Below are 57035 nucleotides of genomic sequence, written 5' to 3'. Positions count from 1 at the left end.
CGCGCTACTCGGAGAAGCTCGAGCTGGACCTGTCGACGGTCGTGCCGTCGCTGGCCGGCCCGAAGCGCCCGCAGGACCGCGTCCTGGTCTCCGAGGCCAAGGAGTCCTTCCGGGCCGCGCTCGTCGACTACGCCGGCGAGGCGCAGGACACCAAGGGCTACGACGAGGCCGTCGAGGAGTCCTTCCCGGGCTCCGACGCACCCTCGCACGACCCGAAGCAGTCCAACGGCGAGGACGCCCCGCGCCAGCACCTCTCCGCTGCCGCCGCGGACGGTGGCCGGGCCTCGAACCCGGTCGAGGTCACCCTCGAGGACGGCACCACCTTCACCCTGGACCACGGTGCGGTGACGATCGCCTCGATCACCTCCTGCACCAACACCTCCAACCCGTCGGTCATGATCGGCGCCGCCCTGCTGGCGAAGAAGGCCGTCGAGAAGGGCCTGCAGCGCAAGCCGTGGGTCAAGACCACGCTGGCCCCCGGCTCGCAGGTCGTCTCCGACTACTACAACAAGGCCGGCCTCACGCCGTACCTCGACAAGCTCGGCTTCAACCTGGTCGGCTACGGCTGCGTCACCTGCATCGGCAACTCGGGCCCGCTCATCCCCGAGGTCTCCGCCGCGATCAACGAGAACGACCTCGCCGTCGTCTCGGTGCTCTCGGGCAACCGGAACTTCGAGGGCCGGATCAGCCCCGACATCAAGATGAACTACCTGGCCTCCCCGCCGCTGGTCGTCGCCTACGCGCTGGCCGGCTCGATGGACGTCGACCTGTTCAACGACGCGCTGGGCACCGACAACGACGGCAACCCGGTCTATCTCAAGGACATCTGGCCCTCGCCGGCCGAGGTCGAGGAGACCATCCGGGGCGCCATCAACAAGGAGATGTTCGCCGAGTCGTACGCCGACGTCTTCAAGGGCGACGAGCGCTGGCGCTCGCTGCCCACCCCCGAGGGCAAGATCTTCACCTGGGACGAGGACTCCACCTACGTCCGCAAGCCCCCTTACTTCGAGGGCATGCCGCAGGAGCCGGCGCCGGTCACCGACATCGACGGCGCCCGCGTGCTGCTCAAGCTGGGCGACTCGGTCACCACCGACCACATCTCCCCGGCCGGCTCGATCAAGGCGGACTCCCCGGCGGGCAAGTACCTCGCCGAGCACGGCGTGGCCCAGCGTGACTTCAACTCCTACGGCTCGCGCCGAGGCAACCACGAGGTCATGATCCGCGGCACGTTCGCCAACATCCGCCTGCGCAACCAGGTCGCGCCGGGCACCGAGGGCGGCTTCACCCGCGACTTCACCCAGGACGACGCTCGGGTCACCACGGTGTACGACGCCGCGGAGAACTACGCCGAGGCCGGCATCCCGCTCGTGATCCTCGCGGGCAAGGAGTACGGCTCGGGGTCCTCGCGCGACTGGGCCGCCAAGGGAACCTCGCTGCTGGGCGTCAAGGCGGTCATCGCCGAGAGCTACGAGCGCATCCACCGCTCGAACCTCATCGGCATGGGCGTCATCCCGCTGCAGTTCCCCGAGGGCCAGAACGCGGAGTCGCTCGGCCTGAGCGGTGAGGAGACCTTCGCGATCTCCGGCATCACCGCGCTCAACGAGGGCACCACCCCGCGCACGGTCAAGGTCACCACCGACACCGGCGTGGAGTTCGACGCGGTCGTCCGCATCGACACCCCCGGCGAGGCGAACTACTACCGCAATGGCGGCATCATGCAGTTCGTCCTGCGGAACCTGCTGCGCAGCTGATCCAGCCCCGCGCCACGGCGCACGAACGGCCCGTCCCCGATCCCGGGGGCGGGCCGTTCGCCGTCACGGATAGCGTGGTCGTCATGATCGTCGCCTTCAGCATCAGCCCCTCGACCGCCGACGAGACCGGCGGCGTCTCGGAGGCGGTGGCGGCCGCCGTGCGCGTCGTGCGCGAGTCCGGGCTGCCGAACGAGACGAACGCGATGTTCACCAACATCGAGGGCGAGTGGGACGAGGTGATGGCGGTCGTCAAGCGCGCTGTCGACGCCGTCGCCGCGGTCTCGCCGCGGGTCTCGCTGGTGCTCAAGGCCGACATCCGGCCGGGTTTCACCGGCGAGCTGAGCGCCAAGGTGGAGCGCGTCGAGCAGGCGCTCGAGCAGTGACCGAGCCGCCCGTCCCGCCCGCCGCGCCGCCCCCGCCGCCACCGGTGGGCCCGCCCCCGCCGCCGGTGGGACCGACACCTCCTCCATGGGGCGGCCCGGCGCCGTACCCGGGCGCGTACCCGACCCCCTACGCCCCGGCTCCCCGCCCGCGGCGCAGGCTGGTGCTGCCGGTGGTGCTCGCGGTGCTCGCCGCGGTGCTCGTGCTCACGGCCGCCGTGCTGGTCCCGGTGCTGCTCGCCGACGACGAGGCGGAGCGGGCGGGTCCGGTCGACCTGAGCGAGGTCACCGAGCACGATGACCTCAGCAACGCCCACCTGCGCATCGGTGAGGGCTTCGACTACCCGCAGTCGCCGCCGGTGGGCGGTGAGCACGCACCGATGTGGCTGGAGTGCGGCGTGTACGACGAGCCGGTGCCCGAGGTCTACGCCGTGCACGACCTGGAGCACGGCACGGTGTGGATCACCTACCGGCCCGAGGACCTGGAGCGCAAGGAGGTCGACGCGCTCGCCGGCCTGCTGCCCGACAACGGCATCATGTCGCCCTACCCGGACCAGGACGCGCCCGTCGTGATCACCGTCTGGGGCCGCCAGCTGGCCCTGACCGGCGCCGACGACCCCCGGATCCGCCTGTTCCTCGACGCCTACGGTGCGGGGGAGACCGCCCCGGAGCCGTTCGCCTCCTGCCACGGGGGAGCGGACCCCGCCGAGCTGCCCGAGCCGGGCCAGCCGGGCAAGCCGGGCCAGCCCGGGTCGCCTGACGGCGGGCTGAACGTCTGATGGCCCGCTTCGCCTCGGTCGTCCTGATCGACACCCGCGGCTGGGTGCTGCTGCAGGAGCGCGACGAGCACCCGGTCATCGATCCCGAGCGGTGGGGCTTCGTCGGCGGCCACGTCGACGACGGGGAGGCCTCGCAGGCGGCCGCCCACCGCGAGCTGGAGGAGGAGACCGGGCTGCGCCTGGCGCCGCCCGCGCTGCGGCTGTGGCAGCAGTTCACCGTCTTCCACGCCGCCTACGGCACCGACGACGAGGTACGGGTGTACGTCGCCCGCACCGACGCCACAGACGCGGACATCACCGTCGGGGAGGGCCGCCGGATCCTCTTCGTCGACCCGGCCGAGGCCGTCGGGCTGCCGCTGACCGTCGCCGCCGCGCACATCCTTCCCGAGCTCCTCAACTCCCCGTACTACCAGGATCTGCTGCCCTGAGCGCCCCGGTGGGGGCCCGCCGGCGATCACGGCCCACGACCTGCCACCGCCTAGACTCGGGCCATGCCTGTCCTCGACAAGATCTCCAGCCCGCGCGACCTGCGGGCCCTCTCCGAGGACGAGCTGACCCAGCTCGCGGCCGAGATCCGGGACCTGTTGATCCGCACGGTGGCCACCAACACCGGCCACCTCGGGCCGAACCTGGGCGTGGTCGAGCTGACGCTGGCCGTGCACCGCGTCTTCGACTCCCCGCGGGACAAGGTCGTCTTCGACACCGGCCACCAGTCCTACGTGCACAAGCTCGTCACCGGCCGCGCCGCCTCCTTCGACACGCTGCGCCGCGAGGGCGGGCTGAGCGGCTACCCGAGCCAGGCCGAGTCCGAGCACGACCTGGTCGAGAACTCCCACGCCTCCACCGCGCTGAGCTACGCCGACGGCCTGGCCAAGGCGTACGCCGTGCGCGGCGAGGACCGGCACGTGGTCGCGGTGATCGGCGACGGCGCGCTGACCGGCGGCATGGCCTGGGAGGCGCTGAACAACATCGCCATCCAGCACGGCAGCCGGCTGGTGATCGTGGTCAACGACAACGGCCGCTCCTACACTCCGACGATCGGCGGCTTGGCCAACGCCCTGACCAGCCTGCGCACCAACCCGCGCTACGAGACCCTGCTGGAGCAGGTCAAGAAGCGGCTCAACGCCGTGCCCGGCGTCGGCCCGGCGGCGTATGACGCGCTGCACGCCATGAAGAAGGGTCTCAAGGACGCCCTCGCGCCCCAGGGGCTCTTCGAGGACCTCGGGCTGAAGTACGTGGGTCCCGTCGACGGCCACGACCGCGCCGCGATGGAGCATGCCCTGAGCCAGGCGAAGCGGTTCGGCGGCCCGGTGATCGTGCACGCGATCACCCGCAAGGGCTTCGGCTACGACCCCGCCGAGCGGCACGAGGCGGACCAGTTCCACGCGCCTGGCCCGTTCGACGTGCAGACCGGTACGGAGAAGCCCAAGGGGCCGATCTGGACCGACCACTTCGCCGAGCACATCGTGCGGATCGGTGAGCGGCGCCCCGACGTGGTCGCCATCACTGCCGCGATGATGCACCCGGTCGGGCTGGACCGGTTCCAGGCCCGCTTCCCCGAGCGCACCTTCGACGTCGGCATCGCCGAGCAGCACGCCGCCACCTCGGCCGCCGGCCTGGCGATGGGCGGGCTGCACCCCGTCTTCGCGGTGTATGCGACCTTCCTCAACCGGGCCTTCGACCAGGTGCTGATGGACGTCGCGCTGCACCGCTGCGGCGTCACCTTCGTGCTCGACCGCTCCGGGGTGACCGGCGACGACGGCGCCAGCCACAACGGCATGTGGGACATGTCGCTCCTGCAGCTGGTGCCCGGACTGCGGATGGCCGCGCCCCGCGACGTCACCCGGATGCAGGAGCTGCTGGACGAGGCCGTGGAGGTCGCCGACGCGCCCACCGTGGTCCGGTTCCCGAAGGGCCCGCCGCCCGAGGACATCGAGGCCATCGACCGGGTGGGCGGCTGCGACGTGCTGGTCCGCGAGGGTGCCCGCGACGTGCTCGTGGTCGCGGTCGGCTCGATGGCCGGCGTCGGCGTCGACGTGGCCTCCCGCCTCACCGCGCAGGGCGTGGGCGTGACCGTGGTGGACCCGCGCTGGGTCAAGCCCGTCGACCCCGCCCTCGTCGAGCTCGCCCGCCACCACCGCCTGGTGGTGACCATCGAGGACAACGGCCGGGTCGGCGGTGTCGGCGCGGTGCTGCTGCAGACGCTGGCCGACGCCAAGGTGAGCACGCCGGTGCGCGTGCACGGCATCCCCCAGGAGTTCCTCGAGCACGCCAAGCGCGGCGCGATCCTGGAGCAGATCGGACTGACCGCCTCCGCGATCGCGCTCGACGTGCTGCACGAGGTCGCCGGGGAGGCCGGCCTGGACGGACCGGACGCCGCAGACCCCCGGACGCTGCTCGATGCGGACGGGACACGCTGAGGCCGACCGCAGCCCGCACCGTCGGCCACGACCGTCCGGCAGCCTGCGGTCCGTGCCCCCGCGCCGCCTGCTGAGCACCCTCGCCGCAATCGCGGCCCTGGGCGCGCCGGCGCTGCTGGCCGGCTGCTCGCACGACCCGCCGCCGGTCGAGCAGTCCGGGCCCCGGACCGCCGACGTCGCCGCACTGGTGCAGCGCACCCTGAGCGCCCGCGCCGCCTCGCTGCGCGAGGGCGACCGGGCCCGGTTCCGTCGTACCCTCGCCCGCACGGACCGCGCCTTCCTCGCCGAGCAGCAGGTCTACTACGACAACCTGGCCACGCTGCCGCTCGGTGAGCTGGCCTTCGAGGTGCTGCCCGAGACGATCGTGCCCGCCGCCGACCCCGGCGACCCCGACAACCCAGACGGCAGCGGGGACTACTGGGCCGAGGTGCTGACGACCGTCCGCCTCCAGGGGTACGACGCCGCGGCGGTCCGCACCCGCGACCGGTTCCGGTTCACCCCGACCCCCGACGGCCGGCGCCTCGTCGTGGCCTCCACCACCGACGCCGACTGGGAGCAGGCGAACCCGGGCAACGCCCAGCCCTGGGACCTCGGGCCGATCGAGGTCCTCGAGCGGGCCGGCGTGCTGGGGATCTTCGACGACAGCACCCGCCGCGACGCCGGCCGGGTGCTGGACGCGGTCGCTGCGGGCCGTTCTGAGGTCCGTGACGTGCTGGGGCCGGGGGCGGCCGGCGACGCCGCGGGGAACAGCGCCGCCGACGGGGCCGGGGTGGTGGTCTACGCACTGACCGACCCGACGTTCCTGCACGGACTGGCGGACCAGACCGTCGGCGACGCCGATCGCGCCGACGGGCTCAGCATCGTCGTGCCCAGCGACGCCCGCGACCCGGACGCGCCCGTGGCCGCCTACCGGATCTTCCTCAATCCGCGGGTGCTGGCGCAGCCGGACGGCGTGCTCGGCCGGCTGGTGCGTCACGAGCTCACCCACGTCGCGCTGCGCGGGCGCGGCCTGGGTGCGCCGCTGTGGTTGAGCGAGGGCATCGCCGAGTACGTCTCGGTGCAGGCCGTGGACCGCTCGCGCCGCGGCGTCAACGACGACGCCCTGCGGGTCGCGGCGAGCGCGGTGGACCTTCCCGGTGCCGCGGAGTTCGCCGGCCCGGACGCCACGGGCTGGTACGCGGTGTCGTGGTGGGTGTGCGAGTACGTCGCCGGCAACCACGGCGAGCAGGCGCTGCTCATGCTCCTGGACCGCACCGCCACCGGCACGGGCACCGACGCCGCGCTGCGCGAGGTGCTCGGGCTCTCCTCGCGTGAGCTGGTGCAGCGCGGCGTGGCGCTGCTGCAGGCCACGTACGGCGCGTGAGCCACCACGCCCCGAGCCACACCCCAGGCCACACCCCAGGCCACCGCAGCGTCGCCACTACGCTTGGCGCGTGACCTCCCCAGCGCAGCACCCCGGCCCTGCCTCGCGCGTGGTGCACATCGTCGACGAGGTGCCCGAGCTCGACGACGTCACCTACCTGCCGATGATCGTCGCGCTGGACGGCTTCCTCGACGCCGGCAGCGCCGGTGCGCTGGCGTGCAGCCACCTGGCGCGCACCGGAGCCTCCTCGGCCGAGGGCGGGGGAGTCGTGGTCGCCACCTTCGACGTGGACCAGCTGCACGACTACCGCGCCCGGCGGCCCCCGATGACCTTCGCGCGCGACCACTACGAGGGCTACGAGCCGCCGCGGCTGGTGGTCCGGCTGCTGCACGACGTCGGCGGATCGCCGTACCTGCTGCTGCACGGCTCGGAGCCGGACACCCGCTGGGAGGCGTTCTGCCGGGGCGTGCGGGAGGTCATCGAGCGTCTCGGTGTGGACCTGGTCGTCTCCATCGGCTCGGTGCCGATGGCGGTGCCGCACACCCGCCCGATCGCGATCACCCACCACGCCAACAACCCCGACCTCCTCGTCGGCGAGGGCCTGTGGCGTGGTGAGCTGCGGGTGCCCAGCAGCGCCCAGGCGCTGTTGGAGGTCCGGCTCGGCGAGTGGGGGCTCGACGCGCAGGGGTTCGTCGCGCACGTGCCGCACTACCTGGCCCAGCTGGAGTACCCGCCGGCCACCATCGCGCTGCTCGAGCAGGTCGAGCTCGCCGCGCGACTGACCATCGACCTCGCCGAACTGACTCCGCTCGCCGCCGAGCGGGAGGAGGAGATCGGCCGCTACCTGGCCGCCAACGCCGAGGTCGCCGACGTGGTCGCCGCGCTGGAGCAGCAGTACGACACGTTCGCGCGCGCCGAGGCGGAGGGCAGCAGCCTGCTCGCCGACGACGAGCCGCTGCCGACGGGTGAGGAGATCGGGCAGCAGTTCGAGCAGTTCCTGGCCGGCCTGGAGGGTCCGGACGACAACGGCGGCTCCGGCCGCAAGGAGGGTTGATGAGCGACGCCACCGCGTACGCCGGCGCCGAGGACGGGGCCGAGGACGGGGCCGGCGGGTCGCCGGGGGAGGCCACCCGCAAGCTGGTCGACCTGCTCGACCTCGAGCGCCTCGACACCGACCTGTTCCGCGGCACCCAGCCCGACACGGTGCGCCAGCGCGTGTACGGCGGGCAGGTGGCCGCGCAGGCCCTGATCGCAGCGATGCGCACCGTCGAGGAGGGCATGCACCCGCACTCGCTGCACTCCTACTTCCTGCTGCCCGGCGACTACAACGTCCCGATCATCTACGACGTGGAGCGGATCCGGGACGGCAAGTCGTTCGTCACCCGCCGCGTCCTCGCCCGCCAGCACGGCCGGGCGATCTACTACCAGACGGTCAGCTTCCAGCGCCTCGAGGAAGGCCTCGAGCACCAGGACGTGATGCCGGAGGTCAAGGCGCCCGAGGAGGGCATGGACCTCGTCGAGCTGATGACCCAGCGTGGCGCCGACGACGGGCTCGGCCGGGAGTGGGCGGCCCTCGACGTGCGCTGGCTCGGGAACTCCGCGTTCGGCCTCGAGCCGGACGCGATGCACCCCTCCCGCACCCAGGTGTGGATCCGCGTCGCCGGGCAGCTCTCTGACGACGTGAGCGAGCACCTCGCGATGTTCGCCTACGCCAGCGACGTCTCGCTGCTGGGCGCCGCGCTGTCGGCGCACCCGGAGACCGGGCCGACCAAGGTGCAGATGGCGTCGCTGGACCACACCATCTGGTTCCACCGGCCGTTCCGGGCCGACGAGTGGTGGCTCTACGACCAGTGGTCGCCCTCGGCCAGCGGTGCCCGCGGCCTCGCCCTGGGCCGGATCTTCACCCAGGACGGCACGCTCGTCGCGACCGTGGCGCAGGAGGGCTTGATCCGGCCGCGCCCGGACAAGCCGCAGCAGTACTGACCGGGCAGCCCCACCTCAGAGCGCGGTGGCGCGCCCGAGCAGGTGCGGCGCACCGGTGCGCGGGTCGACGAGGGTGAAGCCGTAGCCGTCCTCGCGCCGCGCGGCGCCGAAGCGGACCTTGCCCGGCAGGAAGATCGGCTTCTTGAAGGCCACGGTGACCTGCACGGCGTCGGGCAGCCGGTTCTCCAGTGCCGCGATGCACCGCGCCTTGCTCCACATGCCGTGCGCGATGTGGCGCTTGAAGCCCAGCGCCTTGGCCGTCAGCGGGTAGAGGTGGATCGGGTTGCGGTCACCGGAGACCGCCGCGTAGCGGCGCCCGGTGTTCTCCGGCACCTCCCAGACCGCGCCGCGGGCCTCGACGGGCGCCAGCTCGGTGCCGCGGTCGCCGTGCTCCTTGTCCCCGCCGCCGAGGCGCAGGTACGTCGACGTGGACTCCCAGACGACCTCGTCGCCCACGGTGCCGGTGACCAGCATGTCCCAGGCGCGGCCCTTCGTGCTGGTGCGCAGGTTCGCCGCGCGCAGGCCCAGCGAGACCCGCTCGCCGATCGCGACGGGCCGGTGCTGGGCGATCGTGTTCTCCAGGTGCACCGAGCCGATGGCCGGGAACGGGAACGCGGCGTCGGTCATCATCGCCATGTGCAGGCCGAAGGCCAGCATGTGCAGGTACGGCACCGGCGCGGTGTCGCGCCGGGGGAAGCCGCAGACCTCGGCGTAGCGGTCCACCTCGTCGCGTCGTACCTCGACGTCGTCGCGGCGCAGCTCGAGGTCGGGCAGCGTGCGCGAGGTCTTCTTGATGCCGGGCAGCTGGTTCACGCCGGGGACGGCCGGCAGGGCCGCCTTGGCCATGGTCGCCAGGCCACCGGCGCCGTCGACGTGCTCGACGCGGCCGGGGGAGTCGGGGGCGCCCATCTCAGGCCCCCAGCATCATCTGGCCGCAGACGCGGACCACGTTGCCGTTGACGCCGGAGGAGGCGGGGTTGGCGTACCAGGCGATGGTCTCGGCCACGTCGACCGGCAGGCCGCCCTGCGCCATGGCGTTGAGTCGCTGGCCGACCTCGCGGGTCGCGAACGGCACCGCGGCGGTCATCTGGGTGATGATGAAGCCCGGTGCGACGGCGTTGATGGTGATGCCGTCGGTGAGCTCGTCGGCGAGGCTGTCGACCAGACCGATGACGGCGGCCTTCGAGGCGGCGTAGTTGGTCTGGCCCACGTTGCCCGCGATGCCGGCGATGGACGCGACGCCGACGATCGAGCCACCGGCGTTGATGACGCCCTGCTCGAGAAGCTCCCGGGTGATGAGCTCGGGCGCGGTCACGTTGACCGCGAGTACCGAGGTCCAGCGGTCGCCCTTGTCGTTGGGCGCCATGTTCGCGAGCTTGCGGTCGCGGGTGATGCCGGCGTTGTGCACGACGACGTCCACGCCGCCGTGCTTGGTCTGCAGGTGGTGCGCGATCCGCTGCGGCGCGTCCTTGCCGGTGATGTCGAGGGTGAGCCAGTCACCGTCGAGCTCCTTCATCAGGCGCTGCAGCTCGCTGGCGGCCTGCGGCACGTCGACCCCGACGACGGTGGCGCCGTCGCGGTGCAGCACACGCGCGATCGCCTCGCCGATGCCACGGCTGGCGCCGGTGACCAGGGCGACCTTGCCGGCCAGCGGCTTGGTCCAGTCCTCGACGCTGGTGGTCGTCGCGTCGCCGTGGGCGCCGATCCGGATCACCTGGCCGGAGACGTAGGCGGACTTGGGGGAGAGCAGGAAGCCGAGCGTGCTGGTCACCGCGGCCTCCTGGCCCTCGGCGACGTACACCAGCTGCACGGTGCTGCCGCGCCCGATCTCCTTGCCGAGGCTGCGGGTGAAGCCCTCGAGTGCCCGCTGGGCGACCCGCTCGCTGCCCCGGGTCAGCTCCGGCGGCGTGCCGAGCACGACCACGCGGGCCGACGGCTCGAGGCGGCGCAGCACCGGGGTGAAGAAGTCGCGCAGCGCGACCAGGGTGGTGGTGTCCTTCAGGCCGGTGGCGTCGAAGACCAGGCCCTTGAACCGGGTGTCGTCGTCGGCGACGCTGGTGTTGCTCACGCCCAGCTCGTCGAGCAGGCCGGGCAGCGACTCGGCCAGCCGGCCGGTGCCGCCCACCAGGACGGTGCCGCTGACGAGTGGGTCGCCCTCGCGGTAGCGCTCGAGGGGGGCGGGGTCGGGCAGACCGAGGTTCTTCACCAGGATCCGGCCGAGGGGGGACGTCGTGAAGGCCTGGTACTTGTCGCTCATGGTCTCGAATGTAACTAGATGTGTAACTCGGAGTCCATATTTCGTGACGTCGCCCTCAAAGGGTTCTGCTGCTACCGCCCGCGGGTCAGGATGGGCCCATGACTGAGACTGTTCGCCGCGCCGCCGTCCTCGGCGGCAACCGCATCCCCTTCGCCCGGTCCAACGGCGCCTACGCGACCGCCTCGAACGCGGAGATGCTCACCGCGGCCCTGGACGGGCTCGTGGCCCGCTTCGGGCTCGAGGGCGAGCGCGTCGGTGAGGTCGCCGGCGGTGCCGTGCTCAAGCACAGCCGCGACTTCAACCTGGTCCGCGAGGCCGTGCTGAGCACCCGCCTGGCGCCCGAGACCCCCGCCATCGACCTGCAGCAGGCCTGCGGCACCGGGCTGCAGGCGATCAACTACATCGCGAACAAGATCAAGCTCGGCCAGATCGACTCCGGCATCGGCGGCGGCGTGGACACCACCTCCGACGCCCCGATCGCGATCGGGGAGAAGCTGCGCAAGAAGCTGATCCAGCTCAACAACGCCCGCACCGCCAAGGACCGGCTCGCGGTGCTCGCCACCATCCGACCCGGTGACATCGGCCTGGCGATCCCCTCCAACGGCGAGCCCCGCACCCGGCTGTCCATGGGCGAGCACCAGGCGCTGACCGCGCTGGAGTGGCAGATCACCCGCGAGGCCCAGGACCAGCTGGCGGTCACCTCGCACCACAACCTCGCCGCGTCGTACGACGAGGGGTGGCAGGACGACCTGGTCACGCCGTTCCGCGGCCTGGAGCGCGACAACAACCTGCGCCCCGACTCCTCGCTGGAGAAGCTCGCCAAGCTCAAGCCGGTCTTCGGCAAGGGCGAGGCGGCGACCATGACCGCCGCCAACTCCACCCCGCTCACCGACGGCGCCTCCGCCGTCCTCCTCGGCTCCGAGGAGTGGGCGGCCGAGCACGGCCTGGAGCCGCTGGCCTACTTCGTCGACTCCGAGCTCGCCGCCGTCGACTTCGTGCATGGCGCCGAGGGCCTGCTGATGGCACCCGCCTACGCCGTGCCGCGAATGCTCGAGCGCAACGGCCTGACGCTGGGCGACTTCGACTTCTACGAGATCCACGAGGCCTTCGCCTCCCAGGTGCTCTCCACCCTGGCCGCCTGGGAGAGTCCGGTCTTCTGCAAGGAGCGCCTCGGCCTGGACGCGCCGCTGGGCTCCATCGACCGGGCCAAGCTCAACGTCAAGGGCTCCTCGCTGGCCGCCGGCCACCCGTTCGCCGCCACCGGCGGTCGGATCGTGGCCAATGCCGCCAAGCTGCTCGCCGCCAAGGGCGGTGGCCGCGCGCTCATCTCCGTCTGCGCCGCCGGCGGCCAGGGCGTCGTGGCGATCCTGGAGCGCTGAGTACCCTCCGTTGACATCGAAGTGCCCTCCCGGCTCCGGACGGGAGGGCGCTTCGCTCATGGTGTGGCAGCTCAGCGAACCTCCAGCCGCAGCACGGTGCTCCAGTCGACGAGCCGCGCCTGTTGCAGCGCCTGCGCCACCTCCTCCTCGCTGAGGTCGCCGGCCAGGGGGAGGGTGGCGACCAGCTCGCTGCCGCCACGCGTCACGATGACCTCGGTCTCGATCTTGGTCTCGAGGGAGGTCCCGATCCCGATCAGGTGCCCGGCCCGGTTGACGGCGTAGTCGTCGTGGTACTCACAGCCCTCGCCGAGCCCCGCGCACTCCCCTTCGAGGTTGGCGGTGCGTACTTGGACATAGAGGTGGAGGTCGCTGGGGTCCTCCGGACCGCGCGGGTCGCGACGACGGGGCGCGAACCCGAGCGAGTACGTGGAGGTGTCCCACTCGTCGTCGCCGTAGGTGCGCCCGCCCTCGGTCCGTGCGTAGCCGTCGAACTCCGGCAGCCATGGCCGCACTCCCGCGCTCTCGAGCTGTGCTGCCACCTGCGCCTCGGCTCGGCGAACCTGTTCCTCCCGCGCGAGCTGGTGGCCGCAGATGCCGGTGACCAGCGGCAGGATGACGACGGCGCACACCACCGGCGACTCCAGCGCCTCCTTCTCCGGGTCCTGGCCCCACTCCCGGGCACAGGCGAGCGCGGTCAGCGCGGTGGCCGGGAGGCCGACGAGCACGGCGGTCGTCAGGGTGCTGGAGGCGGACCCGAGCAACCAGGCGCCGGTCAGGCTCAGTGCCCAGAACCAGGTGGCGGCACCGAGTCCCAGCGCGACACCTCGTTTCAGCCGCGGCCGGCACCACCGGGCACAGAACACGACGCTGAGGAGGGTGCCCGAGGCCACGGCGGTCGCGACGCCGGACCCGCGCGTGGTGGTGAGCGCCAGGTGCAGCAGCGGGGTGAGTGCCAGGCCGACGCACGCCGCGACGGTGCGGTGCGAGCTTGCTACGGCGGCAGGCGCGGCGGATGTCTCGATTCCGGTCACGGAGCGCATCCTGGCCAGCGCCGGTCCGGTGAAACCTGTTCAGCCGGCGGGGTGCCCGACGATGGCCGCGAGCCGCTCGCGCGAGCCGCTCGCGCGGGTCGGTCGAGCTGTCGGCGGCCTACTCGGCACGCTTCAGGTTGAGCACCGTGTGCCAGTCGGAGAGCTCCGCGTCGAGCAGGGCGCCGGCGACCTCGCGCTCGGACAGCCCGACGGCGTCGGCGAGGTCGACCTCCAGGCGGCCGCCACCCCGCTGCACGACGACCCGCCGCTCGCGGGTGCCGTCGACGGCGTACCCCTCCTCGACCTCGCACTGGGGACGGGAGGCCGGGCACAGGCCCTCGGGGTCGGCGGGCGAGACCCGCACGACGAGCCTGCGGCTGTCGCTCTCGTCCGCGTCGTCGGGGTGATAGTCCAGCGTGTACGACGGATCGCCGGCGAAGCTGCCGGCGGTGCGCTGGTCGTCGTCGCGGGTGAAGCCGTCGAGCTCGGGCAGCCAGGGCCGCAGTCCGGCACTCTCCAGGTCGGCGGCCACTCGCGCCTCGTCGTGCGCGACCTCGCGGTCGTGCACCAGGTTCAGCCCGGCGATCCAGGCGACCAGCGGCAGCACGACGACCGCGGTGACGACGCTGGAGACGATCACATCGGTCATCGGGTCGCTGCCCCACAGCAGGGCGGAGGCGGCTGCCGTGACGGCCGCCGCAGGCACGCCGACCAGCAGCGTGAGCGTCAGCGGGCTCGCACCGGAACCGAGCAGCCACGCCGCGGGCAGGCTGATCGCCCAGAACGTCGTGACGGCGGCGATGCCCTCGGTTAGTCCCCGCGTCAGGTGCGGCCGGCAGAGCGCGACCCCCAGGGCGGCCCCGACGAGGACGCCGACGAGGACGGCGCCGGCCAGCACGAGCCAGCGGTCGGTGCTGAGAGCCAGGTGCAGCAGCGGCAGCGTCACCAGGCTCGCGCACAGCGCGATCACCTGGTGGTTGGTGGGACTCGGTACAACGGAGGGAGCGCTCACACGCTCATCGTGTGCCGCGTCCCGTGCCGCGAAACGTGCCGCCAGACGTGCAGCGAGAGTGCGGGCGGGCGTGCCTCAACCGGTGGGGTTGCCGGCGGTGGCGAGTGCGAGCGCGGAGGTGACCAGGTAGGAGCGCACCTGCTCGGCGGAGATCTGGCCGACGGTGGGCACCCCGGGCGCGACCTCGTGCACGAGGATGCCGAGCCGGGCCAGCTGCAGGGCGCCCAGCCCGCTGGCGTAGAGGGCGTTGGCCAGCAGCACCGGGTCCTCGGTCAGCGCGAGCTCGCCGCGCTCGACGCCGTCGGTGAGCACGTCGGAGAGCACCGTCAGGCAGGAGGTGATCGCCCGGCCGAGCCGGAACAGCGCACCCTCGGCGATCTCCTCGAGCAGCTCCTCGCCGGGGCGCACCATGAGCGTCTGGGCACAGTCCACGAACGCCGGGTGCGCCACGCCGTAGTCGACGAAGGCGCCGACGATGGCGGCGAGCCGCTCGCGCGGGTCGGTGGCGCTGTCGGCGGCCTGCACGATCAGCTCGTGGAGCTCGTCGAGGTAGCCGACCAGGGTCAGCGCGAACAGCTCCTCCTTGCCGGTGAAGTGCCGGTAGACGATCGCGCGGTTGATGCCGACCGCGCTGGCGATCTCCTCGATCTGGACGTCGCGCACGCCCTTGGAGTCGAAGATCTGCCGGGTCGCGGCGATGATCTCGGCCTGCCGCGCCCGGCGGCGGGCCGCAGCGGCGCGGCGGCGTCCGTCGCTCGCGGGGGTGACCATGAGGTCAGTGTACGGCTCGTGAAACTCGGTGTTGCAACAACTCTGCGTGCCGGGTGAGGGTCAGTCCCCGGCAGCCAGCGCTCGGACGGTCTCGATGCTGTCCGCCACGTCGGCGCGCTTGTCGTCGCGGTAGCGCAGCACCCGCGCGAAGCGCAGCGCCACCCCACCCGGATACCGGGTCGAGCGTTGCAGGCCGTCGAAGGCGACCTCCACCACCTGCTCCGGACGCACCGTCACCACCCAGCCGTCGTCGGCGACCTCGAGCTCGCGGAACCGCCGTGTCTGCCAGGCGAGCATCTCGTCCGTCATGCCCTTGAACGTCTTGCCCAGCATGGTGAACCCGGTGGGCGAGGAGTCGTCGCGGGCACCGAGATGGATGTTGGAGAGCCAGCCTCGGCGCCGCCCGGAGCCGTGCTCCACGGCGAGCACCACCAGGTCCAGGGTGTGCACCGGCTTCACCTTCACCCACGCCGCACCGCGCCGGCCCGCCTCGTAGGGGGCCGTCACCGACTTCACCACGACCCCCTCGTGTCCCTCGGCGAGCACCTCGGCGGTGAACGCCTCCGCGCTCGCCACCTCGGAGCCGACCCAGCGCCGTACCCGGTGCTCGGGCGGCACCAACGCCTCGAGGGCAGCCCACCGCTGTCGGGCAGGAAGGTCGATGAGGTCGGTGCCGTCGAGGTGCAGCAGGTCGAAGAAGTACGGCGTCACTGCGACCGGGGAGGTGCTGCGGGCGGTGCGCGACGCGGTGTCCTGGAAAGCGTGCGGGCGGCCGGTGGCGTCGAGCGCGAGCGCCTCGCCGTCCAGCACCACCCGCTGCGCGGGCAGGGCACGGACGACTGCCACCACCTCGGGTAGCCGGGTGGTGATGTCGTCCAGGCTGCGGGTGGCGATGCGGACCTCGTCAGCGTCGCGGTGCACCTGGATCCGGATGCCGTCCAGCTTGGCGTCCACGCCCACCTCGGCACCCTCGCCGCCGGCACCCCCGCCGCCCGCCTTGGCCAGCGCCGCAGCCACGTCGGGCGCCGAGGAGGCCAGCATCGGCAGCACCGGTCGGCCCACCGTCAGGCCGACGGCCGCCAGCGCCTCGGTGCCGTCGAATGCGGCGTCGACCACGTAGGTGGCGCCGCCCGCGAGCATCGCGGCGCGTCGTACCGCCGCCAGGGGGACGTCGGCGGCCTTGGCCAGCGCGTCGACCACCGCCGCCTCCGACGCACCCTGGCGGACCTCGCCGAGCGCCACGGCACGCAGCCAGTGCTGCTCCTCGGCGGTGGCCCGGCCGAACATCTCGGCGGCCAGCGCGGTGCGGGCCGCGGTGGAGCCGCCCCCGCTCAGCTGTGACATCGCCTCGAAGGCCGCGTCCACCTCGGCCACGGTGAGGCTCGCCTCGGCGGCCGCCACCGGCAGCTGCTGCAGCCCGCGCCGGCCCAGCCCGGTACGACGCTGCCGGAGCCGGCCGCTCAGGTAGTGCGCGACCAGCGAGCGCTCCCCGGGCGAGGCTGATTCGAGCAGCCCGGCGATCAGCCGGGACTTCTCGGTCCGCGAGCGCGTCGCGGCCACCGCAGCGGAGACGGCGACCAGCTCGGCGAGCAGCACGGGAGGCTCAGTGGCTGGTCTCGAGGGAGGCGGCAGTGACGGCGCCGTCGATCACCTCGGCGTACACCTGGTCCAGGTCGACCTCGCCGCTGGTGCCGGACAGGTCGCCGAAGTAGCCCGCGACCTCGAGCGAGACGAAGCCGTGCAGCGCGGCGAAGACGGCCAGGCCGGTCTGGATCAGCCGGTCCTCGGGCAGCCCGGCGGAGCGCACCATGACCGCCAGCGCCTCGATCGCATCCAGCGCGGCGCTGAAGAACGCCTCCCGGTCGATCGGCGGGCGGGTCAGTGCGGCGTAGCGCTGCGGGTGGCTGCGGGCGAAGGAGCGCAGCGCGTGGCTCAGCGCCCGCAGACCCTCGGCACCGGCGTGGCCCATCGCGGCGGCGCGCACGTGCTCACCGAGCATCCGCATGGCCCGGACCTGGATGAGGGCCCGCAGGTCCTCCAGGTTCGCGACGTGGTTGTACAGCGAGGAGACGCGGGCGTCGAGCTCGGCGGCGAGCGAGGTCATCGTGAGGGCGTCGTACCCGTCGCGGTCGACCAGCACTTCGGCGGCCCGGAGGACCGCCTCCTGGTCGAGGCGCCCGCGACGACCGCGTGTCGTGTCGATGCTCAACTGCCCTCCGAGAGCCCCAAGGTGTGGACGAAACCGTTTCGTTCTGCCGTGGAGCCTAGTCGTCTCCCCGCGATCTTGCGACGTCTGCCTCGCGCGGGCTGCGGCACTGTCCGCGGCGCGACCTACAGTGCTGGCGTGCACAGCCGGTACGACGAGCGCGTCTGGCGCCCCGGGCGGGTGGTGGAGACCGCCGCCGTGCTCCGGCAGCAGCGCCGTGGTGCGGGCGACCCGACGCACCGGCTCGCGGTGGCCGGCTGGCACTGGCGGGCGAGCCGCACCCCGCTGGGCCCGGTCACTCTGGCGGTCGGTGACCAGCGCCCGGACGGCTCCGTCCTCGCCCGGGCCTGGGGCCCGGGGGCGCAGTGGGCGCTGGAGCAGCTGCCCGAGCTGCTCGGCGAGGCCGACGACTGGTCCGGCTTCTCACCGCGGCACCCGGTGCTCGCCGAGGCCCGGCGCCGCCGCCCCCACCTCAGGCTCGGACGCACCGCGCGGGTGTTGGAGGCTCTCGTGCCCAGCATCATCGAGCAGAAGGTGACCGGTGCCGAGGCGTTCGCCGGCTTCCGCGCCCTGGTGCACCGGCACGGCGAGCCGGCCCCGGGCCCAGGCGCCGAGCACGGCCTGATGCTGCCCCCGGACGCCGCGACGCTGCGCGCCATCCCCAGCTGGGAGTGGCTGGCGCTGCACATCGACCCCGCCCGCTCCCGGGCCGTGGTCACCGCGGCCCGGCACGCGGACGCGCTCGAGCGCCTCGCCGGGCTCGGTGGCGAGGAGGCCGACCGGGCGCTGTGCAGCCTGCCGGGCATCGGGGTGTGGACCAGCGCGGAGGTGCGGCAGCGGGCGCTGGGGGACCCCGACGCCGTCTCGTTCGGCGACTACCACGTGGCCAAGGACGTCGGCTGGATGCTGACGGGGACCGAGCTCGACGACGCCGGCCTCGCGGCGTACCTGGAGCCCTGGCGGCCCCAACGCGGGCGGGTGCCGTTCCTGCTCCTCGCCGCCGGGCTGCGGCGCCCGCGCCACGGGCCGCGGATGGCGCCGAGGCGACACCTCGGCGTCCGTGGCGCCCGCGGCTGAGCCGTGCTCTAGATTGGCGCGTGTGGCCCACGGTGACCAGGACCCGCTTGCCGGGGTGAGGAAGGCGCTGCGCCGGGCCCTGATGGCGCTGATCGGCGTCCCGTTCCTCGTCGCCATCGCGATGTCGCTCGTCGACTCCTACCGCCGGCGCGGCAAGCGGCCCAAGCCGTTCCCGACCCGCCCGCCGGAGTCGGTGCCCGTGGGCGAGGGCCAGCTGACCACCTTCACCTACGGCAACGACCTCTACGAGGCGATGCTCGAGGCCATCGAGGGTGCCCGCAGCCAGATCCTCTTCGAGACCTACATCTGGAAGGGCGACGCGATGGGGGAGCGGTTCAAGCGCGCCCTGATCGACGCGGCCGACCGAGGCGTGGACGTCTACTGCACCTACGACGCCTTCGCGAACCTCGTGGTGTCGCCGGCGTTCAAGCGGTTCCCCGGCCACGTCAAGGTCCTGCGCTACCCGGTGTACGGCGCCGGCTGGCGGTTCTTCGACATCCGCCGCTACGGGCGCGACCACCGCAAGATCCTCGTGGTCGACGACAACGTCGGCTTCATCGGCGGCTACAACGTCGGCTCGGCGTACGCGACCGAGTGGCGCGACACCCACGTCAAGATCACCGGCCCCGCGGTGTGGGACCTCAAGCGTGCCTTCGCCGACTTCTGGAACCTGCACCGGCGGCGCCGGATCGGCTCCTCGGAGCGACCCCTGCTGCTGGAGACCGCCTCCACCTGGGAGCCGCGGGTGCGGGTGCAGCGCAACGTGCCCCGGCTGCTGATGTTCCCGATCCGAGCCATGTACATCGAGGCGATCAACCGCGCCAGCCGCAACGTGTGGATGACGCAGGCCTACTTCCTGCCCGACCAGGACTTCGTGGACGCGGTGAAGAACGCCGCGCTGCGCGGGGTGGACGTGCGGCTGCTGCTGCCGCTGAAGTCGAACCACATCGTCGCCGACTGGGTCTCGCGCGGCTACTTCAGCCAGATGCTGGACGCGGGGGTGCGGATCCTGCGGTACCGCGACGCGATGGTGCACGCCAAGACCGCCACCGTGGACGGGCGCTGGGCGACGGTGGGCACCGCCAACATCGACCGGCTCAGCCTGCAGGGCAACTACGAGATCAACCTCGAGGTGATCGACGAGGGGTTCGCCCGCGAGCTCGAGGCCATCTTCGAGGTCGACCAGTCGCACTGCCTGGAGCTGACCAGCGGCGAGTGGGAGGCCCGGGACATGCACCGCAAGTTCACCGAGATGCTGCTCACGCCGCTGCGCCCCCTGCTCTGAGCGATAGTCCCTGACGAGAAGCACGGAATCCGTCAGCACAACGGTGCTTTTCGTCAGGGACTATCGCTCGGTCACGGTGCCACTCCCCACCCGGGGCTGTCGGCGCCGGTCCGTACGCTGGAGACATGCGTCCGGTCACTGATCTCGAGCGTCGTGTCGCCCCCTTCAAGGTCCAGTCGGACTACGAGCCCTCGGGTGACCAGCCGGCCGCGATCGCGGAGATCACCAAGCGGATCAACGCCGGGGTCTCCGACGTCGTGCTGCTCGGCGCGACCGGTACCGGCAAGACGGCCACGACGGCCTGGATCGCCGAGCAGGTGCAGCGGCCGATGCTGGTGCTGCAGCCCAACAAGACGCTGGCCGCGCAGTTCGCCAACGAGCTGCGCCAGCTCTTCCCCGACAACGCGGTGGAGTACTTCGTCTCCTACTACGACTACTACCAGCCCGAGGCCTACGTCCCGCAGACCGACACCTACATCGAGAAGGACTCCTCCATCAACGAGGAGGTCGAGCGGCTGCGCCACTCCGCCACCAACAGCCTGCTGACCCGCCGCGACGTCATCGTGGTCTCCACCGTCTCGTGCATCTACGGCCTCGGCACCCCGCAGGAGTACGTCGACCGGATGATCCGGCTGCGGGTCGGCGAGGAGCACGACCGCGACTCGGTGCTGCGCCGGCTGGTGGAGATCCAGTACACCCGCAACGACCTCGCCTTCACCCGCGGCACCTTCCGGGTGCGCGGGGACACCCTCGAGATCTTTCCGGTCTACGAGGAGATGGCGGTGCGCATCGAGTTCTTCGGCGACGAGATCGAGCGGCTGATGACGCTGCACCCGGTCACCGGCGAGGTGCTGACCGAGGACACCGAGCTCTACGTCTTCCCGGCCAGCCACTACATCGCCGGTCCGGAGCGGATGGAGCGCGCGATCCGCGGCATCGAGGCCGAGCTGGCCGAGCAGCTGGAGCTGTTCGAGCGCCAAGGCAAGATGCTCGAGGCGCAGCGCCTGCGGATGCGCACGACGTACGACATCGAGATGATGCGGCAGGTCGGCTCCTGCTCGGGCATCGAGAACTACTCGATGCACATGGACGGGCGCAGCCGCGGCAGCGCCCCCAACACGCTGCTGGACTACTTCCCCGAGGACTTCATCCTCGTCATCGACGAGTCCCACGTCGCCGTCCCGCAGATCGGCGGCATGTACGAGGGCGACATGTCGCGCAAGCGGAACCTGGTCGAGCACGGGTTCCGGCTGCCGAGCGCGATGGACAACCGGCCGCTGCGCTGGGAGGAGTTCCTGGAGCGGATCGGGCAGACCATCTACCTCTCCGCCACCCCCGGCGACTACGAGCTGGACCGGGTGCAGGGCGACGTCGTGGAGCAGATCATCCGCCCGACCGGTCTGGTGGACCCCCAGATCGTGGTCAAGCCCACCAAGGGCCAGATCGACGACCTGATCGCCGAGATCCGCCTGCGTGCCGAGAAGCAGGAGCGGGTGCTGGTCACCACGCTGACGAAGAAGATGTCCGAGGACCTCACCGACTACCTGCTCGACGCCGGGATCCGCACACGGTACCTGCACTCCGAGGTGGACACCCTCAAACGGATCGAGCTGCTGCGCGACCTGCGGCTCGGCCTGTACGACGTCCTCGTCGGCATCAACCTCCTGCGTGAGGGCCTCGACCTGCCGGAGGTCTCGCTGGTCGCGATCCTCGACGCCGACAAGGAGGGCTTCCTGCGCTCCGACAAGTCGCTGATCCAGACCATCGGCCGTGCCGCCCGCAACGTCTCGGGCGAGGTGCACATGTACGCCGACAAGATCACGCCCTCGATGGAGTCGGCCATCGACGAGACCAACCGGCGCCGCGAGAAGCAGGTCGCCTACAACCTCGAGCGCGGCATCGACCCGCAGCCGCTGCGCAAGAAGATCGCCGACATCACCGAGATGCTCGCCCGCGAGGACGAGACCACGCAGGAGCTGCTGCAGACCTGGGCGGACGTCGGGCAGAAGGGACGAGCCGGCGGGGTCAAGCCGAAGGTCTCGCCGACGCCGCGGCTGCGTCAGAGCGACATCGGCGAGGGTGCCGACCTCGCCGGGATGCCCAGCTCCGACCTCGCCGAGCTGATCCAGGAGCTCACCGACCAGATGAAGGCCGCCGCCGCGGAGCTGCAGTTCGAGCTGGCCGGCCGGCTCCGCGACGAGATCAGCGACCTCAAGAAGGAGCTGCGTCAGATGGTCGAGGCGACGAAGTAACGAGGGAGGGCGCCGACCGAGGAACGAGGTCGAGTGCCCTCCGTCATCGGCGCCGCGCGATGGCGTTGAGCCCGACGAGGCGCGCGACGACGAGCGCCACGTAGAACACCCCGGCGACCTGCTCCAGCATCACCAGCGAGCGGGCGTGGTCGACGACGGGGTAGATGTCGGAGAGGCCCACGCTGGTGAGCGTGGTGAACGACAGGTAGAGCAGCTCGAACCAGGGCAGCGGGTCGGTGCCCTCGGGGCTGGACCAGCCCACGAAGGAGCCGGGCCAGATCACCTGCGCGGCCGCGTAGAGGTAGGCGAACCCCCACGCCACGACGGTGAAGGCGGCGCCGGTGGCGAACAGCTCGTCGCGGGTCACCTTGTCGTCGTGGAACAGGTACCGGATCATCGCGTAGGAGACGAAGAAGTAGAACGGCGCGTGGAACGCCGCCGAGGCCAGCACGATCCACGAGGTGTGCGGGGAGATCGCCTCGAGAACGGTCAGTGCGAGTGCGGGGAACCCGAGCAGACCGGCCACCCAGCTGAGCACCGGCGTACGTCGTACCGCCCACACGGCGGAGAGCACGACGACCATCTGGACCACGCCCACCACGGAGCGTCCGGCGGCCGAGCCGTCGAGACCGGGGTACGCCAGGACCGCCACCAGCTGCGCGATGAGCAGCGCGGCGGAGGGGTGGGTGCCGACGGCCCGCAGGTAGCGGGACGCCCTCGAGCGCGGTGTCACGCAGTGATCCTAGGCAGCGCTCGGCCTCGCGTGGGCCGCCGTTTCATGCATCCGTCCTGCGGTCCCGCCGCACCTCGGGTTTCACCGAGGCTTCCCTCAGAGAGTGACCCACGTCATAGTCATCCGTTGAAGGTGCGGGAGTAACTCGCGACCACGTGTCGCGTTGGTCACAATGAGAACGTGTTCTACTGTGGCCGCTCGCCTCTCGAAAAGCGGCGGGTGGAACACAAGGGGGAGAGGAGCGTGGCGTGGCGATCAGTGCCGTCTCGGTAGTGCGCGGCCCCGGCGAGATCGCCTTGATGGTGGTCCAGGTGACCCGGCTGATCTTCACGCGGCCGTTCCAGCTGCGCGAGTTCCTGGAGCAGGCCTGGTTCGTCACGAGCGTCACGCTGATGCCGACGATCATGGTGTCCATCCCGTTCGGGGCGGTCATCTCGCTGCAGGTCGGCAACCTGACCGGCCAGCTCGGCGCCCAGTCGTTCGCAGGCGCCACAGCGGTGCTCGCCACCGTCCGCGAGGCCGCGCCGATGGCCGCCGCGATGATCATCGCCGGTGCCGCGGGCTCCGCGATCTGCTCGGACCTGGGGGCGCGCAAGATCCGCGAGGAGATCGACGCCATGGAGGTGCTCGGCATCAACCCGCTGGAGCGCCTGGTCGCGCCCCGGGTGGTGGCCACCACCTTCGTCGCGGTGATGATCAACGGCATCGTGATCGGCGCCGGCATCGGCGGCGGCTACTTCTTCACCGTCATCGTCTCCGGCGGCTCGGCCGGTGCGTTCCTGTCCTCCTTCGCCGCGCTGGCCTCGCTTCCCGACCTCTACATCGCGATGATCAAGGCCGCGATCTTCGGCTGGCTCGCCGCGGTCATCGGGGCCTACAAGGGCCTCAACGCCGGCGGCGGCCCGAGCGGTGTCGGCCGGGCCGTGAACGAGACGGTGATCCTCGCGTTCATGGCGCTGTTCTTCCTCAACGCGGTGATCACCGCGATCTACTTCCAGGTCGCTCCGCCGGCGGGGTTGTGATGTCGGCGACCACGGAGTTCCTCAGCGACGCCGTCAAGGCGCGCCGTGCCACCGTCGAGGGGTACGGCGACCAGCTCCTCTTCTACGGCAAGGCGCTGTTCTGGGTGCCGCGCGCCGTGCGCCGCTACCCCCGCGAGATCTCCAACACCCTCGCCGAGGTGGCCTTCGGCGCCGGCGGTCTGAGCGTGATCGCGGGCTCGGTGGGCGTGATCGCGTTCATGGCGTTCTTCGCCGGTACCGAGGTCGGCATCCAGGGCTACGCCTCGCTGAGCCAGATCGGTGTGGCGAAGTTCAGCGCGTTCATCTCGGCGTACTTCAACACCCGCGAGGTGGCGCCCCTGGTCTCGGCGATCGCGCTGGCGGCCACGGTCGGCTGCGGCTACACCGCGCGCCTGGGTGCGATGCGGATCTCGGAGGAGATCGACGCGCTCGAGGTGATGGGCATCCCCTCGCTGCCGTTCCTGGTCACCACCCGGATGATCGCGGCGTTCGTCGCGGTGATCCCGCTCTACATCGTCGCCCTGTGCGCCTCCTACCTGTCGCCGCGGCTGATCGTGACCTACATCTACGGCCAGTCCGCCGGCACCTACGACCACTACTTCCTGCAGTTCCTGCCACCGATCGACATGCTGTGGTCGTTCTTCAAGCTGCTGTTCCTGGCGGTCGCGGTGATCCTGATCCACTGCTACTACGGCTACACCGCCTCCGGAGGCCCGGCGGGCGTGGGCCGCGCGGTGGGCACCGCGATCCGCACGAGCATCGTGACGATCGTGGTGGCCGACTTCTTCCTCAGCTTCGCGATCTGGGGTTCCACGACCACGGTGAGGATCACGGGGTGAGCCGCTGATGCTGGTCAACGTCCATCACGACAGCGCCAAGGAGCACAACCGGCTCCTGGTCGCAGGCGTCGTCTTCCTCAGCGTGATCGCGCTGCTCGTGTGGCTCTCGATCGCGATCTACAACAAGACCTTCGAGTCCTCGACCAAGGTCGTCGTCAAGGCCGACCGGGCCGGCCTGCAGCTGGCCAAGTTCGGCGACGTGCGGATCAACGGCGCCCTGGTGGGCCGGGTGGACCGGATCGACCAGGACGGCGAGGAGGCCGAGATCACCTTGGCCCTGCAGCCGTCGGCGGCGGAGAAGATCCCGGCCAACATCAGCGTGCAGATCCTGCCGACGACGCTGTTCGGCCAGAAGTTCGTCTCGCTGGTCCGGCCCGACGAGCCCTCGCCGAAGCCGATCCGTGACGGTGACGTGATCAGCTCCGACCGGGTCGAGACCAACGTGGAGCTCAGCCAGATCCTGGCCGACCTGTTCCCGCTGCTGCGCAGCGTCAAGCCGGCCGACCTGAACGCGACGCTGAACGCGCTGGCCACGGCGCTGGAGGGCCGCGGCAACGACCTCGGCGCCACGATGGACGAGCTGGGCGAGTACATCGGCGCCATCGACGGCTCCCTGCCCACGCTGCGCAAGGACCTGGAGGCGCTCGCCGACGTCGCCGAGGCGTACGACGCCGCCGCGCCCGACCTGCTCGACGTGCTCGACAACCTCACGGTCACCTCCAAGACGGTGGTCGAGAAGGCCGCCGACCTCGACGTGTTCTTCTCCGACCTCACCGGGCTGGCCCGTACCAGCACCCGGCTCCTGGGGGACAACGAGCAGAACCTGATCCGGATGGGCGAGGTCACCGAGCCGGTGCTCGCGCTGCTGGCGGAGTACTCGCCGCAGTTCCCCTGCCTCATCCGCGGCGCCGCCAACTACGAGCCGATCCTGTCCAAGACGTTCGAGGGCAACTGGGTGAAGCAGTACATCGAGCTCGGCTCCCCGCAGTACCGGGTCTTCGACGAGACCGACCTGCCGGAGTACGGCGAGGTCGGCCACGGGCCCTGGTGCCTGGGCCTGCCGAACTTCAAGGTGCCCGGCGACCCCGCCCCGCTCGACCAGGGCTCCGACATCGACGAGCGCGGCGGCTACCTGCCCGTGCCGGTGCCGGGGGCCAAGAACCCGAAGGGGGTGGGGCACATCGACTCCGGCTACGCCGGCTCGCTCGCCGAGCAGCAGGTGATCAACGCGATGCTCGCCGACGGCAGCGGTCGTCAGCCCGGTGCCTACGGTGCGCTCGGCCCGCTGCTCTACGGCCCGGTCGTGCGTGAGGGGAGGGCTCAGGGATGAGCGACCAGCACTCGGCGGCCCAGCTGCGTCGCCGCCGCAACGCGGTGACCGTCTCGGCCGGGATCAAGCTGGCTGTGTTCACCGTGATCTCGGCCTTCGTGACCGGCCTGCTGGTGGTGATCATGGGCAACCTCGGCTTCGGCGACCGCACCGAGTACCACGCGATCTTCAGCAACGCGACGATGCTGGAGAAGGGCGACGACGTCCGGGTGGCCGGGGTCAACGTCGGTGAGGTCAAGAAGGTCGAGCACCACAAGCGCTCGATGGCGAAGATCACCTTCAAGATCGATTCCGGCGTCAAGATGACCACCGCCTCGCGGGCGGAGATCCGGTTCCTGAACCTGGTCGGCGACCGGTACATGGCACTGGTGTCGGGCGGCGAGGCCGCGAAGTCGGCGAAGCCGCTGGCCGACGGCGCCACGATCCCGCTCGAGCAGACCAAGCCGGCCCTCGACCTCACCGTGCTCTTCGACGGCTTCAAGCCGCTGTTCGCCGCGCTGTCGCCCAAGCAGGTCGACGAGCTCAGCCTGAACCTGGTGCAGGTGCTGCAGGGGGAGGGCGGCACGGTGCGCAGCCTGCTCTCACACACCGCCTCCCTGACCGGCACCCTGGCCGACCGGGACCAGCTGATCGGCGACGTCATCACGAACCTCTCCGAGACCCTGGAGACCGTCGACTCCCGCCACGAGCAGCTCAGCAGCCTGGTGGTGGAGCTGAAGAACTGGATGACCGACCTGGCACAGGACCGCGAGACCATCGGCTCCTCGCTGGACAACATCTCCCAGCTCACGGTCACGGTCGCCGACCTGCTGCAGAAGGGCCGTCCGCTGGTCAAGGAGGACATCGCCGCCCTGCGCAAGCTGTCCGCCCTGCTCAACAAGCCGGAGAACCGCAAGAACCTGGCCGAGCTCCTCGACCGCATGCCCAGGACGATGACCGACCAGACCCGCACCGGGACCTACGGCTCCTGGTACCAGTACTACGTGTGCGGCGTCTCGGCGAGCATCCGCCTGCCGCTGCTCGGCAACCAGCCGGTCCTCAAGGAGATCCAGAAGTACCTGTCCACGTTCGAGTTCCACTCCAGCGCGCCGAGGTGCAACGACTGATGGCACGCAACAACGATGCTCGGGTGATCCGGCTGGGCGTGATCACGCTGGTGGTCATGGCCCTGATCTCGGCGGCCACCTTCAACCTCGGCAAGTTCCCGGGTTTCCGGGGCACGCCGTACTACGCGGAGTTCAGCGACGCCAGCGGCATCCACAAGGGCAACATCGTCCAGGTCGGCGGCATCCGCGCCGGCCGGGTCACCGACGTGAGCCTGGCGGGGGACCGGGTGAAGGTGAAGTTCGAGCTCGACGGCGGCATCGAGTTCGGCAAGGAGAGCAGGGCCTCGATCGAGGTGCTCAACCTGCTGGGGGAGAAGTTCCTCGACCTCGAGCCCGCCGGCCAGGGGCAGCTCGCCTCCGGCGCCACGATCCCGCTCGAGCGCACCCAGTCCGCCTACGACATCGTCGGTGTCTTCAGCGACCTGACCCAGACCACCGAGAACATCGACACCGAGCAGCTCACCAAGGCCCTCGACACGGTGGCCGAGACCCTCGACGTCGCGGCACCGGAGATCAAGGCCTCCTTCGACGGCATCGCGCGGCTCTCCCGCACCGTCGCCTCCCGCGACGCCGAGATCCAGAGCCTGTTCGAGAGCTCCAAGGAGGTCACCACCGTGCTCGCCGAGCGCAGCGACGACCTGGTGAAGCTGATGAAGAACGCCGACCTGGTGTTCAAGGAGCTCACCAAGCGCCGCGACGCGGTGCATGACCTGCTGGTCAACGCCCGCACGCTGGCCCGTGAGCTCGGCGGCGTGGTGGCCGACAACGAGAAGCAGATCGGCCCCGCCCTCAAGGAGGTCGACGGCCTGGTCAGCTTCTTGGTGTCGAAGAAGAAGAAGATCAAGGAGACGATGGCGGCGCTGGGCCCCTACGTCTCGATCCTCAGCAACATCGTCGGGACCGGTCCCTGGTTCGACGCCTACGCCTCGAACCTGCTGGCCCTGCCGACCGGCGAGTTCCTTCCCGGATTCGTGGAGAGATGACGATGGTTGCCACGATCATCAAGCGCATCGACCGCCGGGTCCTCATCGTCCTCGGGGTCCTGGTGCTGCTCGCCGTCACGGTCAACGTGCTGCGCTCCCCGGCGGAGATGAAGACCGTCACCGCCCACTTCCCGCGCGCGGTCAGCGTCTACAAGGGCACCGACGTGCGCATCCTCGGCGTGAACGTCGGCAAGGTCACCAAGGTGACGCCGGCGGGCAACTCGGTCCGCGTCGACATGGAGTACGACGCCGAGTACAAGGTGCCGGACGACGCCAAGGCCGTCATCATCACCCCCACCCTGGTCGCGGACCGGTTCGTGCAGCTCACCCCCGTCTACGAGGGAGGCGAGGTGATGGCCGACGGTGCCGACATCGCACTGGAGGAGACCGGCGTCCCGGTCGAGCTGGACCGCATCTACGCCAGCCTGCAGTCGCTCGTCCAGACCCTGGGGCCCAACGGCGTGAACGCCGACGGGACGCTGGACAACCTCATGGCCGCCGGTGAGAAGGCGCTGTCGGGGCAGGGCGCGAAGGGCAACCAGATGATCCGCGACCTGTCCCAGGCCGCGGAGACCTTCGGCGCCGGCGCCGGCCCGCTGTTCGAGACCGTCACCCGCCTGGCGGAGTTCACCAAGACGCTCGCTGAGAACGACACCCTGGTGCGTGCCTTCATGCAGGACCTGACCGGGGTCTCCCGGATGCTCGCCGAGGAGAGCGACGAGCTCGACGCCGCGGTCACGGCCGTTGCGCAGTCGGTCGGCAAGGTGAAGAACTTCGTCAAGGACAACCGCGACGGGTTGGTCAGCGACGTCGAGAAGCTCACCGAGGTCGTGCGCACCATCGCCTCGGAGTCGGAGAGCCTCGACCAGGCGCTGCGCGTCGCGCCGGTCGCGATCGGCAACCTGCACATGGGCTTCGACCACGCCACCGGCTCCCAGAACTCGCGGGTGGGCATCGGCGGCTACGTCTGGGACGCCGACGGCTTCATCTGCGCGGTGATCCAGCAGAACCCGGCGATGCCGGCAGCGCTGAAGGACACCGCCTGCACGTTGATCGAGGCCATCTTGGAGCCGATCGTGTCGAACCTGCCGTGGCTGCCACCCGAGTACAAGTCGGTGCTGCCGAGCTCGGGCGGCACCCAGAAGGGCGCCGCCGGAGCCCGCCACGCCAAGGCCGACTCCGACCAGGGCATCCCGCTTCCGGAGGTCGCCGAGGTCTCCTACTCGACCGGTGAGGACGCCTCCGTCACCGGCCTGCTCGGAGGTACGCGGTGAACATCCCACGACGACCCCGCCGCCGGACGCGCTCCTGGGTCCGGCCCGCCGCACTGCTGGCCAGCGTCGCGCTGGTGCTCAGCGCCTGCGACTTCGACGGCGCCTACGACCTTCCGCTGCCCGGCCACGAGATCGACCGCAACAAGGCGTTCAAGGTGACCGCCTACTTCGCCGACGTGCTCAACGTCGTGCCCCGCTCCCCGGTGATGGTCGACGACGTCGTGGTCGGCGAGGTCGCCGAGGTGGAGCGGGCCGGCTGGAACGCCAAGGTCACCCTCCTGCTGCGCGAGGACCTCAAGCTGCCCGACAACGCCATCGCCGACATCCGGCAGGTCTCCCTGCTCGGCGAGAAGTACGTCGCCCTCGAGGAGCCCGACCAGTCGCCGGGCACCGGTCGGCTCGCGGACGGCGACACCATCCCGTTGGCCCTCACCGGACGCAACCCGGAGGTCGAGGAGGTGCTCGGCGCGCTCTCCTTCCTGCTCAGCGGCGGCGGCGTCGCCCAGCTCGGCTCCATCGTCGAGGAGGCCAACCAGGTGATGTCGGGTCGCGAGGACCGGCTCAAGGACCTGCTCTCCTCCCTCGACTCGGTCGTGGGCACCCTGGACGACCAGAAGGTCGCGATCATCAGCGCGCTGCAGTCGATGAACAACCTGACCTCCACCCTGAACCAGGAGAAGGACACGATCACCGACGCGCTGGACGCCACCGGCCCGGCGATCGAGGTGCTGGGCGCCCAGCACGACGAGCTCGTGGAGATGCTCGGCGCGCTCGACGAGCTGGGCAAGGTCGGCACGCGGGTGATCAACGCCAGCAAGGACGACGTCCTCGCGATCCTGGAGGACCTGAGCCCGATCGTGCGCAAGCTGACCGAGGCCGACGAGCAGCTCGCGCCCGGCCTGAACCTGCTGCTCAGCTTCCCGTTCCCGCAGTCGGCCAACAAGATCGTGCAGGGCGACTACGCCGACACCATCGCCCGGGTCGACATCGACCTGGCCAACCTGCTGCAGACCCTCGGCCTGCCCGACATCCAGCTGCCCGACATCGGCGAGGTGGTGGACCAGGTCGGCCGCTGCCTGAAGAGCGGCGACCTGCTCGGCACCGCGTGCGCGAAGGTGGTGCAGGACGCCACCCTCCTCAAGGACCTCAAGAACCAGTGCCGCACGAAGCCGGCGCTGAAGGACTCACCGGTGTGCAAGCTGCTGACAAGCGTGCCCGACCTCGACCTGGGCAAGCTGCTCGGCGGCGCCCTCGGCAAGGACGGGATCCTCTCGGGGCTGAGCCGCGGGCTGGCCGGGAAGCCGGCAGCCCACGAGAACTCCTCGACCGACGCACTGCTGGGGGCGATCGCATGAGCCGCGGCGTACGGATCCGGCTGATGGCCTTCGTGGTGCTGTCGGCGGTCGGGATCACCTACATCACCGCCACCTACCTCGGCCTGGTCGACAAGGTCACCGGCCGGCAGATCACCGTCACCGCCAGCCTGACCGGCTCCGGCGGGCTCTTCGAGGGCAGCGAGGCCACCTACCGGGGGGTGAAGGTCGGCAAGGTCATCAAGGTCGACCCCACCGTGGAGGGCATCGACGTCACCGTCGACCTCTACCCCGGCACCAAGCTGCCGGCGGACTCCAGGGTCTTCGTGCACAACCTGTCGGCCGTCGGTGAGCAGTACCTCGACTTCCAGCCGGCCGACGACAAGGGCCCGTACGCGAAGGACGGCACCCGGTTCGCGGGCGCCGACGACTCCCTGCCGGTCGACGAGGGCGACCTGCTCATCGACATCAACGAGTTCGTGCAGTCGGTCGACAAGGACAGCCTGAGCAAGGTCATCGAGGAGCTCGGGCTGCTCTTCAACGACACCGGCCGCGACCTGCAGCGGCTCATCGACGGCGGCTCGCAGTTCATCTCCGAGGCCAGCGAGCACACCGACGAGACCATCGCGCTGCTCAACGACGGACTGACGGTGCTGCGCACCCAGCAGGGCCAGAAGGAGAACATCCGGCGCTTCGCGGCCGACCTCAACACCGTGACCTCCACCCTGCGCGGCGCCGACCGCGAGCTGCGCACGGTGCTCGGCCAGACGCCCGCCGCCGCCCGCCAGCTGACCGCCCTGCTGGAGGACCTCGAGCCCACGCTGCCGGTGCTGCTCAGCGACCTGATCACGGTCGACCAGGTGCTGCTCAGCGAGATCGAGGGCATCGAGCAGCTGCTGGTCACCTACCCGGCCGTCCTGGCCAGCGGCCCCACCGGCAGCACCGAGGACGGCTGGGGCCACGTCGGCCTGCAGCTGGACTACTCGGTGCCGCCGTGCACCCAGGGCTACCTCCACCCCTCCGAGTGGCGCTCCACCCAGGACCTCACCCGGCGCGAGCCCGCGGACGTCAACTGCACCGCCGAGGCGCCGTACGCGATGCGCGGACACCGCAACGCGCCGAGCAACCGAAAGGACGGCGCGGCCTCGCCGCCGCGCGTCTACAGTGGCGTCTACGACCCGTCCACCGGTGAGGTGCCCGGGCTGGTCGACTCGACAGGGAACCCTGTGCGGCTGAACCAGCCGGAGAACCTGTCCGTCCTTGGAGGGGATGCGTGGAAGTGGCTGTTGGTGGGTCCGGTGGCGAGCAAGTGAGCAAGGGACCGACGGACGACGACCGAAGCCGCACCCGACTCAACATCACGCTGTACGCGGCGACGGTGCTGCTCGCCTGCCTGGCCGTGGCGCTCGGCGTGCTGATCTACGACGCCCGCGGCGAGCAGATCGACGGCGTCGACGTGGTGCCCGGCGCCGGACAGGACGTGGGCCGCGGCATCGTGCAGGCCGTGCCGGCCGCCGACGCCGACGAGCAGGAGCGGACCGCAGCGCAGCTGAAGGCGGCCTCCGAGATGGTCACCTCCTTCGTGAACTTCGACCACAAGGAGCCCGACCGCACGATCAACGCGGTCCAGGAGCGCTCGACCGGCGAGTTCCTCAAGCAGTACAACGAGGGCGTCTCGGGTCTCAAGGAGCTCGCCGCCGAGGCCCAGTCCACGATGCAGGCCAGCGTGGTCTGGTCCGGCCTGGTCGCCGGGGACGACGACTCGGCCACGGTCATCGTCGCCACCACCGGCTCGGTGACCAACAAGACCACCGAGTTCAAGAAGGAGGCCCGCAACTACCGGATCCAGGTCGAGCTCGTCCTGGAGAAGGGTCGCTGGCTGACCTCCGACCTGCAGTACGTCGAGCTGGGCTGAGGAGCCGAGAATGAGTCGCCCCACCTCCCGCCGCTCCGTGAGCTCGCGTGGCACCACCCCGCGCCCGCGCAAGATCGCCGGGCGTGACGCCGGCCCTCGGGAGGACGGTCCGGATGACCTGACGACCGAGTCGACCGAGCCGACCGAGCCGACCGAGACGACCGAGACGACCGAGACGAAGGTCGGTCTGGCCGCCGGCCGACCGGTCGCCCCCGCCAGCGCCGACACCGTCACGGCCTCCGCCAGCGCGAAGACCCGCCCGGCCCGCAGGCCACCGGCCTCCGCGGTCACGCGGCCGGCCGCTGGGACGACCACCGCGACGACCACCGCGAAGACGGCCGGACCGGACGTGGAGGAGGCCGTCGACGCGGCCACCGATGCGCCGCGCGGACCCGGCGTGCTCGCCCGCCCCAGGACCACCCGGGTGCTGACGATCGTGCTCGCGGTGATCGCCGTGGTGCTCGCCGTCCAGGCGGTGTGGTTCTTCCAGAACCGCGACGGCGGCGAGGGCGAGGCTGCGGCCGCGGACGCCCCGGGCCGGGTCTCGGTGCCGAAGGACCGACCGGTGGTCGCCGGCGAGCTGTTCGCCGTCGAGGGCGTCGACGCCGCCGCGAAGGCCGCCCAGGAGATCGTCGCCGTCGACTTCAACAAGTACGACGACGAGGTCGAGGCCGCGGCCAAGCTGATGACCGCCCGGTTCGAGGAGCAGTACCGGACCACCGCCGGCGACATCAAGGACGACTTCGTCGCCAACAAGACGGTGGTGCAGTCCAACGTGGTCGCCCAGGGCGTGGTGCGGGCGAACCGGACGCGGCTGCAGGCGCTGGTGTTCCTCAACCAGGTCGTCACCCGCAACCGCGAGGGCAAGCCGGAGACCGTCGTGACGCCGTACAAGGTGCTCGTCACGATGGTGCACACCGACCAGGGGTGGCTGGTGGACGGTCTCGACACGGACGCGCCGCAAGACAAGAGCAACTAGAACACGTTACAGTCCGATCCGTGGTGAACCCCGACGGCGGTGCTTCCAGGCCCGCACCCACCGGACCGATCGAGTGCGACCTGACGGTCGTGGGAGCCGGGCCCTCCGGGCTCTACGCCACCTACTACGCCGGCTTCCGCGGCATGCGCGTCGCGCTCGTCGACTCGCTGCCCGAGCTGGGCGGCCAGGTGACGGCGATGTACCCGGAGAAGGCGATCCTCGACGTGGCCGGCTTCCCGTCGGTCAAGGGCCGCGAGCTCGTCGACGGCCTCGTCGCCCAGGCGCTCACGGCCGAGCCGGTCCAGCTGCTGGGCCGCACGGCCAGCGACCTGGAGGTCGACGACGACGGGGTCAGCCTCAGCCTCGACGACGGCACGGTGGTCCGTTCCAAGACCATGCTGATCACCGCGGGCATCGGGAAGTTCAGCCCGCGGCCGCTGCCCGCCGCCGACGGCTGGGTGGGTCGTGGGGTCGAGTTCTTCGTGCCCAGCTTCGCGCCGTACGTCGACCGCGACGTCGTCATCGTCGGCGGTGGGGACAGCGCCTTCGACTGGGCGCTGCACCTCGAGCCCATCGCCCGCTCCGTCACGCTGGTGCACCGCCGCGACGCGTTCCGCGCCCACGAGCGCACCGTCAAGGAGGTGCAGGGCTCGTCGGTGGAGATCATCACCCAGGCCCAGGTGACGGCGCTGCGCGACGCCGACGGCGGCGCCGAGGGCCCCCTGGCGTCGGTGGAGATCACCGTCGACGGCGTCGCCCGCACCCGGCCCGCCCAAGCGGTCGTCGCGGCGCTCGGCTTCATCGCCGACCTCGGCCCGCTGCAGAAGTGGGGGCTGGAGACGGACCGGCGCCACATCGTGGTCGACACCACGATGCGCACCAGCCTGCCCCGGGTCTTCGCCGCCGGCGACATCACCGAGTACCCCGGCAAGGTGCGCCTGATCGCGGTCGGCTTCGGCGAGGCGGCCACGGCCGTGAACAACGCCGCCGTCGTGATCGACCCCAGCGCCCACGTCTTCCCCGGGCACTCCTCGGAAGGAAGCTGAGCATGTCGACGTCGGGACGGGACCGCGTCCGGCTCGGCGAGGACGAGGTCGCCGCGCTGCTGGCAGAGAACCTCAAGGTGCAGGTCGCCGCCAACGGCCACGACGGCCTGCCGCACCTGACCACCCTGTTCTACGTCGTGCGCGACGGACGCATCGCGTTCTGGACCTACGGTCGCAGCCAGAAGATCCGCAACCTGGAGCGCGATCCCCGCCTCAGCGCCCTGGTGGAGGACGGCACGGACTACTTCGAGCTCCGCGGCGTCTCGATCCGAGGCCGCGCCGAGATCGTGCGCGACCGCGCCACGATCCTCGAGATCGGCTCCGCCGTCGTGGCGCGGATGGCCGGCGTCGACTCGCTCGAGGCGCTCGGCGACCTCGGCCGCGAGACCGTCGAGAAGCAGGCGACCAAACGGGTGGGCGTGATCGTGCACCCCGAGAAGGTCGCGTCCTGGGACCACCGGAAGATGACCTGAAAGGTGTCGAACATGAAGATCAAGGTCGACTTCGACCTGTGCGAGTCCAACGGCCTGTGTGAGGCGATGGCCCCCGAGGTCTTCGAGCTCGACGACGACGACTTCCTGCAGCTGCACACCGACGAGACCACGGACGCGAACATCGCCAACGTCCGCAAGGCCGTCGCCGCCTGCCCCAGGGCCGCGATCAGCCTCGAGGAGTCCTGATGAGCGAGAGCACCGCCTCCCGCGACGGCCTGGACGGCCGCGTCGCCATCGTCACCGGGGCCGGGGCCGGCCTCGGCCGCGCCGAGGCGCTGGCCCTGGCGAAGGCCGGTGCCCGGGTGGTCGTCAACGACCTGCCGGGTGCGGGGGAGGGCACGGCGGAGGAGATCCGTGCGCTCGGCGCCGAGGCGGTCGTGGTCGCCGGCGACGTCAGCGAGCGTGCCACCGCGGACGCGACGACCGCCGCTGCCGTCGACGGCTTCGGCCGGCTCGACGTGGTCGTCAACAACGCCGGCATGACCCGCGACCGGATGCTCTACAACCTCTCCGACGAGGAGTGGGATGCCGTCGTCGCCGTCCACCTGCGCGGCCACTTCCTGCTCTCCCGCAACGCCGCCGCCCACTGGCGTGCCCAGGCGAAGCAGAGCGCGGACGGCAAGGTCTACGGCTCCTTGGTCAACACCGCCTCCGAGGCGTCGCTGTCCGGCTCGCCCGGCCAGGCCAACTACGCCGCGGCGAAGGCGGGCATCACCGCGCTGACGCTCGCCGCCGCCCGCGGGCTCGGCAAGCTCGGCGTGCGCGCCAACGCCATCGCCCCGCGGGCGCGCACCGGCATGACCGCCGGCGTCTTCGGCGAGGAGGACACCTCCGGCAAGGCGGTGGACCCGTACTCGCCCGACCACGTCGCCCCGTTCGTGGCCTACCTGGCCTCGCCCGCCGCCGAGCGGATCACCGGGCAGGTGTTCGTCGTCTACGGCGGCATGGTCGCCCTGATGGAGGCGCCCCGGGTCGCGCAGCGCTTCGACGCCTCCGGCGACCTGTGGACGCCGGAGGACCTGGACAAGCAGGTCGGCGGCTGGTTCGCCGAGACCGACCCGGCCGTGGGTTTCGCCGCGGACCACATCTACAAGCTCAAGGTCTGAGGAGGATCCCGTGGGTCGACTCGACTCCAAGATCGCGATCGTCACCGGCGGCGCCCAGGGTCAGGGTGCCGCGATCTCGCGCGCCTACGCGGCCGAGGGCGCGCGGGTGGTGATCGCCGACGTCGCCGAGCAGGAGGGCCGCGCCGTGGCCGCCGAGATCGGCGACGCCGCGCACTTCGTCTCTCATGACGTCAGCGACGCCGCCTCCTGGCAGCGGGTGGTGGAGGAGACCTCCACCCGGTTCGGTGCGGTGGACGTGCTCGCCAACAACGCCGGCATCCTGCGCTTCGGCGACATCGAGCGGATGCCCGTCGAGGAGGTCGAGCTGCTGTGGCGGGTCAACCAGCTCGGCGTCTTCCTCGGCATGCAGGCCGTGACGCGGACCATGCGCAAGAACGGCGGCGGCTCGATCATCAACGCCTCCTCCGTCGAGGGCCTCGCCGGGATGCCCTCGTGCACCGCGTACGCGGCCACCAAGTGGGCCATCCGCGGGATGACGAAGTGCGCCGCGATGGAGCTCGGGCCACGCGGCATCCGGGTGAACTCGGTGCACCCCGGCATGATCGACACCCCGATGACCCGGGCCCACGGCGGCGACGCCGCCATGGAGTACGGCGCCTCCAAGGTGCCGCTGCGCCGGGTCGGCGTGCCCGAGGACGTCGCCGGGCTGTACGTCTTCCTGGCCAGCGACGAGTCCTCGTACCTCAACGGCGCGGAGATCGCGGTCGACGGCGGGGTGACCAGCACCCACGCGTTCGGCGCGTGAGCCCGCCCGCGGCCGGCCCAGTGCCGGTCGCGGTGCCGGTCGCGGTGCCGGTCGCGGTCAGTCGCGCAGGATGAGCCGGACGGCGGTCTCCATGTGCTGCGCGGTCTCCTCGGCGCTCGAGCGACCGGTCACCCAGGCGACCAGCGTGGACAGCCACACGTCACCGATCACCCGGGCGATGGCCGCGTCCTCGGCGCTCACCGTCGCCTCGTCCGGCACGCCGCCGTACATCGCGTGGGTGACCACGGAGGTCATCGACATGCCGACCTTGTGGATCTCGGCGGACACGCTGCTGTCGGCGAACATGAACGCCCGGGTCAGCGCCTCGGTCAGCTTGGGGTCGCCCTGCATGCCGCGCGACATGCGCTTGAGGACGAACAGCACCCGGTCGGCCTTGGTCTCGCCGGGGATGTCGCGGGCGGCGAGCCGCTCCGCGCCCTGGTCGAACTGCTGGCCCAGGGCGGAGACGAGCAGGTGGATCTTGGAGGGGAAGTACCGGTACAGCGTTCCGAGGGCGACGTCGGCACGCTCGGCGACGGCGCGCATCTGCACCGCGTCGAAGCCGCCGGTCTTGGCGAGGTCGAAGGTCGCGTCCAGGATGCGTCGGCGACGCTCGCGCTGGGCGGCGGAGCCGAAGTCGTCGGACGCGGACGCGTTGGTGGTGCTCACCGGGGTCTCCCTGTGGTGGTCTTCGGTCGGGTCCCAGGGACCCAGCCGTTAGGCTACTTCCTAGTAGCGCATAATAGGAACACGTTCCAGTTTGGTTCGGCCCTGCTCTCCTCCGGGAGCTCGGCGCCGTGACTCAGCGCACATGAGCCCGCGCCGAGAAGTACCCGAAGGATGAGGAGGATCCGATGCGGATCGCGATGCTTTCCTACCGCAGCAAGACGCACGTGGGGGGACAGGGGGTCTACCTGCGGCACCTCAGCCGTGAGTTGCACCGCTTGGGCCACACCGTGGAGGTCTTCTCCGGTCAGCCCTACCCGGAGCTCGACGAGGGGGTGCGGCTCACCAAGGTGCCCAGCCTCGACCTCTACCGCGAGCCCGACCCGTTCCGGGTTCCCAAGCCGCGCGAGTTCCGCGACCTGATCGACGTGCAGGAGTTCGCGATCATGTGCCTGGCCGGCTTCCCGGAGCCGCGCACGTTCGCCAAGCGGGTTGCCCGGGTGCTGGAGCAGCGCAAGGGTGAGTTCGACATCGCCCACGACAACCAGGTCCTCGGCCACGGCATGCTCGACATCGAGGAGCGTGCCGGCATCCCGCTGATCACCACGATCCACCACCCGATCACCTTCGACCGGCGCATCGACATCTCCCAGACCCGCAACCCGTGGCGCAAGCTCACCCTGCACCGCTGGTACGGCTTCCTGCGGATGCAGAAGGCCGTGGCCCGCAAGTGCCGCTGGATCCTGACGCCGTCCGAGGCGTCCAAGCGCGACATCGCCCGCGACTTCGGCGTCGACCCGGAGAAGATGCAGGTGATCCTCCTCGGTGTCGACGACAACTTCGTGCCGCCGACCAAGCCCCGGGTGCCCGGTCGGATCATGGCGATGGCCAGCGCGGACGCGCCGATGAAGGGGATCTCCACGCTGCTCGAGGCGTTCGCCAAGCTGCGCACCGAGCGTGACGTGGAGCTGGTGCTGGTCACCAGGCCGGCCCCCGGCGGCCGCACCGAGAAGCTCATCGAGAAGCTCGGCATCGCCGACGCCGTGAAGTTCGCCAGCGGCCTCACCGACGACGAGCTGGTCGAGCTGATGGGCTCGGCGGAGGTCGCCTGCGTGCCGTCGCTGTACGAGGGCTTCTCGCTGCCGACCGCCGAGCTGATGGCCTGCGCCACGCCGCTGGTGGTCTCCCGTGCCGGGGCGATCCCGGAGGTCGTCGGCGCGGACGGCGAGTGTGCCGACCTGGTCACCCCCGGTGACGTCGGCGAGCTGCAGCAGGCGCTGGAGCGGATGCTGGATGACCCCGAGCGCCGTGCCCGGATGGGCGCGGCGGGTCGCAGGCGCGTCGAGGAGCACTTCAGCTGGCGTGCGGTCGCGGTCAAGGTGGCCGCCGCGTACGAGAAGGTGATCGAGGACTTCGAGAAGGAGAAGACCAATGCTGACCGTTGACTTCGACCGCCTGGGCCTGCGCCCCGGTGAGCGGGTGCTGGACATGGGTGCCGGCGCCGGCCGGCACAGCTTCGAGATGTACCGCCGCGGAGCCGACGTCATGGCCTTCGACCTGGACGCCGACGAGCTGGCCGGGGTCAAGGACCTCTTCGTCGCGATGAAGGAGGCCGGCGAGGTTCCCGAGGGCGCCGAGGCCGACGTCAAGCAGGGCGACGCCCTCGCGCTGCCGTTCGGCGACGGCGAGTTCGACCGCATCGTGTGTGCCGAGGTGCTCGAGCACATCCACGCCGACGTCGACGCGATCAAGGAGCTCGTCCGGGTGCTGCGCCCCGGCGGCACGCTGGCGATCTCGGTGCCGCGGTGGCTGCCCGAGGTCATCAACTGGAAGCTGTCGGCGGACTACCACAATGCCGAGGGCGGCCACATCCGCATCTACACCGACCACGAGCTCATCGACAAGGTCACCAAGGCCGGCCGCTTCAACGACGGCACGCCCGGCGACGCGATGATCTACGAGGGCAAGGAGTACACGCACGGCCTGCACGCGCCGTACTGGTGGATCAAGTGCGCGGTCGGCGTCGAGAACGACGCTCACCCGCTCGCGAAGGCGTACCACAAGCTGCTGGTCTGGGAGATCATGAAGCAGCCCAAGGCGCTGCAGCTGGCCGGCAAGGTCCTGGACCCGCTGATCGGCAAGAGCATGGTGCTGTACTTCCGCAAGCCCGAGGCGGCGTGACGCCGGTGGCCGCGACGCCGGAGGTCCCGCTCAGCCGCCTGCCGTACGTCGACGGCGTGCTCACCGCCCAGCAGGTCGCCGACACCGCCGCCGCGATCGCGACGATGCAGGAGCCGTGGGGCGCGGTGCCGTGGACCGTCGGCGAGCACGTCGACATCTGGAACCACGTCGAGGCCGCGATGGCGATGCTCGTCGGCGGCCAGGTGGCCGCTGCCGAGCGCGCCTACGAGTGGGTGCCGACGCTGCAGCGCGCCGACGGTTCGTGGCCCATGAAGATCGTCGGCGGCGAGCCCGAGGACGAGCGCGGCGAGGTCAACATGTCGGCGTACTTCGCGGTGGGGCTGTGGCACCACTGGCTGGTGCGCCGCGACATCCGCTTCGTCGAGCGGTTCTGGCCCTCGGTGCGGGCCGGCCTCGACTTCGTCACCTCCCTGCAGGAGCCCTTCGGCGGGATCCGCTGGACGCCGGTCGACGACCTGTGCCTGCTCACCGGGAGCTCCAGCATCTACCAGTCGCTGCGTGCCGGTGTGGCGCTGGCTGACCTGATGGACGACCCGCAGCCGGAGTGGGAGCTGGCCGGCGGTCGGCTCGGCCACGCGGTGCGCCACCACGCCGACGAGTTCGCCGACAAGTCCACCTACTCGATGGACTGGTACTACCCGGTCCTCGGCGGCGCGGTGCGCGGCGACGACGCGCGGGCGCTGATCGAACGACGCTGGGACGACTTCGTGGTGCCGGGCCTGGGCATCCGGTGCGTCGACACCAACCCGTGGGTCACCGGCGCGGAGACCTGCGAGCTGGCGATGGCGCTCGACGTCATGGGCGACCAGCGCCGGGCGCTGGGGTTGCTCAGCGACATGCAGCACCTGCGCGAGTCCGACGGGCGCTACTGGACCGGCTGGGTGTACGACGACCCGGCCGCCCCCAGCAACGGCGAGCCGCGCAACGTGCACTGGCCGGTGGAGCACACCACCTACACCGCTGCCGCGGTGCTGCTGGCCGTCGACGCGCTGGGGGAGACCTACGGCCACGGCACCCCGGGCTCCGGCATCATGCGCGGCGCCTCGCTGGCGCCGCACTTCGCCGAGATCGCGCTGGAGTGCGACTGCCCCTCAGGCGAGCGGGTCGCCGGCCGCTCCTGAGGTGCGCTGCAGCACCCGCAGGGAGCCGACCGCCTCGACCTCGGTGAAGGCGCCGCTCGCCAGTGCCGGCAGGTAGATCTGCTCGTACGGCGGGCGGCCGCCTTCGGCGGGGTCCTCGAAGACGTCGTGGATGGCCAGGCAGCCGCCCGCCTCGACCCAGTGCGCCCAGCCCTGGAAGTCGTCGCGGGCGGGCTGCTCGCCGTGCCCGCCGTCGATGAACAGCAGCGACAGCGGCGCGCGCCAGTGCGCAGCCACGGTCTGCGACTGGCCGACGATCGCGATCACGTGGTCCTCCAGCCCGGCGCGCGCGATGTTCTTGCGGAACACGCCGAGGGTGTCCATCAGGCCGATCTCGGGGTCGACGACGGACGGGTCGTGGTGCTCCCAGCCGGCCTGGTTCTCCTCCGAGCCCCGGTGGTGGTCGACGGTGAAAACCACTGCATCGCGACCGGTCGCCGCGCTGACGGCCTGCGCCGCCGCGCCCAGGTAGAGGGCGGACTTCCCGCAGTAGGTGCCGACCTCGAGCGCCGGCCCGTGGGGGAGCCGGGCGAGCCCGAGGCGGTGCAGCGCCGCGCCCTCGTCCTCGGGCATGAACCCCTTCGCCGCCTGCGCCTGGGCCAGCAGCTCGGCCGGCATCTCGGCCGGCATCTCGGCCGGCATCGGTGCGTCGGGACCGGGCGCGGTCGGGGTGGCGGGCTGGTTCGGCTGCGCGGTGTCGGTCACCCCGCCACTCTAGTAGAGTTAGAACCTGTTCTAGATTTCAAGGAGCCTCATGTCCCTCGGCATCTCCGAAGACCAGGTCGAGCTGGCCGACAGCCTGCGCAAGTGGGCGGCCAGCCTGGGCCCGATCGCGGCCGTGCGCGCCGCGGAGGGCGACCCCCACGCGGACTTCGCGGACCTCTGGTCCGCGGCACAGGAGATGGGCCTGGCCGCGATCGCCCTGCCCGAGTCCGCCGGCGGCGGCGGTGGCACCGTGCTGGACCAGGCCGTCGCACTGGAGGCCTGCGCCCACGAGCTCGTGCCCGGCGGACTGCTGGGCGCCAGCCTCGGCGCCCTCCTCGCCGGCCGGCCCGGTCGCTTCGGCGTCCAGGTCTTCCCCGGTGGCGTGGTGTGGGACGGCGGCACCGGCACCGAGGCGCTGCTCCTCGACGCAGACGACACCCAGTCGGACGTCCAGCCCGATGCCCAGCCGGATGTCCAGCCCGAGGCGCACCTCGGCGTGGACCTGTCGGCGCGGCACGCAAGCGTGCCCGCCGCCGTCGGCGCGACCGAGACCGAGGTCGACCCGGCGCGGCGCCGGCTGGCGATCACCCTGGCCGCGGCCGAGGCCGCCGGCGTGGCCCGCTGGTGCCTGGGCACGGCGGTCGACTACGCCAAGGTCCGCGAGCAGTTCGGCCAGAAGATCGGGGCCTTCCAGGCCATCAAGCACCTGTGCGCGCAGATGTTGGAGACGGCCGAGGCCGTCACCGCGGCCGCCTGGGACGCGGCCGCCGCTGCCGACGCCGGAGACGAGACGCAGTGGGACTTCGCGGTCGACGTGGCCGCCGCGGTCTGCTTCGACGGCGCCGTGGAGGTCGCCAAGTCCTGCATCCAGGTCCTCGGCGGGATCGGCTTCACCTTCGAGCACGACGCCCACCTCTACCTGCGCCGGGCGATCACGCTGCGCTCCCTGGTGGGCTCCGCCGACGACGCCGCGGAGCGGGTCTGCGCCGCCGCCGTCGCCGGGGTACGACGCCAGGTCGACGTCGACCTGGAGGGCCGCGACGAGACGATCCGCCCCGAGGCGCGCGCCACCGCCGAGCGGATCGCGGCGCTCGAGGGGGCGGACCAGCGCGCGGCGCTGGTCGAGGCCGGCTACCTGACGCCGCACTGGCCGGCGCCGTACGGGCTGGGGGCGGATCCGACGACACAGATCGTCATCGACCAGGAGCTGGCCCGGGCCAAGGTCACCCGCCCTGACCTGGTCATCGCCGGGTGGGCGGTGCCCACCGTGCTGGCCCACGGCACCGACGAGCAGCGGGAGCGGTTCGTGCGGCCCTCCCTGCTGGGTGAGCTGACCTGGTGCCAGCTCTTCTCCGAGCCCGGTTCCGGCTCCGACCTCGCCTCGCTGCGGACCAAGGCCGTGCGGGTCGACGGCGGCTGGTCGCTGAGCGGGCAGAAGGTGTGGACCTCGGTCGCCGAGCGCGCGGACTGGGGGATCTGCCTGGCCCGCACCGACCCCGACGTGCCCGCGCACAAGGGGATCACCTACTTCCTCCTCGACATGCGCAGCCCGGGCATCGAGGTCCGCCCGCTGCGCGAGATCACCGGCGAGGCGCTGTTCAACGAGGTCTTCCTCGACGACGTGTTCGTGCCCGACGAGTGCGTGGTCGCCGAGCCGGGCGACGGCTGGCGGCTGGCCCGCACGACGCTGGCCAACGAGCGGGTCGCGATGGCCAGCGCCCGGCTCACCAAGAGCGTCGAGCGGGCGGTGGCGTTGGCCGCGACCGGCGACCTCCGGGCCGCGCAGCGCGTCGCGGTCGGGCACCAGGTGGCGCTGGCGACCGTGTGCGGCCTGCTGGGGGTCCGCACGACGCTGCGCGCCCTGGGCGGTCAGGGCCCGGGGGCGGAGTCCAGCGTGGCGAAGCTGCTCGGCGTGCGGAGCCGGCAGGAGTCCTCCGAGCTGGTGGTGACGCTGCAGGGCGACCGGCTGGCGGTGCTGGACCCACTGACGGCCCGCCCCGACACCCCGGGACAGCGGGGCGAGAACCTCGCCGCCGACGTGTGGGAGCAGCTGAACACCCGGTGCCTGTCGATCGCCGGCGGCACCACCCAGATCCTGCGCAACGTCGCCGGAGAGCGGATCCTCGGCCTGCCCCGCTGAACGTCCTGGCTACTGCGCCGGCACGACCTCTGCGGCCCCGGCGTGCTCGCGGCGCCAGGTGTTCCAGTGCCAGTTCAAGAACCGCTCCGTGGCCCGCACCAGGTGCGCGGAGCGGATCGAGGGGAAGATGTCGAAGGCGTGCTGGGCGCCGGGCAGCTCGGCGTAGACCACCGTCCGCTTGGACGTGGCGCGCAGCGCCTTGACGAACGCACGCGCCTGCCCGGGGTCGACCAGGGTGTCCTGGGAGCCGTGGATGATGAAGAAGTCGGGGGCGTCGGCATTCACCCGCAGCAGCGGGCTGGCCTTCTCGAACTCCTCGCGAGCGGCCACGGGGTCCTTCTTGAACACCCACGGCGCGAGGAACGTGTCCCGCAGCAGCTCCGCGGAGCGCAGCCCGCTCACGCCGGCCAGGTCGTAGACGCCGTAGTAGGGCACCGCGACCTGCACCGAGGTGTCCGCGGACTCGAAGCCGGGCTGGAGTTCCGGGTCGTTCGGCGTGACCGCGGCCAGTGAGCTCAGGTGCCCACCGGCGGACCCGCCGGTGATGGCGATGTAGTCGGGGTCGCCGCCGTAGGCCTCGATGTTCTCCCGGATCCAGGCGATCGCCGACTTCACGTCGACGATCTGCGCCGGCCACGGGTCGCGCGGCGCCAGGCGGTAGTTGATCGCCACGCACACCCAGCCCCGCGCCGCCATGTGCTGCATCAGGGGCAGGCCCTGCTGGTCCTTGCGGCCGATGGTCCAGCCGCCGCCGTGCACCTGCAGCAGCACCGGCGCCCCGGCGGCCGGCGTGTTCTCGGAGGTGTAGACGTCGAGCAACCCCCGGGCGCCGTACGGCGAGAACGGGATGTCGCGGCGCACGCGCACACCGGCGCGGCGCGCCGAGGAGCGGAACGCGAAGGGGGTGGCGACCTGGCGCCACGGGGTGGCCAGGTCGGCCGGTGAGGGCTTGGCGTCGAGCTGGGAGACGTAGTCCACGCCGAGGCCCTCGACCAGGGCGTCCTCGGCGGTGTCGACCGCGCGTCGGCTCTGGGCGATCAGGTGCACCAGGCCGGCCGCGGACAACCCGGCCAGCGCCAGGCCGCGGACGTCGCGGCGCCGTCCGAAGGCGTGCGCGACGGCGTCGGCGGCTGTGAGACCGAGCACATGGGGGGCGAGCTCGCCGGTCAGCCACCCGGCGAAGAACGCTGGGATGCCGGTGCGGAAACCGGGCAACGGACGGATGGCGTTCGCCGTCAGCGCGGCGGTGATGACCTGTCTGCGGACGAAGCCCATGACTGGATCCTAGCCACGTCGTTGATGTCGAAGAACCTGTTCTAGGCGCACACCGCGCGAGCGTTCGAGAAGGAGATGAGGCGCATGGAGCGGCTGTCGGGACTGGATGCCAGCTTCCTCTACCTGGAGACGCCGGCGCAGCTGATGCACGTGTGTGCGGTCATGGTGCTCGACCCGTCGTCCATGAGCGAGCCGTACTCGTTCACGACGCTGCAGCAGGGGATCGACGCCAACGTGCACGACGTGCCGGCCTTCACCCGCAAGATCCGCGGGGTGCCGCTCGGCCTGGACCACCCGGTGTGGGTGCGCGACACCGCCTTCGACATCGAGCGCCACGTGCACCGGCTCGCCCTGCCCAGCCCGGGCGGCTACGCCGAGCTCATGGAGCTGTGCGCCCACCTGGCCTCGCTGCCGCTGGACCGCTCCCGGCCGCTGTGGGAGATGTGGGTGATCGAGGGGTACCGCCCGGTCGACGCGGCCGACGACGACCCGGACCGGGTGGTGGTGTTCGCCAAGATGCACCACGCGACGGTCGACGGCGTCTCGGGCGCCAACCTGGTCTCCCACCTGTGCTCGCTGGAGCCCGACGCGCCGCCCATGTTGCTCGAGCACAGCGAGCACCCGCGCAGCCCCAGCCGGGGCGAGCTGCTGGGGCGGGCGGTGCTCGGCACCGCGGCCCGGCCGCTCACCCTCGCCCGGGTGCTCAAGCCGTCGGCCCAGGTCATCGCCAAGACGGTCAGCCGCGCCCGCCAGGGCACCGCGATGGCCGCGCCCTTCTCCGCCCCGCGGACCTCGTTCAACGGCACCATCACCGGACACCGCTCCATCGCGCTGACGAACCTCGCGCTCGACGACGTGCGGGCGGTCAAGAAGCAGACCGGCACCACCGTCAACGACGTGGTGCTCACCGTCGCGGGCGGTGCGCTGCGCCGCTACCTGGCCGAGCGCGACGAGCTGCCCGCCGGCTCCCTGCTGGCCACCGTCCCGGTCAGCGTGCGCGACACCACCCGCCGCGAGACCGGCGCGAACAAGGTCTCCGCGCTGTTCACCAAGCTCGGCACCGACGTCGACGACCCGGTCGAGCGGCTGCACATGCTGGCCGAGCGCAACCGCAACGCCAAGGAGCACCACAACGCGATCAGTGCGGACGCGCTGCAGGACTGGGCCGAGTTCGCCGCGCCACGCACCTTCGGACTGGCGGTGCGCACCTACGCCAACCTGCGCCTGGCCGAACGGCACCCGGTCGTGCACAACCTGGTCATCTCCAACGTGCCGGGACCGCCGGTGCCGGTCTACTTCATGGGCGCGCGGATCGAGGTGCTCAGCCCGCTGGGGCCGGTGTTCCACGGCGCCGGCCTCAACGTCACGGTGATGTCCAACGCCGGCCGGCTGCACGTGGGTGTCATCGCCTGCCGGGAGTCGATGCCCGACGCCGACGCCCTCGTGCGGCACTTCCCGGTCGAGCTGGCCCGGCTCACCGAGCAGGTCGAGGCCGCCGGAAGTCGCGGCTCCGCGCGTTGACGGTCGTGGCGGCCTCGACCATGCGCGGCACGAACCGCTCGGAGGCCAGCACGCTGCCGGAGTGACCGGCGTCCACCTCGTGGATGGTGGCACCCGGGATGCTGCGCGCCAGCGCGATCTGGCGGCTGGTCGGGATCACCTTGTCGCGCATCATCACCACCACCGCGGTGGGCACGTCGATGCGGCGCAGCCACGGCCGGGAGTGGTGTCGGCCCAGGGCGGCGAGCGCCTGCCCCACGGCCCACGGACTGGTCGAGCGGAACTCACGCAGCGCCCAGTCGTGCATGTCGCGGTGCCCCTGGCCGGCGCGGCGGTCCAGGTCGAGGGCATGCGCGTTGGTCCGTGAGTGCGCGACGCTGCGCAGCGCGACCATCGAGGTGCCCATCGAGCCGAAGAAGGCCCGTTCGATCGGGTTGAGCTGGAACCGGTCGGTGGTGGCCCCCAGGACCAGCCCGGCGACCCGGTCCGGGTGCTGGCGCCAGACCCGCTGCGCGACGATCGAGCCCATGGAGTAGCCGGCGACCACGACCTCCTCGAGGCCGAGCACGTCGGCCAGTGCGGCAACGTCGTCGGCACAGTCGGCCAGGGAGAACTCCTCGCTGCGGATGCCCTGCCCGTGCCAGCGCTGGTCCAACGTGATCACCCGGAAGCGCTTGGACAGCGGCCTGATGCAGGGGAACCACGCCAGCAGCCCGGTGGTGCCGAGCGCGTGCAGCAGCACGATCGCCGGGGCGTCCGGGCTCGGGCCGGGGGTGTCGGTGACGAACGTCGTACCTCGGCCGGGAAGGTCCACGAGCCGCCCTTCGGGCAGCGGGGTCCACGGGAGGTAGACCCGGTTGCGCGCCACGCCCAGCGGGGAGACCATGTCTCCACGGTAGAACAAGTTCTCGCCCGGCGAGCCGCCTTCGTGCTTCCCGAACTAGAACACGTTACAGTTCTGCTCGTGGATGTTGAGGCGATCAATGCAGTGCGCGCCGTCGTCGGCGAGGTCCTGGACCGCGAGTCGGACGCCCGGAAGTGGTCGGCCTGGGCCGCCGCCGGGCTGACCTCGCTTCCCGTGCCCGTCGAGCACGGCGGCGAAGGGCTGGGCCTGGCCGAGGTGGCGGTGCTGCTGCGCGAGGCGGCCCGGCGCGGGGTGCAGGTGCCCGTCTGGGAGACGCTGTGCTGCGGTGCGCTGACCCTGTCCGCGCACGGCACGGACGCCCAGCGCAAGGAGCTGCTCCCGCTCGTGGCCTCCGGTGAGCTGGTGCTCGCCCCGGCCTTCCGGGAGCCGGGACGTGCTCTCGGCGCGACGCCGACGACCACCGTCGCCGACGGCCGGGTCACCGGTCGCAAGGCCGCCGTGACCTGGGCGGAGGAGGCCGGACGGCTGCTGGTGGTGGCCCGTGACGGTGACCGCGACGGCGGGCGCGACGTCGTGGCGCTGGTCGACCCCGCCGGGCCCGGCGTCACCCTGCTTCCCGCCAGCGCCTCCGGGCAGCGCCCGCAGCACACGGTGGTGCTCGAGGACGCACCCGCCGAGCTGCTCGCCGACGGCGCCGCCGCGCACCTGCTCGACGTGGCCCGCGCCGGCCTCGCCGTCACCGCCGCCGGCGTGCTGGCCGGAGCCCGCGACCTCACCGCCGAGTACGTCAAGGGCCGGCGCCAGTTCGGCCGCGCCCTCGCGGAGTTCCAGGCGGTCTCCCTGCAGATGGCCGACGTCTACGTCGCCTCCCGCACCCTCGACCTCGCCGCGGACAACGCGGTGCAGCGCGTGGCGGCGGGCCTCGAGGCCGGCGACGACCTCGCGGTGGCCGGCTACTGGGCCAGCCAGGTCGCCCCGTCCGCGCTGCGCACCTGTCACCACCTGCACGGCGGCATGGGCGTCGACATCACCTACCCGCTCATCGGCTACACCTCCTGGGCCACCGACCTCGCGCACGCGCTGGACACCATCGGCGCCCAGGTGCCCGTGGAGGACCCGGCCGCCAAGAACCTGGAGCTGAGCGCGGAGCAGCGCGAGCTCAAGGAGCGGCTGCGGAGCTACTTCACCGGCGTCGCCGCAGAGTTCGAGGGCAAGCACGACCCCGATCCGGTCGAGGGCGCCTGGGACCGGCACGGCCCCACCTACGAGCGGCTGATCAAGCGCCTCGGCGAGGACGGCTGGATGGGGGTGGGCTGGCCGGCGGAGTACGGCGGCCACGGCCTGGGGGAGATCGAGCAGACGATCTTCGCCAACGAGGCGCAGTACGCCGACGTGCACCTGCCCTCGGTCACCCTGCAGACGGTCGGGCCGACCCTGATCCGCTACGGCTCGCAGAAGCAGAAGGACCTGTTCCTGTCCCGGATCCTCGCCGGCGACGTGCACTTCGCCATCGGGTACTCCGAGCCCGACGCGGGCACCGACCTGGCCTCGCTGCGCACCACCGCCCGGCTGGTGAGCGACGACCCGGACAGCGACGGTCCCTACTACCTGGTCAACGGCCAGAAGATGTGGACCACCGGCGGGCACCAGGCCGACTACGTCTGGCTCGCCGTGCGCACCGACCCCGACGCCCCCAAGCACAAGGGGATCTCGATCCTCATCGTCGACACCACCGACCCCGGCTACAGCTGGACGCCGATCATCACCGCCGACGGCTCCCACCACGTCAACGCGACGTACTTCAACGACGTCAAGGTGCCCGCCGACATGCTGGTGGGCGAGGAGAACCAGGGCTGGCGCCTGATCACCACCCAGCTCAACCACGAGCGCGTCATGCTCGGCCCCGCCGGGCGGATCGAGGGCCTGCGCGACCGGGTCGTGCGCTGGGCCGACGCCGCCGGCGTCCGGGACCTGCCCGACGTCGCCGACCTGCTCGGGCGCGCCACGGCGATCTTCCGGGTCAACGAGCTGCTCAACTGGGAGGTCGCCCGGGCGGCCGCGTCCGGCGAGATCAGCGTCGCCGATGCCTCCTCCTCGAAGGTGTTCGCCGCCGACGAGGTGCAGCACCTGCTGGCCGACCTGGTCTCCCTGGTGCACCGGCACGGCGACCCCGGCGACCCGGACACCAAGAAGCTGCTCGACTACCTCGACGGCCAGGCGAAGCGGAACCTGGTCATCACCTTCGGTGGCGGCGTGCAGGAGGTCCAGCGCGAGCTGATCTCGATGTTCGGCCTGGGCCTTCCCCGGGTGCCGCGATGAGCGCCGCCGCAGAGCTCGCCCCCGGCGTCACCCCCGAGCTGCACGAGCAGGTGATGGCGGCCGCGGAGCGGATCAAGGCGTGGGGCGAGGCTGCCGAGCGCAGCGCCCGCGACGAGGTCAACCAGCCCACCATCGACAACTGGCTGGAGGCGATCGGGCTGGACAACCCGCGCTTCAGGGCCGGTGAGGCGCCGCCGTCCATGGCGCAGGTGTGGACCATGTACGGCCTGGGCGGCCGGCCCGCCGCCGACGACCCCCTGCACTCGATGATGGGGGCGCTGACCGAGGCGGGGTTCACCGCCGTGCTCGGCACCAACTGCGAGCAGACCTACGACCGGTACCTGCGCCTCGGGGAGCGGGTCCGGGTCACCACGGCCCTGGACTCCGTCGTCGGCCCGAAGGCCACGGCGATGGGCGTCGGCTACTTCGTCACCTCCCGCAACACCTGGTACGTCGACCACCCCGACGGCAGCACGGAGCGCGTCGCCAGCATGCTGTTCCGGGTGCTGAAGTTCATCCCGCGGACGAAGGGGAGCGCCGGTGAGTGAGGCACCTGGGCGACCCAGCCCGGTCCGGCCGGTCATCGGCCTGGACAACGCCTACTTCTTCGAGGGCACGAAGGCGCACGAGCTGCGCATCCAGAAGTGCAACGCCTGCGGTGTGCTGCGCCACCCGCCGGGCCCGGCCTGCCCCGAGTGCGGCGCCCTGGACCGCGGGCACGTCGTCGCGAGGGGAGAGGGCACGGTCTTCTCCTACGTCGTGCACCACGCCCCGCAGGTGCCCGGCAAGCAGCTCCCGCTGGTGATCGCGCTGCTCGACCTCGACGAGGGCGTCCGGATGGTCGCCGAGGTCACCGGGGTCCCTGCCGAGGGCGACGACGGGCTGCGCATCGGCGACCGGCTGCAGGTGGACTTCGACGACATCGACGACGAGCTCACGCTGCCGATCTGGCGGCGTGTGGGACGAGGAGAGCCCGCATGAGCGGCACGACCAGCCCGCCCCTCGAGGTCGGCACCCGCCTGGCGGAGTGGACCCTGCCCATCACCCCGACGCTGGTGGTCTCCACCGCGATCGCCACCCGCGACTTCCAAGATGTCCACCACGACCGGGACCGCGCGCAGGCGGCGGGCTCGAAGGACGTCTTCGTCAACATCCTGACCTCGACCGCGCTGTGCGAGCGCTACGTCACGGACCGGCTCGGACCCCAGGTGCAGATCAAGGGCATCGCGATCCGGCTCGGCGCCCCGGCCTACCCCTATGACACCTTCACCTTCACCGGCGAGGTCACCGAGGTCACCGACGAGCACGCCGTCATCAAGGTCGTCGGTGCCGTCTCCCTCGGCGACCACGTCACCGGCACGGTCACCATCGGGACCGGCGGGACCGGCGGGACCGGCGGGACCGGCGGGCTGGGGGAGCAGGCATGAGCGCGCGGAGCCTGTCCGGGCGGGCCGCGATCGCCGGGATCGGCGCCACCGAGTTCTCCAAGGCATCGGGACGCTCGGAGCTGCAGCTGTCCGTGGAGGCGATCCAGCACGCGCTGGCCGACTGCGGGCTGCGCCCCGCCGACGTCGACGGGCTGGTCACCTTCACGATGGACAGCTCCTCGGAGATCGCCGTGGCCCGCGAGCTCGGCATCGGCGAGCTGCGCTTCTTCAGCCGGATCAACTACGGCGGCGGTGCCGCCTGCGCGACGGTGCAGCAGGCCGCCATGGCCGTGGCCACCGGCGTCGCCGACGTGGTGGTCGTCTACCGCGGCTTCAACGAGCGCTCCGGTGACCGCTTCGGGCAGGTCTCGAAGTGGGCCGCGGCCCAGGTCAACACCAACGGCCTCGACAACGCCTGGACCTACCCACTCGGGCTGAGCACACCGGCCGCCACCGTGGCGATGCAGGCGCGCCGCTACATGCACGAGTACGGCGCCACCTCCGAGGACTTCGGTCGCGTCGCCGTGGCCGACCGCCGGCACGCGGCCAGCAACCCGCACGCCTTCTTCCACGGCAAGCCGATCACCCTCGAGCAGCACCAGGCCTCCCGGATGATCGCCGACCCGCTGCGGCTGCTGGACTGCTGCCAGGAGTCCGACGGCGCGGTCGCGCTCGTGGTGGTCTCCGCCGAGCGGGCCCGCGACCTCGCCCAGACGCCGGCGCTCGTCACGGCCGCCGCCCAGGGTGCCGGGCGCGACCAGTTCGTGATGACGTCGTACTACCGCGAGGACATCGGCATCCCCGAGATGGGCGTGGTCGCCCGCGATCTGTGGGGCCAGTCCGGGCTGCGCCCCGACGACGTCGACGTCGCGATCCTCTACGACCACTTCACCCCCTACGTGCTGATGCAGCTCGAGGAGCTCGGGTTCTGCGGGCGCGGCGAGGCCAAGGACTTCATCGCCGACGGCGCGATCGAGATCGGCGGCCGCTTGCCGATCAACACCCACGGCGGGCAGCTCGGTGAGGCCTACATCCACGGGATGAACGGCATCGCCGAGGGCGTGCGCCAGGTCCGCGGGACCTCGGTGAACCAGGTCGACGCCGCCGAGAACGTGCTCGTGACCGCGGGCACGGGAGTGCCGACCAGCGGTCTGCTGCTGTCCCGCTGAGGCTGGCCACTCCGGTCGTGACCGGCCCCACACACAGGTGCTGCGCGCGTTGTGAGAACATGTTGGCCGAGAGTTCGCGTGCTCTGGGGTCGGTGAAAATCCGAGCCGGCGGTGAAAGTCCGCGACCCGATCACCACCAGTGATCGGTTGACCAGGTGGAATTCCTGGACCGACGGTCAAAGTCCGGATGGGAAGCGCACGCAAACGTCCGAGCCGGGCACCCGCCCGCGCCCAGACGTCCTGCCAGCCCCGGAGTCCGCGACCAAGGACCGAGAGGTTGAAGTGGCAGAGACGTTCACCCGCGAGTACGACGCAATGCGTCGTGCGCTCGCGCTGGCGGCATCCCCCGAGGTGCCCACCCATCCCAATCCCCGCGTCGGCTGCGTGCTGCTGGCCCCCGACGGCACCACCGTCGGTGAGGGCTACCACCGCGGCGCCGGAACCCCGCACGCGGAGGTCGAGGCCCTGGCCGTCGCCGGTGAGCGCGCCGCCGGCGCCACGGCCGTGGTCACCCTCGAGCCGTGCAACCACACGGGCCGCACCGGCCCGTGCACCGAGGCGCTGATGGCGGCCGGCGTCGCCCGCGTCGTCGTCGCCCAGCACGACCCGAACCCGCTCGCCGCCGGCGGCCTGGCGACGCTCGCCGCGGCCGGGATCGAGACCGACTCCGGCATCCTGCGCGACGAGGCCGTGGCACTCAACCGGGAGTGGACCTTCGCCCACGAGAACGGCCGGCCGTTCGTGACGTGGAAGTACGCCGCCACCCTCGACGGCCGCTCCGCCGCCGCCGACGGCACCTCGCAGTGGATCACCTCCTCGGCCGCCCGGCGCGACACCCACCTGCTGCGCGGGCAGTGCGACGCGATGGTGGTCGGCACCGGCACCGTGCTGGCCGACGACCCGCAGCTCACGGTCCGCGACGAGCGCGACCTGCCGCTGGACCGCCAGCCGCTGCGGGTGGTGCTCGGCGAGCGCGACCTCGACCCCTCCCTGCGCGTGCACGACCAGGCCGCGCACACCCTGCACCTGCGCATGCGCGACCCGGAGAAGGCGCTGCACGTGCTCTACGCCGAGCACGACCGGCACCACGTCTTCCTCGAGGGCGGCCCCACCCTGGCCGCCGCCTTCCTCTCGGCCGGCCTGGTCGACGAGGTCGTCGCCTACCTGGCTCCGGCCCTCCTCGGCGCCGGCACCGCGGCCGTCGCCGACCTCGGGATCACCAGCATCGACGACGCCCTGCGCCTGGTGCTGGTCGAGACCACCGTCGTCGGCGAGGGAGCCGAGGCCAACGTCCGTGTCGTGATGCGCCCGCGGCGCACCGAGGAGGCCTGATGTTCACCGGCATCGTCGAAGAGCTCGGCACCGTCGCCGCCGTCGAGGACCAGGGCGACGCGCTGCGGCTCACCATCGCCTGCGACGTCGCCATCTCCGACGCCGGCCTCGGTGACTCCATCGCGGTCAACGGCTGCTGCCTGACCGTCTCCGAGCTCGGCGCCGGCACCTGGACCGCCGACGTCATGGCCGAGACCCTGGCCAAGACCAACCTCGACAAGGTCGCCGTGGGCGACCGGGTCAACCTCGAGCGCGCCGTCACCGCGGACAAGCGGCTCGGCGGCCACGTCGTCCAAGGCCACGTCGACGCCGTCGGCGAGGTCGTGGCCCGCACCCCCAGCGAGCACTGGGAGGTCGTCGAGATCGCGATGCCGACCGAGCTCGGCAAGTACCTGGTCGACAAGGGCTCGATCACCGTGGACGGCGCCTCGCTGACGGTGGTCGAGGCCCACGACACCACGTTCACGGTCAGCCTCATCCCCGAGACGCTGACCCGCACCACGCTCGGCTTCCGCGAACCCGGCTCCCGGGTCAACCTCGAGGTCGACGTCATCGCCAAGCACGTGGAGAAGCTCGTGCGTGCCTACACCAGCAAGGAGAGCTGACATGTCCGTGCGCCTGGACCCCGTGGAGCGGGCCATCGCCGACATCGCGGCAGGGAAGGCGGTGATCGTCGTCGACGACGAGGACCGCGAGAACGAGGGCGACATCATCTTCGCCGCCTCCAAGGCGACCCCGGAGCTGATGGCCTGGACCATCCGGTACTCCAGCGGCGTGATCTGTGCGCCGATGCCCGGCGAGATGCTCGACCGGCTCGAGATCCCGCTGATGACCCCGCACAACAAGGACGCCTACCGCACCGCGTACACGATCTCGGTCGACGCCCGCGACGGCGTCAGCACCGGCATCTCCGCCGCCGACCGCGCCCACACCGTGCGGGTGCTGGCCGACTCCGCGACCGAGCCGTGGGAGCTGACCCGCCCCGGCCACGTGTTCCCGCTGCGCGCCCGCGAGGGCGGCGTGCTGGTCCGGCGCGGCCACACCGAGTCCGCGGTCGACCTGTGCCGGCTGGCGGGCCTGACCCCGGCCGGCGTCCTGGTCGAGGTGGTCAACGACGACGGCACCATGAAGCGCGCACCGGAGCTGCGGGCCTTCGCCGACGAGCACGACGTCGCGATGATCTCCATCGAGGAGCTGGTGCGCTACCGGCGCCGTACCGAGCGGCACGTGATCCGCCAGGCCGAGACCCGGCTGCCCACCCGGTACGGCGAGTTCACCGCCATCGGCTACACGATCACCATCGACGACAGCGAGCACATCGCCCTGGTGTACGGCGACCCGGCGAGCCTCGCCGAGGGGCCGGTGCTGACCCGGGTGCACTCGGAGTGCCTGACCGGTGACGTCTTCGGCTCCCACCGCTGCGACTGCGGCCCACAGCTCGACGAGGCGCTCGAGCGGATCGTGGCCGAGGGGCGCGGCGTGCTGGTCTACCTCCGCGGCCACGAGGGCCGCGGCATCGGGCTGGTCGCCAAGCTGCAGGCCTACCAGCTCCAGGACGGCGGCCGCGACACCGTCGACGCCAACCTGGACCTGGGCCTGCCCGCCGACGCACGCCACTACGGCGCGGCCACGCAGATCCTCAAGGACCTCGGCGTCACCGAGGTACGGCTGATGACCAACAACCCCGGCAAGGTCCACGACCTGGAGGACTTCGGGATCAAGGTCACCGAGCGCGTCCCGCTCACCCCGCACCACAACGACCACAACCTGGCCTACCTGCTCACCAAGCGGGACCGGATGGGCCACGACCTGCCGCACCTGAGCGCGGAGACCACCCACGAAGGAGCCAGCTGACATGGCCGGACACGGAGCCCCCGACCTCACCCCCGTCGACTGCCACGACCTGCGGGTCGCGGTCGTCGCGGCGAGCTGGCACACCACGGTGATGGACGGCCTCCTCGCCGGGGCGCACCGCGCGTTCGCCGACCACAAGGTCGAGGCGCCGGTCGTGGTCCGGGTGCCGGGCACCTTCGAGCTGCCCGTCGCCGCGGCCGCGCTCGCGCCGTCGTACGACGCGGTGGTCGCGCTCGGCGTGGTGATCCGTGGCGGCACGCCGCACTTCGAGTTCGTGTGCAACGCCGCCACCGACGGGCTGACCCGGGTGTCGCTGGACCACACCACGCCGGTGGGGTTCGGCGTGCTGACCTGCGACGACGACGCGCAGGCGCTGGACCGGGCGGGCCTGCCGGGCTCGCGTGAGGACAAGGGCTACGAGGCGGCCTCCGCGGCGCTGCAGACCGCGGCGACGCTCAAGCGGCTGCACCGCGGCCACAGCGTCTGAGGCGCCCGACACTCCGCGTCCGAGGTGCCCGGCGCTCCACGTCTGAGGTGCTCGGTGCCCGCCCCGGACACCGGCGCACGGGCGGACGCCGGGACGACGTAGGCTGAGCCCCCGTGAAGACGTTCGACGAGCTGTTCGCTGAGCTCAGCGAGAAGGCACAGACCCGGCCCGAGGGCTCGGGCACCGTCCGGGCTCTGGACGCGGGCGTCCATGCGATCGGCAAGAAGCTGATCGAGGAGGCCGCGGAGTCCTGGATGGCCGCGGAGCACGAGGGTCGCGAGGCGACCGCCCTGGAGATCAGCCAGCTGCTCTACCACGCGCAGGTCCTGATGATCGCCAGCGGCCTGACGCTCGAGGACGTCTACTCCCACCTCTGAGTCGCGGCCGCGCGCCGCAACCGACGAGGCCCCCGAACAGGCCGTCAGGCCCGAACAGGAACACCCCATGCTCAAGATCGCCGTTCCCAACAAGGGAGGCCTGTCCGAGTCGGCCTCCACGATGCTGCGCGAGGCCGGCTACGCCCAGCGCTCCGACTCCAAGCAGCTCACCAAGCTGGACCCCGACAACGGGGTGGAGTTCTTCTACCTCCGCCCGCGCGACATCGCGCTCTACGTCGGCGAGGGCACCCTCGACGCCGGGATCACCGGTCGCGACCTGCTGCTGGACTCCCAGGCCACCGCGACCGAGAGCCTGCGGCTGGGGTTCGGCCGCTCGAAGTTCCGCTTCGCCGCCCGGCCCGGCACCGCGTCCTCGGTGGCCGACCTGGAGGGCCTGCGGATCGCGACGTCGTACGACGGCGTGCTGCGTGACTACCTGGCCCATCGCGGCGTCGACGCCGCGGTGGTGCGCCTGGACGGTGCGGTGGAGACCAGCATCCAGCTCGGTGTGGCCGACGTGATCGCCGACGTCGTGGAGACCGGCAGCACGCTGCGCAACGCCGGCCTGGAGGTCTTCGGCGACGTCATCTTGGAGTCCGAGGCGGTGATGATCACCCGCCCGGGCGCCGACGAGTCGGCCCTGGAGATCTTCACCCGGCGCCTGCAGGGCGTCCTGGTCGCGCGCACCTACGTGATGATGGACTACGACATCCCCGAGACCCGGGT

The 57035-nt window shown here is 71.6% G+C and carries 55 protein-coding genes and 1 riboswitch (2 of these 56 only partly in view); of the genes, 43 read left to right on the top strand and 12 right to left on the bottom strand.

From position 1 onward, the window contains the following. The 8 genes from acnA to KG111_RS10270 form a co-directional block, all read left to right on the top strand. Positions 1-1751, top strand: partial view of an aconitate hydratase AcnA gene (gene acnA / locus KG111_RS10305; RefSeq protein WP_205291890.1) — the 3' portion only. It extends 1069 nt beyond the left edge of the window; only the last 1751 of its 2820 coding nucleotides appear in the window; the start codon falls outside the window, past its left edge; it ends in the stop codon at positions 1749-1751. A gap of 83 nt (positions 1752-1834) precedes the next feature. Beyond that, complete coding sequence (locus KG111_RS10300) at positions 1835-2134, top strand: thiamine-binding protein (RefSeq protein WP_205291891.1); 300 nt, start codon at positions 1835-1837, stop codon at positions 2132-2134. Positions 2135-2295: 161 nt separating this feature from the next. Next, entirely contained in the window at positions 2296-2910 is a 615-nt protein-coding gene (locus tag KG111_RS10295; protein ID WP_205291892.1) for a thioredoxin-like domain-containing protein, read from the top strand. Continuing rightward, entirely contained in the window at positions 2910-3338 is a 429-nt protein-coding gene (locus KG111_RS10290) for an NUDIX domain-containing protein (protein ID WP_205291893.1), read from the top strand. Before KG111_RS10295 ends, KG111_RS10290 begins: the two co-directional genes overlap by 1 nt. A 63-nt stretch (positions 3339-3401) precedes the next feature. Then, positions 3402-5330 (top strand): 1-deoxy-D-xylulose-5-phosphate synthase, encoded by a 1929-nt coding sequence (dxs, locus tag KG111_RS10285; RefSeq protein ID WP_205291894.1) that lies wholly within the window; start codon positions 3402-3404, stop codon positions 5328-5330. A 52-nt stretch (positions 5331-5382) separates the two neighbouring features. Then, complete coding sequence (locus tag KG111_RS10280; protein ID WP_205291895.1) at positions 5383-6693, top strand: gluzincin family metallopeptidase; 1311 nt, start codon at positions 5383-5385, stop codon at positions 6691-6693. 70 nt (positions 6694-6763) lie between these two features. Then, on the top strand, positions 6764-7747 hold the full coding sequence (locus tag KG111_RS10275; RefSeq protein WP_249666076.1) for a proteasome assembly chaperone family protein: 984 nt from the start codon (positions 6764-6766) through the stop codon (positions 7745-7747). After that, a complete protein-coding gene (locus tag KG111_RS10270; RefSeq protein WP_205291896.1) occupies positions 7747-8676 on the top strand; it encodes an acyl-CoA thioesterase in 930 nt (309 codons plus the stop codon). The genes KG111_RS10275 and KG111_RS10270 overlap by 1 nt, the downstream gene beginning before the upstream one ends. A 15-nt stretch (positions 8677-8691) precedes the next feature. Here KG111_RS10270 and KG111_RS10265 read toward each other — a convergent pair whose 3' ends face one another. After that, complete coding sequence (locus tag KG111_RS10265) at positions 8692-9585, bottom strand: MaoC/PaaZ C-terminal domain-containing protein (protein ID WP_205291897.1); 894 nt, start codon at positions 9583-9585, stop codon at positions 8692-8694. Between the two features lies 1 nt (position 9586). Next, positions 9587-10933 carry a 3-oxoacyl-ACP reductase gene (locus tag KG111_RS10260; RefSeq protein WP_205291898.1) on the bottom strand — a complete coding sequence of 449 codons (1347 nt, stop codon included), beginning with the start codon at positions 10931-10933 and terminating at the stop codon, positions 9587-9589. A 98-nt stretch (positions 10934-11031) separates the two neighbouring features. On the opposite strand from KG111_RS10260, the gene KG111_RS10255 reads away from it, so the two are divergent. Beyond that, positions 11032-12312, top strand: coding sequence for an acetyl-CoA C-acetyltransferase (locus KG111_RS10255; RefSeq protein WP_205291899.1), 1281 nt, complete (start codon positions 11032-11034; stop codon positions 12310-12312). 71 nt (positions 12313-12383) lie between these two features. On the opposite strand, the gene KG111_RS10250 is transcribed toward KG111_RS10255, so the two are convergent. The 5 genes from KG111_RS10250 to KG111_RS10230 all read right to left on the bottom strand — a co-directional run bounded on the left by KG111_RS10250 (position 12384) and on the right by KG111_RS10230 (position 17335). Further along, positions 12384-13343, bottom strand: a complete 960-nt coding sequence (locus KG111_RS10250; protein ID WP_205291900.1) for a hypothetical protein — start codon at positions 13341-13343, stop codon at positions 12384-12386. 118 nt (positions 13344-13461) lie between these two features. Continuing rightward, a complete protein-coding gene (locus KG111_RS10245) occupies positions 13462-14355 on the bottom strand; it encodes a hypothetical protein (protein WP_205291901.1) in 894 nt (297 codons plus the stop codon). A gap of 75 nt (positions 14356-14430) precedes the next feature. Then, on the bottom strand, positions 14431-15126 hold the full coding sequence (locus KG111_RS10240; protein ID WP_205291902.1) for a TetR/AcrR family transcriptional regulator: 696 nt from the start codon (positions 15124-15126) through the stop codon (positions 14431-14433). 60 nt (positions 15127-15186) lie between these two features. Beyond that, positions 15187-16722 carry an ATP-dependent DNA ligase gene (locus tag KG111_RS10235; protein WP_205291903.1) on the bottom strand — a complete coding sequence of 512 codons (1536 nt, stop codon included), beginning with the start codon at positions 16720-16722 and terminating at the stop codon, positions 15187-15189. A 7-nt stretch (positions 16723-16729) separates the two neighbouring features. Further along, the gene (locus KG111_RS10230) at positions 16730-17335 is read right to left on the bottom strand and encodes a TetR/AcrR family transcriptional regulator (RefSeq protein ID WP_205291904.1); all 606 of its coding nucleotides are present in this window, start codon (positions 17333-17335) and stop codon (positions 16730-16732) included. Positions 17336-17470: 135 nt separating this feature from the next. Between KG111_RS10230 and KG111_RS10225 the strand changes: the two genes are divergently transcribed. The 3 genes from KG111_RS10225 (at position 17471) to uvrB (ending at position 21946) form a co-directional block, all read left to right on the top strand. After that, positions 17471-18409, top strand: a complete 939-nt coding sequence (locus KG111_RS10225; protein ID WP_205291905.1) for a DNA-3-methyladenine glycosylase family protein — start codon at positions 17471-17473, stop codon at positions 18407-18409. A gap of 22 nt (positions 18410-18431) precedes the next feature. Beyond that, positions 18432-19694, top strand: coding sequence for a phospholipase D-like domain-containing protein (locus KG111_RS10220; protein ID WP_249666075.1), 1263 nt, complete (start codon positions 18432-18434; stop codon positions 19692-19694). Between the two features lie 125 nt (positions 19695-19819). Further along, positions 19820-21946: an excinuclease ABC subunit UvrB gene (uvrB, locus tag KG111_RS10215; protein ID WP_240195830.1), complete on the top strand. Its 2127-nt coding sequence runs from the start codon at positions 19820-19822 to the stop codon at positions 21944-21946. Between the two features lie 43 nt (positions 21947-21989). Here the strand turns inward: uvrB and KG111_RS10210 are convergent, their stop codons facing one another. Continuing rightward, complete coding sequence (locus KG111_RS10210; RefSeq protein WP_249666074.1) at positions 21990-22679, bottom strand: potassium channel family protein; 690 nt, start codon at positions 22677-22679, stop codon at positions 21990-21992. Between the two features lie 248 nt (positions 22680-22927). Here KG111_RS10210 and KG111_RS10205 point away from each other — a divergent pair, with 248 nt between their 5' ends. Genes KG111_RS10205 through KG111_RS10135 form a run of 15 tightly spaced genes read left to right on the top strand, consistent with a single transcriptional unit; the run spans position 22928 to position 36852 of the window. Continuing rightward, a complete protein-coding gene (locus KG111_RS10205; protein WP_249666073.1) occupies positions 22928-23701 on the top strand; it encodes an MlaE family ABC transporter permease in 774 nt (257 codons plus the stop codon). Then, positions 23701-24540, top strand: a complete 840-nt coding sequence (locus KG111_RS10200; RefSeq protein WP_205291906.1) for an MlaE family ABC transporter permease — start codon at positions 23701-23703, stop codon at positions 24538-24540. Before KG111_RS10205 ends, KG111_RS10200 begins: the two co-directional genes overlap by 1 nt. Before the next feature lie 7 nt (positions 24541-24547). Beyond that, complete coding sequence (locus tag KG111_RS10195; protein ID WP_205291907.1) at positions 24548-25870, top strand: MCE family protein; 1323 nt, start codon at positions 24548-24550, stop codon at positions 25868-25870. Next, positions 25867-26976, top strand: a complete 1110-nt coding sequence (locus tag KG111_RS10190) for an MCE family protein (RefSeq protein ID WP_205291908.1) — start codon at positions 25867-25869, stop codon at positions 26974-26976. Before KG111_RS10195 ends, KG111_RS10190 begins: the two co-directional genes overlap by 4 nt. After that, on the top strand, positions 26976-27959 hold the full coding sequence (locus KG111_RS10185) for an MCE family protein (protein ID WP_205291909.1): 984 nt from the start codon (positions 26976-26978) through the stop codon (positions 27957-27959). Before KG111_RS10190 ends, KG111_RS10185 begins: the two co-directional genes overlap by 1 nt. Beyond that, positions 27956-29233, top strand: coding sequence for an MCE family protein (locus KG111_RS10180; RefSeq protein ID WP_205291910.1), 1278 nt, complete (start codon positions 27956-27958; stop codon positions 29231-29233). Before KG111_RS10185 ends, KG111_RS10180 begins: the two co-directional genes overlap by 4 nt. Then, a complete protein-coding gene (locus tag KG111_RS10175) occupies positions 29230-30588 on the top strand; it encodes an MCE family protein (RefSeq protein ID WP_249666072.1) in 1359 nt (452 codons plus the stop codon). The genes KG111_RS10180 and KG111_RS10175 overlap by 4 nt, the downstream gene beginning before the upstream one ends. After that, the gene (locus KG111_RS10170) at positions 30585-31859 is read left to right on the top strand and encodes an MCE family protein (RefSeq protein WP_205291911.1); all 1275 of its coding nucleotides are present in this window, start codon (positions 30585-30587) and stop codon (positions 31857-31859) included. The genes KG111_RS10175 and KG111_RS10170 overlap by 4 nt, the downstream gene beginning before the upstream one ends. Beyond that, complete coding sequence (locus KG111_RS10165) at positions 31856-32461, top strand: Rv1363c family protein (protein ID WP_205291912.1); 606 nt, start codon at positions 31856-31858, stop codon at positions 32459-32461. The genes KG111_RS10170 and KG111_RS10165 overlap by 4 nt, the downstream gene beginning before the upstream one ends. A gap of 10 nt (positions 32462-32471) precedes the next feature. Beyond that, the gene (locus KG111_RS10160) at positions 32472-33440 is read left to right on the top strand and encodes a hypothetical protein (protein WP_205291913.1); all 969 of its coding nucleotides are present in this window, start codon (positions 32472-32474) and stop codon (positions 33438-33440) included. Positions 33441-33460: 20 nt separating this feature from the next. Further along, complete coding sequence (locus KG111_RS10155) at positions 33461-34486, top strand: NAD(P)/FAD-dependent oxidoreductase (RefSeq protein ID WP_249666071.1); 1026 nt, start codon at positions 33461-33463, stop codon at positions 34484-34486. A 2-nt stretch (positions 34487-34488) separates the two neighbouring features. Next, complete coding sequence (locus tag KG111_RS10150) at positions 34489-34959, top strand: pyridoxamine 5'-phosphate oxidase family protein (protein WP_205291914.1); 471 nt, start codon at positions 34489-34491, stop codon at positions 34957-34959. A gap of 12 nt (positions 34960-34971) precedes the next feature. Further along, a complete protein-coding gene (locus KG111_RS10145; protein WP_205291915.1) occupies positions 34972-35166 on the top strand; it encodes a ferredoxin in 195 nt (64 codons plus the stop codon). Continuing rightward, the gene (locus tag KG111_RS10140; RefSeq protein WP_205291916.1) at positions 35166-36086 is read left to right on the top strand and encodes a 3-oxoacyl-ACP reductase; all 921 of its coding nucleotides are present in this window, start codon (positions 35166-35168) and stop codon (positions 36084-36086) included. The genes KG111_RS10145 and KG111_RS10140 overlap by 1 nt, the downstream gene beginning before the upstream one ends. A 10-nt stretch (positions 36087-36096) precedes the next feature. Then, positions 36097-36852, top strand: coding sequence for a glucose 1-dehydrogenase (locus tag KG111_RS10135; protein WP_205291917.1), 756 nt, complete (start codon positions 36097-36099; stop codon positions 36850-36852). A gap of 57 nt (positions 36853-36909) precedes the next feature. Here KG111_RS10135 and KG111_RS10130 read toward each other — a convergent pair whose 3' ends face one another. Further along, positions 36910-37521, bottom strand: a complete 612-nt coding sequence (locus KG111_RS10130; RefSeq protein WP_205291918.1) for a TetR family transcriptional regulator — start codon at positions 37519-37521, stop codon at positions 36910-36912. 185 nt (positions 37522-37706) lie between these two features. Between KG111_RS10130 and KG111_RS10125 the strand changes: the two genes are divergently transcribed. The 3 genes from KG111_RS10125 to KG111_RS10115 are packed head-to-tail and all read left to right on the top strand — an operon-like array spanning position 37707 to position 40841. Beyond that, positions 37707-38963: a glycosyltransferase family 4 protein gene (locus tag KG111_RS10125; protein WP_205291919.1), complete on the top strand. Its 1257-nt coding sequence runs from the start codon at positions 37707-37709 to the stop codon at positions 38961-38963. Continuing rightward, positions 38950-39699 (top strand): class I SAM-dependent methyltransferase, encoded by a 750-nt coding sequence (locus KG111_RS10120; RefSeq protein ID WP_205291920.1) that lies wholly within the window; start codon positions 38950-38952, stop codon positions 39697-39699. Before KG111_RS10125 ends, KG111_RS10120 begins: the two co-directional genes overlap by 14 nt. A gap of 5 nt (positions 39700-39704) precedes the next feature. Beyond that, entirely contained in the window at positions 39705-40841 is a 1137-nt protein-coding gene (locus tag KG111_RS10115; RefSeq protein WP_205291921.1) for a prenyltransferase, read from the top strand. On the opposite strand, the gene KG111_RS10110 is transcribed toward KG111_RS10115, so the two are convergent. Further along, the gene (locus KG111_RS10110; RefSeq protein WP_249666070.1) at positions 40812-41564 is read right to left on the bottom strand and encodes a class I SAM-dependent methyltransferase; all 753 of its coding nucleotides are present in this window, start codon (positions 41562-41564) and stop codon (positions 40812-40814) included. The two genes, KG111_RS10115 and KG111_RS10110, sit on opposite strands and share 30 nt — an antisense overlap. A gap of 49 nt (positions 41565-41613) precedes the next feature. Between KG111_RS10110 and KG111_RS10105 the strand changes: the two genes are divergently transcribed. Further along, positions 41614-43704 (top strand): acyl-CoA dehydrogenase family protein, encoded by a 2091-nt coding sequence (locus tag KG111_RS10105; protein ID WP_205291922.1) that lies wholly within the window; start codon positions 41614-41616, stop codon positions 43702-43704. Positions 43705-43713: 9 nt separating this feature from the next. Here the strand turns inward: KG111_RS10105 and KG111_RS10100 are convergent, their stop codons facing one another. Beyond that, on the bottom strand, positions 43714-44979 hold the full coding sequence (locus tag KG111_RS10100) for an alpha/beta hydrolase (protein ID WP_205291923.1): 1266 nt from the start codon (positions 44977-44979) through the stop codon (positions 43714-43716). An 84-nt stretch (positions 44980-45063) separates the two neighbouring features. On the opposite strand from KG111_RS10100, the gene KG111_RS10095 reads away from it, so the two are divergent. Beyond that, positions 45064-46500 (top strand): WS/DGAT/MGAT family O-acyltransferase, encoded by a 1437-nt coding sequence (locus KG111_RS10095; protein ID WP_205291924.1) that lies wholly within the window; start codon positions 45064-45066, stop codon positions 46498-46500. Here the strand turns inward: KG111_RS10095 and KG111_RS10090 are convergent. Then, the gene (locus KG111_RS10090) at positions 46454-47365 is read right to left on the bottom strand and encodes an alpha/beta fold hydrolase (protein WP_205291925.1); all 912 of its coding nucleotides are present in this window, start codon (positions 47363-47365) and stop codon (positions 46454-46456) included. The genes KG111_RS10095 and KG111_RS10090 overlap by 47 nt on opposite strands. 78 nt (positions 47366-47443) lie before the next feature. On the opposite strand from KG111_RS10090, the gene KG111_RS10085 reads away from it, so the two are divergent. The 11 genes from KG111_RS10085 to hisG all read left to right on the top strand — a co-directional run. Beyond that, on the top strand, positions 47444-49663 hold the full coding sequence (locus KG111_RS10085; protein ID WP_205291926.1) for an acyl-CoA dehydrogenase family protein: 2220 nt from the start codon (positions 47444-47446) through the stop codon (positions 49661-49663). Next, complete coding sequence (locus KG111_RS10080) at positions 49660-50211, top strand: MaoC family dehydratase N-terminal domain-containing protein (RefSeq protein ID WP_205291927.1); 552 nt, start codon at positions 49660-49662, stop codon at positions 50209-50211. Before KG111_RS10085 ends, KG111_RS10080 begins: the two co-directional genes overlap by 4 nt. After that, positions 50204-50644 carry a Zn-ribbon domain-containing OB-fold protein gene (locus KG111_RS10075; protein ID WP_205291928.1) on the top strand — a complete coding sequence of 147 codons (441 nt, stop codon included), beginning with the start codon at positions 50204-50206 and terminating at the stop codon, positions 50642-50644. The genes KG111_RS10080 and KG111_RS10075 overlap by 8 nt, the downstream gene beginning before the upstream one ends. After that, positions 50641-51090, top strand: a complete 450-nt coding sequence (locus KG111_RS10070; RefSeq protein WP_205291929.1) for a MaoC family dehydratase — start codon at positions 50641-50643, stop codon at positions 51088-51090. Before KG111_RS10075 ends, KG111_RS10070 begins: the two co-directional genes overlap by 4 nt. After that, complete coding sequence (locus tag KG111_RS10065) at positions 51087-52259, top strand: lipid-transfer protein (RefSeq protein WP_205291930.1); 1173 nt, start codon at positions 51087-51089, stop codon at positions 52257-52259. The genes KG111_RS10070 and KG111_RS10065 overlap by 4 nt, the downstream gene beginning before the upstream one ends. Positions 52260-52333: 74 nt before the next feature. Next, positions 52334-52463: riboswitch (FMN riboswitch) on the top strand. Positions 52464-52574: 111 nt separating this feature from the next. After that, positions 52575-53591: a bifunctional diaminohydroxyphosphoribosylaminopyrimidine deaminase/5-amino-6-(5-phosphoribosylamino)uracil reductase RibD gene (ribD, locus tag KG111_RS10060; protein ID WP_205291973.1), complete on the top strand. Its 1017-nt coding sequence runs from the start codon at positions 52575-52577 to the stop codon at positions 53589-53591. Further along, positions 53591-54196: a riboflavin synthase gene (locus KG111_RS10055; protein ID WP_205291931.1), complete on the top strand. Its 606-nt coding sequence runs from the start codon at positions 53591-53593 to the stop codon at positions 54194-54196. The genes ribD and KG111_RS10055 overlap by 1 nt, the downstream gene beginning before the upstream one ends. A 1-nt stretch (position 54197) precedes the next feature. Further along, entirely contained in the window at positions 54198-55445 is a 1248-nt protein-coding gene (locus tag KG111_RS10050) for a bifunctional 3,4-dihydroxy-2-butanone-4-phosphate synthase/GTP cyclohydrolase II (protein WP_205291932.1), read from the top strand. Between the two features lies 1 nt (position 55446). Then, positions 55447-55932: a 6,7-dimethyl-8-ribityllumazine synthase gene (ribH, locus tag KG111_RS10045; protein ID WP_205291933.1), complete on the top strand. Its 486-nt coding sequence runs from the start codon at positions 55447-55449 to the stop codon at positions 55930-55932. Positions 55933-56045: 113 nt separating this feature from the next. After that, positions 56046-56309: a phosphoribosyl-ATP diphosphatase gene (locus KG111_RS10040; RefSeq protein WP_205291934.1), complete on the top strand. Its 264-nt coding sequence runs from the start codon at positions 56046-56048 to the stop codon at positions 56307-56309. 67 nt (positions 56310-56376) lie between these two features. Continuing rightward, positions 56377-57035, top strand: the 5' portion of a protein-coding gene (hisG, locus tag KG111_RS10035; RefSeq protein ID WP_205291935.1) for an ATP phosphoribosyltransferase. Its footprint extends 184 nt past the window's final position; the window shows 659 of its 843 coding nt (coding positions 1-659); its start codon is at positions 56377-56379; its stop codon lies beyond the right edge, outside the window.

The organism is Nocardioides faecalis (assembly GCF_018388425.1).
GTDB lineage: Bacteria > Actinomycetota > Actinomycetes > Propionibacteriales > Nocardioidaceae > Nocardioides > Nocardioides faecalis.
This window is presented reverse-complemented; position numbering and strand designations above follow the sequence as displayed.

Excerpts from the sequence above, each read along its gene's own strand:
- KG111_RS10200 (WP_205291906.1), top strand. The coding sequence starts at position 23,701 with ATGTCGGCGACCACGGAGTTCCTCAGCGACGCCGTCAAGGCGCGCCGT.
- ribH (WP_205291933.1), top strand. The coding sequence starts at position 55,447 with ATGGCCGGACACGGAGCCCCCGACCTCACCCCCGTCGACTGCCACGAC.
- KG111_RS10180 (WP_205291910.1), top strand. The coding sequence starts at position 27,956 with ATGACGATGGTTGCCACGATCATCAAGCGCATCGACCGCCGGGTCCTC.
- uvrB (WP_240195830.1), top strand. The coding sequence starts at position 19,820 with ATGCGTCCGGTCACTGATCTCGAGCGTCGTGTCGCCCCCTTCAAGGTC.
- KG111_RS10195 (WP_205291907.1), top strand. The coding sequence starts at position 24,548 with ATGCTGGTCAACGTCCATCACGACAGCGCCAAGGAGCACAACCGGCTC.
- KG111_RS10055 (WP_205291931.1), top strand. The coding sequence starts at position 53,591 with ATGTTCACCGGCATCGTCGAAGAGCTCGGCACCGTCGCCGCCGTCGAG.
- KG111_RS10170 (WP_205291911.1), top strand. The coding sequence starts at position 30,585 with ATGAGCCGCGGCGTACGGATCCGGCTGATGGCCTTCGTGGTGCTGTCG.
- KG111_RS10095 (WP_205291924.1), top strand. The coding sequence starts at position 45,064 with ATGGAGCGGCTGTCGGGACTGGATGCCAGCTTCCTCTACCTGGAGACG.
- KG111_RS10240 (WP_205291902.1), bottom strand. The coding sequence starts at position 15,126 with ATGGTCACCCCCGCGAGCGACGGACGCCGCCGCGCCGCTGCGGCCCGC.
- KG111_RS10140 (WP_205291916.1), top strand. The coding sequence starts at position 35,166 with ATGAGCGAGAGCACCGCCTCCCGCGACGGCCTGGACGGCCGCGTCGCC.
- KG111_RS10120 (WP_205291920.1), top strand. The coding sequence starts at position 38,950 with ATGCTGACCGTTGACTTCGACCGCCTGGGCCTGCGCCCCGGTGAGCGG.
- KG111_RS10125 (WP_205291919.1), top strand. The coding sequence starts at position 37,707 with ATGCGGATCGCGATGCTTTCCTACCGCAGCAAGACGCACGTGGGGGGA.
- dxs (WP_205291894.1), top strand. The coding sequence starts at position 3,402 with ATGCCTGTCCTCGACAAGATCTCCAGCCCGCGCGACCTGCGGGCCCTC.
- KG111_RS10265 (WP_205291897.1), bottom strand. The coding sequence starts at position 9,585 with ATGGGCGCCCCCGACTCCCCCGGCCGCGTCGAGCACGTCGACGGCGCC.
- ribD (WP_205291973.1), top strand. The coding sequence starts at position 52,575 with ATGCGTCGTGCGCTCGCGCTGGCGGCATCCCCCGAGGTGCCCACCCAT.
- KG111_RS10160 (WP_205291913.1), top strand. The coding sequence starts at position 32,472 with ATGAGTCGCCCCACCTCCCGCCGCTCCGTGAGCTCGCGTGGCACCACC.
- KG111_RS10065 (WP_205291930.1), top strand. The coding sequence starts at position 51,087 with ATGAGCGCGCGGAGCCTGTCCGGGCGGGCCGCGATCGCCGGGATCGGC.
- KG111_RS10255 (WP_205291899.1), top strand. The coding sequence starts at position 11,032 with ATGACTGAGACTGTTCGCCGCGCCGCCGTCCTCGGCGGCAACCGCATC.
- KG111_RS10080 (WP_205291927.1), top strand. The coding sequence starts at position 49,660 with ATGAGCGCCGCCGCAGAGCTCGCCCCCGGCGTCACCCCCGAGCTGCAC.
- KG111_RS10260 (WP_205291898.1), bottom strand. The coding sequence starts at position 10,933 with ATGAGCGACAAGTACCAGGCCTTCACGACGTCCCCCCTCGGCCGGATC.
- KG111_RS10290 (WP_205291893.1), top strand. The coding sequence starts at position 2,910 with ATGGCCCGCTTCGCCTCGGTCGTCCTGATCGACACCCGCGGCTGGGTG.
- KG111_RS10050 (WP_205291932.1), top strand. The coding sequence starts at position 54,198 with ATGTCCGTGCGCCTGGACCCCGTGGAGCGGGCCATCGCCGACATCGCG.
- KG111_RS10070 (WP_205291929.1), top strand. The coding sequence starts at position 50,641 with ATGAGCGGCACGACCAGCCCGCCCCTCGAGGTCGGCACCCGCCTGGCG.
- KG111_RS10145 (WP_205291915.1), top strand. The coding sequence starts at position 34,972 with ATGAAGATCAAGGTCGACTTCGACCTGTGCGAGTCCAACGGCCTGTGT.
- KG111_RS10105 (WP_205291922.1), top strand. The coding sequence starts at position 41,614 with ATGTCCCTCGGCATCTCCGAAGACCAGGTCGAGCTGGCCGACAGCCTG.
- KG111_RS10090 (WP_205291925.1), bottom strand. The coding sequence starts at position 47,365 with ATGGTCTCCCCGCTGGGCGTGGCGCGCAACCGGGTCTACCTCCCGTGG.
- KG111_RS10100 (WP_205291923.1), bottom strand. The coding sequence starts at position 44,979 with ATGGGCTTCGTCCGCAGACAGGTCATCACCGCCGCGCTGACGGCGAAC.
- KG111_RS10270 (WP_205291896.1), top strand. The coding sequence starts at position 7,747 with ATGAGCGACGCCACCGCGTACGCCGGCGCCGAGGACGGGGCCGAGGAC.
- KG111_RS10300 (WP_205291891.1), top strand. The coding sequence starts at position 1,835 with ATGATCGTCGCCTTCAGCATCAGCCCCTCGACCGCCGACGAGACCGGC.
- KG111_RS10190 (WP_205291908.1), top strand. The coding sequence starts at position 25,867 with ATGAGCGACCAGCACTCGGCGGCCCAGCTGCGTCGCCGCCGCAACGCG.
- KG111_RS10150 (WP_205291914.1), top strand. The coding sequence starts at position 34,489 with ATGTCGACGTCGGGACGGGACCGCGTCCGGCTCGGCGAGGACGAGGTC.
- KG111_RS10185 (WP_205291909.1), top strand. The coding sequence starts at position 26,976 with ATGGCACGCAACAACGATGCTCGGGTGATCCGGCTGGGCGTGATCACG.